49 protein-coding genes and 1 other RNA gene are annotated in these 52,396 nt (G+C 68.6%); 30 read left to right on the forward strand and 20 right to left on the reverse strand.

The annotated features are described in order from the left end of the window. Positions 1 to 145: 145 nt before the first annotated feature. Complete coding sequence (locus A5789_RS36720; RefSeq protein ID WP_156055587.1) at positions 146 to 313, reverse strand: hypothetical protein; 168 nt, start codon at positions 311 to 313, stop codon at positions 146 to 148. Between the two features lie 197 nt (positions 314 to 510). Between A5789_RS36720 and A5789_RS20030 the strand changes: the two genes are divergently transcribed. The 6 genes from A5789_RS20030 (at position 511) to A5789_RS20055 (ending at position 6,391) form a co-directional block, all read left to right on the forward strand. Next, complete coding sequence (locus A5789_RS20030) at positions 511 to 1,422, forward strand: oxygenase MpaB family protein (RefSeq protein WP_030515338.1); 912 nt, start codon at positions 511 to 513, stop codon at positions 1,420 to 1,422. A 116-nt stretch (positions 1,423 to 1,538) separates the two neighbouring features. Further along, positions 1,539 to 3,185, forward strand: coding sequence for a CocE/NonD family hydrolase (locus A5789_RS20035; RefSeq protein ID WP_227463148.1), 1,647 nt, complete (start codon positions 1,539 to 1,541; stop codon positions 3,183 to 3,185). Continuing rightward, positions 3,182 to 4,540: a M20/M25/M40 family metallo-hydrolase gene (locus tag A5789_RS20040; protein ID WP_063011103.1), complete on the forward strand. Its 1,359-nt coding sequence runs from the start codon at positions 3,182 to 3,184 to the stop codon at positions 4,538 to 4,540. Before A5789_RS20035 ends, A5789_RS20040 begins: the two co-directional genes overlap by 4 nt. A 37-nt stretch (positions 4,541 to 4,577) precedes the next feature. Further along, the gene (locus A5789_RS20045; RefSeq protein WP_030515341.1) at positions 4,578 to 4,985 is read left to right on the forward strand and encodes a DUF3224 domain-containing protein; all 408 of its coding nucleotides are present in this window, start codon (positions 4,578 to 4,580) and stop codon (positions 4,983 to 4,985) included. Positions 4,986 to 5,077: 92 nt separating this feature from the next. Then, positions 5,078 to 5,914 carry an alpha/beta hydrolase gene (locus tag A5789_RS20050; RefSeq protein ID WP_064903211.1) on the forward strand — a complete coding sequence of 279 codons (837 nt, stop codon included), beginning with the start codon at positions 5,078 to 5,080 and terminating at the stop codon, positions 5,912 to 5,914. Positions 5,915 to 5,923: 9 nt separating this feature from the next. After that, complete coding sequence (locus A5789_RS20055; protein ID WP_063011105.1) at positions 5,924 to 6,391, forward strand: 6,7-dimethyl-8-ribityllumazine synthase; 468 nt, start codon at positions 5,924 to 5,926, stop codon at positions 6,389 to 6,391. A 96-nt stretch (positions 6,392 to 6,487) separates the two neighbouring features. On the opposite strand, the gene A5789_RS20060 is transcribed toward A5789_RS20055, so the two are convergent. Further along, the gene (locus A5789_RS20060; RefSeq protein WP_063011108.1) at positions 6,488 to 7,942 is read right to left on the reverse strand and encodes a hypothetical protein; all 1,455 of its coding nucleotides are present in this window, start codon (positions 7,940 to 7,942) and stop codon (positions 6,488 to 6,490) included. 249 nt (positions 7,943 to 8,191) lie between these two features. On the opposite strand from A5789_RS20060, the gene A5789_RS20065 reads away from it, so the two are divergent. Next, positions 8,192 to 8,719 (forward strand): hypothetical protein, encoded by a 528-nt coding sequence (locus tag A5789_RS20065; protein ID WP_155525834.1) that lies wholly within the window; start codon positions 8,192 to 8,194, stop codon positions 8,717 to 8,719. A gap of 7 nt (positions 8,720 to 8,726) precedes the next feature. Here A5789_RS20065 and A5789_RS20070 read toward each other — a convergent pair whose 3' ends face one another. The 3 genes from A5789_RS20070 to panB form a co-directional block, all read right to left on the reverse strand. Then, positions 8,727 to 10,100, reverse strand: coding sequence for a bifunctional lysylphosphatidylglycerol flippase/synthetase MprF (locus tag A5789_RS20070; protein WP_082940838.1), 1,374 nt, complete (start codon positions 10,098 to 10,100; stop codon positions 8,727 to 8,729). 369 nt (positions 10,101 to 10,469) lie between these two features. Beyond that, entirely contained in the window at positions 10,470 to 13,481 is a 3,012-nt protein-coding gene (locus tag A5789_RS20075) for a bifunctional [glutamine synthetase] adenylyltransferase/[glutamine synthetase]-adenylyl-L-tyrosine phosphorylase (protein WP_064903171.1), read from the reverse strand. Between the two features lie 289 nt (positions 13,482 to 13,770). Then, positions 13,771 to 14,634, reverse strand: a complete 864-nt coding sequence (panB, locus tag A5789_RS20080; RefSeq protein ID WP_104406279.1) for a 3-methyl-2-oxobutanoate hydroxymethyltransferase — start codon at positions 14,632 to 14,634, stop codon at positions 13,771 to 13,773. Between the two features lie 206 nt (positions 14,635 to 14,840). Between panB and A5789_RS20085 the strand changes: the two genes are divergently transcribed. The 8 genes from A5789_RS20085 (at position 14,841) to A5789_RS20120 (ending at position 22,645) form a co-directional block, all read left to right on the forward strand. Continuing rightward, complete coding sequence (locus A5789_RS20085; RefSeq protein ID WP_155525835.1) at positions 14,841 to 16,391, forward strand: alpha/beta hydrolase; 1,551 nt, start codon at positions 14,841 to 14,843, stop codon at positions 16,389 to 16,391. A 73-nt stretch (positions 16,392 to 16,464) separates the two neighbouring features. Continuing rightward, positions 16,465 to 17,802: a type I glutamate--ammonia ligase gene (gene glnA / locus A5789_RS20090; protein ID WP_030515350.1), complete on the forward strand. Its 1,338-nt coding sequence runs from the start codon at positions 16,465 to 16,467 to the stop codon at positions 17,800 to 17,802. Positions 17,803 to 17,867: 65 nt separating this feature from the next. Further along, the gene (locus A5789_RS20095; protein WP_064903174.1) at positions 17,868 to 18,761 is read left to right on the forward strand and encodes a phosphotransferase; all 894 of its coding nucleotides are present in this window, start codon (positions 17,868 to 17,870) and stop codon (positions 18,759 to 18,761) included. Positions 18,762 to 18,819: 58 nt separating this feature from the next. Then, positions 18,820 to 19,314 carry a hypothetical protein gene (locus tag A5789_RS37395; RefSeq protein ID WP_227463044.1) on the forward strand — a complete coding sequence of 165 codons (495 nt, stop codon included), beginning with the start codon at positions 18,820 to 18,822 and terminating at the stop codon, positions 19,312 to 19,314. After that, on the forward strand, positions 19,314 to 20,276 hold the full coding sequence (gene pip / locus A5789_RS20105) for a prolyl aminopeptidase (RefSeq protein WP_064903177.1): 963 nt from the start codon (positions 19,314 to 19,316) through the stop codon (positions 20,274 to 20,276). Before A5789_RS37395 ends, pip begins: the two co-directional genes overlap by 1 nt. Continuing rightward, positions 20,273 to 21,142, forward strand: a complete 870-nt coding sequence (locus A5789_RS20110) for a CHAD domain-containing protein (protein ID WP_063011121.1) — start codon at positions 20,273 to 20,275, stop codon at positions 21,140 to 21,142. Before pip ends, A5789_RS20110 begins: the two co-directional genes overlap by 4 nt. A 44-nt stretch (positions 21,143 to 21,186) precedes the next feature. Next, a complete protein-coding gene (locus A5789_RS20115; RefSeq protein WP_030515355.1) occupies positions 21,187 to 22,203 on the forward strand; it encodes an NADP-dependent oxidoreductase in 1,017 nt (338 codons plus the stop codon). A 34-nt stretch (positions 22,204 to 22,237) separates the two neighbouring features. Continuing rightward, the gene (locus A5789_RS20120; protein ID WP_051755964.1) at positions 22,238 to 22,645 is read left to right on the forward strand and encodes a MerR family transcriptional regulator; all 408 of its coding nucleotides are present in this window, start codon (positions 22,238 to 22,240) and stop codon (positions 22,643 to 22,645) included. Here A5789_RS20120 and A5789_RS20125 read toward each other — a convergent pair. Together A5789_RS20125 and A5789_RS20130 are read right to left on the reverse strand one after the other, a co-directional pair. Further along, positions 22,626 to 24,068, reverse strand: coding sequence for an RNB domain-containing ribonuclease (locus A5789_RS20125; RefSeq protein ID WP_174554947.1), 1,443 nt, complete (start codon positions 24,066 to 24,068; stop codon positions 22,626 to 22,628). The genes A5789_RS20120 and A5789_RS20125 overlap by 20 nt on opposite strands. Positions 24,069 to 24,083: 15 nt before the next feature. Next, positions 24,084 to 24,416, reverse strand: a complete 333-nt coding sequence (locus A5789_RS20130) for a hypothetical protein (RefSeq protein ID WP_030515358.1) — start codon at positions 24,414 to 24,416, stop codon at positions 24,084 to 24,086. 808 nt (positions 24,417 to 25,224) lie between these two features. Here A5789_RS20130 and A5789_RS20135 point away from each other — a divergent pair. The 3 genes from A5789_RS20135 to A5789_RS20145 all read left to right on the forward strand — a co-directional run bounded on the left by A5789_RS20135 (position 25,225) and on the right by A5789_RS20145 (position 26,839). Next, complete coding sequence (locus tag A5789_RS20135) at positions 25,225 to 26,058, forward strand: oxidoreductase (protein WP_064903179.1); 834 nt, start codon at positions 25,225 to 25,227, stop codon at positions 26,056 to 26,058. Between the two features lie 35 nt (positions 26,059 to 26,093). Next, entirely contained in the window at positions 26,094 to 26,492 is a 399-nt protein-coding gene (locus tag A5789_RS20140; RefSeq protein WP_030515360.1) for a nuclear transport factor 2 family protein, read from the forward strand. Positions 26,493 to 26,566: 74 nt separating this feature from the next. Further along, entirely contained in the window at positions 26,567 to 26,839 is a 273-nt protein-coding gene (locus tag A5789_RS20145) for a Clp protease N-terminal domain-containing protein (protein ID WP_030515361.1), read from the forward strand. A gap of 14 nt (positions 26,840 to 26,853) precedes the next feature. Here the strand turns inward: A5789_RS20145 and A5789_RS20150 are convergent, their stop codons facing one another. Together A5789_RS20150 and rnpB are read right to left on the reverse strand one after the other, a co-directional pair. Further along, on the reverse strand, positions 26,854 to 27,159 hold the full coding sequence (locus A5789_RS20150) for a putative quinol monooxygenase (protein ID WP_063011131.1): 306 nt from the start codon (positions 27,157 to 27,159) through the stop codon (positions 26,854 to 26,856). 32 nt (positions 27,160 to 27,191) lie between these two features. Further along, positions 27,192 to 27,609, reverse strand: an RNA gene (gene rnpB / locus A5789_RS20155) — RNase P RNA component class A. Positions 27,610 to 27,817: 208 nt separating this feature from the next. On the opposite strand from rnpB, the gene A5789_RS20160 reads away from it, so the two are divergent. Next, positions 27,818 to 28,981: a lactate 2-monooxygenase gene (locus tag A5789_RS20160; RefSeq protein WP_064903182.1), complete on the forward strand. Its 1,164-nt coding sequence runs from the start codon at positions 27,818 to 27,820 to the stop codon at positions 28,979 to 28,981. Positions 28,982 to 29,043: 62 nt separating this feature from the next. Further along, complete coding sequence (locus A5789_RS20165) at positions 29,044 to 29,931, forward strand: alpha/beta hydrolase (RefSeq protein WP_063011135.1); 888 nt, start codon at positions 29,044 to 29,046, stop codon at positions 29,929 to 29,931. Positions 29,932 to 29,948: 17 nt separating this feature from the next. Here the strand turns inward: A5789_RS20165 and A5789_RS20170 are convergent, their stop codons facing one another. Both A5789_RS20170 and A5789_RS20175 read right to left on the reverse strand, forming a co-directional pair. After that, positions 29,949 to 31,190, reverse strand: a complete 1,242-nt coding sequence (locus tag A5789_RS20170) for a bifunctional RNase H/acid phosphatase (protein WP_064903184.1) — start codon at positions 31,188 to 31,190, stop codon at positions 29,949 to 29,951. A gap of 10 nt (positions 31,191 to 31,200) precedes the next feature. Further along, the gene (locus tag A5789_RS20175; RefSeq protein ID WP_030515366.1) at positions 31,201 to 31,938 is read right to left on the reverse strand and encodes a zinc ribbon domain-containing protein; all 738 of its coding nucleotides are present in this window, start codon (positions 31,936 to 31,938) and stop codon (positions 31,201 to 31,203) included. Positions 31,939 to 32,163: 225 nt separating this feature from the next. On the opposite strand from A5789_RS20175, the gene A5789_RS20180 reads away from it, so the two are divergent. Further along, positions 32,164 to 32,607 carry an OsmC family protein gene (locus A5789_RS20180; RefSeq protein WP_063011141.1) on the forward strand — a complete coding sequence of 148 codons (444 nt, stop codon included), beginning with the start codon at positions 32,164 to 32,166 and terminating at the stop codon, positions 32,605 to 32,607. 128 nt (positions 32,608 to 32,735) lie between these two features. On the opposite strand, the gene A5789_RS20185 is transcribed toward A5789_RS20180, so the two are convergent. From A5789_RS20185 to cobC, 3 genes are all read right to left on the reverse strand, one after another. Continuing rightward, positions 32,736 to 33,884, reverse strand: coding sequence for a Nif3-like dinuclear metal center hexameric protein (locus A5789_RS20185; protein WP_064903216.1), 1,149 nt, complete (start codon positions 33,882 to 33,884; stop codon positions 32,736 to 32,738). A gap of 58 nt (positions 33,885 to 33,942) precedes the next feature. Then, entirely contained in the window at positions 33,943 to 35,091 is a 1,149-nt protein-coding gene (locus A5789_RS20190) for an RNA-guided endonuclease TnpB family protein (protein ID WP_064903186.1), read from the reverse strand. Between the two features lie 367 nt (positions 35,092 to 35,458). Continuing rightward, positions 35,459 to 36,487: an Rv2231c family pyridoxal phosphate-dependent protein CobC gene (cobC, locus tag A5789_RS20195; RefSeq protein WP_064903218.1), complete on the reverse strand. Its 1,029-nt coding sequence runs from the start codon at positions 36,485 to 36,487 to the stop codon at positions 35,459 to 35,461. Between the two features lie 286 nt (positions 36,488 to 36,773). On the opposite strand from cobC, the gene A5789_RS37940 reads away from it, so the two are divergent. From A5789_RS37940 to A5789_RS20210, 3 genes are all read left to right on the forward strand, one after another. Further along, the gene (locus A5789_RS37940) at positions 36,774 to 37,268 is read left to right on the forward strand and encodes a low molecular weight protein-tyrosine-phosphatase (protein WP_227463045.1); all 495 of its coding nucleotides are present in this window, start codon (positions 36,774 to 36,776) and stop codon (positions 37,266 to 37,268) included. Positions 37,269 to 37,273: 5 nt separating this feature from the next. Next, on the forward strand, positions 37,274 to 38,287 hold the full coding sequence (locus tag A5789_RS20205) for an SURF1 family protein (RefSeq protein WP_064903222.1): 1,014 nt from the start codon (positions 37,274 to 37,276) through the stop codon (positions 38,285 to 38,287). A 99-nt stretch (positions 38,288 to 38,386) separates the two neighbouring features. Further along, the gene (locus A5789_RS20210; protein WP_064903188.1) at positions 38,387 to 38,803 is read left to right on the forward strand and encodes an ester cyclase; all 417 of its coding nucleotides are present in this window, start codon (positions 38,387 to 38,389) and stop codon (positions 38,801 to 38,803) included. Here A5789_RS20210 and A5789_RS20215 read toward each other — a convergent pair. After that, the gene (locus tag A5789_RS20215) at positions 38,777 to 39,877 is read right to left on the reverse strand and encodes a cobalamin biosynthesis protein (protein WP_064903189.1); all 1,101 of its coding nucleotides are present in this window, start codon (positions 39,875 to 39,877) and stop codon (positions 38,777 to 38,779) included. The genes A5789_RS20210 and A5789_RS20215 overlap by 27 nt on opposite strands. Positions 39,878 to 39,993: 116 nt before the next feature. On the opposite strand from A5789_RS20215, the gene sigJ reads away from it, so the two are divergent. Then, positions 39,994 to 40,914 carry an RNA polymerase sigma factor SigJ gene (sigJ, locus tag A5789_RS20220; RefSeq protein ID WP_369817518.1) on the forward strand — a complete coding sequence of 307 codons (921 nt, stop codon included), beginning with the start codon at positions 39,994 to 39,996 and terminating at the stop codon, positions 40,912 to 40,914. Between the two features lie 21 nt (positions 40,915 to 40,935). Here sigJ and ald read toward each other — a convergent pair whose 3' ends face one another. Continuing rightward, complete coding sequence (gene ald / locus A5789_RS20225; RefSeq protein WP_064903224.1) at positions 40,936 to 42,060, reverse strand: alanine dehydrogenase; 1,125 nt, start codon at positions 42,058 to 42,060, stop codon at positions 40,936 to 40,938. Between the two features lie 109 nt (positions 42,061 to 42,169). Beyond that, a complete protein-coding gene (locus tag A5789_RS20230; protein ID WP_064903226.1) occupies positions 42,170 to 42,937 on the reverse strand; it encodes an MBL fold metallo-hydrolase in 768 nt (255 codons plus the stop codon). A gap of 71 nt (positions 42,938 to 43,008) precedes the next feature. On the opposite strand from A5789_RS20230, the gene A5789_RS20235 reads away from it, so the two are divergent. The 4 genes from A5789_RS20235 to A5789_RS20250 all read left to right on the forward strand — a co-directional run bounded on the left by A5789_RS20235 (position 43,009) and on the right by A5789_RS20250 (position 45,531). After that, a complete protein-coding gene (locus tag A5789_RS20235; protein ID WP_064903190.1) occupies positions 43,009 to 43,989 on the forward strand; it encodes a GlxA family transcriptional regulator in 981 nt (326 codons plus the stop codon). Continuing rightward, positions 43,970 to 44,488 carry a gamma carbonic anhydrase family protein gene (locus tag A5789_RS20240; RefSeq protein ID WP_063011153.1) on the forward strand — a complete coding sequence of 173 codons (519 nt, stop codon included), beginning with the start codon at positions 43,970 to 43,972 and terminating at the stop codon, positions 44,486 to 44,488. Before A5789_RS20235 ends, A5789_RS20240 begins: the two co-directional genes overlap by 20 nt. Before the next feature lie 129 nt (positions 44,489 to 44,617). Continuing rightward, entirely contained in the window at positions 44,618 to 44,797 is a 180-nt protein-coding gene (locus tag A5789_RS20245) for a hypothetical protein (RefSeq protein ID WP_064903191.1), read from the forward strand. Between the two features lie 113 nt (positions 44,798 to 44,910). After that, a complete protein-coding gene (locus A5789_RS20250) occupies positions 44,911 to 45,531 on the forward strand; it encodes a TetR/AcrR family transcriptional regulator (protein ID WP_063011157.1) in 621 nt (206 codons plus the stop codon). Positions 45,532 to 45,568: 37 nt separating this feature from the next. Here the strand turns inward: A5789_RS20250 and A5789_RS35765 are convergent, their stop codons facing one another. The 3 genes from A5789_RS35765 to A5789_RS20265 all read right to left on the reverse strand — a co-directional run bounded on the left by A5789_RS35765 (position 45,569) and on the right by A5789_RS20265 (position 50,641). Continuing rightward, positions 45,569 to 47,554 carry an N-6 DNA methylase gene (locus A5789_RS35765; protein ID WP_255401798.1) on the reverse strand — a complete coding sequence of 662 codons (1,986 nt, stop codon included), beginning with the start codon at positions 47,552 to 47,554 and terminating at the stop codon, positions 45,569 to 45,571. Between the two features lie 64 nt (positions 47,555 to 47,618). Continuing rightward, complete coding sequence (locus A5789_RS20260) at positions 47,619 to 49,298, reverse strand: bifunctional UDP-sugar hydrolase/5'-nucleotidase (protein ID WP_227463046.1); 1,680 nt, start codon at positions 49,296 to 49,298, stop codon at positions 47,619 to 47,621. A 101-nt stretch (positions 49,299 to 49,399) separates the two neighbouring features. Beyond that, the gene (locus A5789_RS20265; RefSeq protein ID WP_064903229.1) at positions 49,400 to 50,641 is read right to left on the reverse strand and encodes a cytochrome P450; all 1,242 of its coding nucleotides are present in this window, start codon (positions 50,639 to 50,641) and stop codon (positions 49,400 to 49,402) included. 380 nt (positions 50,642 to 51,021) lie between these two features. Between A5789_RS20265 and A5789_RS20270 the strand changes: the two genes are divergently transcribed. Further along, the gene (locus A5789_RS20270) at positions 51,022 to 52,362 is read left to right on the forward strand and encodes a nuclease-related domain-containing protein (protein WP_064927330.1); all 1,341 of its coding nucleotides are present in this window, start codon (positions 51,022 to 51,024) and stop codon (positions 52,360 to 52,362) included. Positions 52,363 to 52,396 lie beyond the last annotated feature (34 nt).

Below are 52,396 nucleotides of genomic sequence, written 5' to 3' on the forward strand. Positions count from 1 at the left end.
ACGCCCTGGGCCATCACCACCCATCGGCAGCAAAAGCCCAGGACGCAATTCGAGCTGTACTACGACGTGTAAGTCGTCACGGCACAACCGAATTCACGAAGCCCCAGCCGAATCCGGCTGGGGCTTCGGTGCGTTCCGGGACTCGCTACAGATGCGGGTGGCTGCCCAGGGATGCGCTGTAGACGGCCGGATGAGCTTGGGTGGCAGCGAGATTGCGGCGTTCCTCGGCGGTCAGGGTATGGCGGGCCAGCGCGCGGCGGGCGTAGGTGCGCAAGGTCCCCAGCAACGAGGGGTGGGCGTGGGTGTGGATCATGGCTGGATCCCTCCTCCCTGAACTTTCGATGTGGCGAGGATCCCATTCTTCCATCAGTTCACCGAGATTTCAGGTTGTGTTCACTTTTGAGCCGTACGGCGCGTCATCGGTGAGCGCGCGGTTGCCAAGATCGAAAGAGAGTGAGATGATTCGCATGTAATCTTCTCATCATGTCTAGTGGTCAAAGGAGATCACGGATGACCGCCTCCGTCGCCCGCGCCGAGCGCACCGAACACGAACTCGGCCCCCGCACGCCGATCGAGCCCGGAACCCGCATGTGGGACGAGGTAGGACTGATCACCTTCTCCCTCACCGCCGGATCGGCATTCCTGCTGCAGACCATGGAACCGACGATCTCCGCGGTCGTCGACGAGCACTCGACCTTTCGCACCGACCCGATGGGCCGCGCGATGCGCAGTCTCGCGGCGGTGATGACCTGGACCTACGGCGGTGACGAGGCCGTCGCCGAGGCCGACCGCCTGCGACGTATGCACGCCTCCCTCAACACCGTCGACGCGCAGGGCAAACGCCACTCCGCACTCGCCTCCGGTCCGTGGGCCTGGGTGCTGCACACCGGCACCTACGCCTTCAACGAGGGCTCGAAATATTTCAGCCGCACGCCGCTCACCTACGCGGAGAAGGAGCAGTACTACCAGGAGGTGCTGCAGCTGCTGCGCATGTTCTCGGTGGCGCCCAAGGAGATTCCGCCGACCTACGCCGAATTCGAGGTCTTCTTCGCCGACACCGTCGAGAACCATCTGGTCGCCACCGACACCGCGCGCGACTATCTGAAGACGATCCGCCACGTGGCACCGCCGAAGTCGCTGCCCACACCGCTGGTGCCGCTGTGGAAGCTGGCCGCGGCACCGCTGGGCCGCATGCAGTACTTCTGCACGGTCGGCACCACACCCGAACCGGCGCGCCGCAAACTCGGACTGACCTGGACCGCGCAGGACGAGCGCAACCTGCGCATCCTGGGCTGGCTGCTGGCGCGGCTCGTGCCACTGCTGCCGGAACGGATCCGCTACTTCCCCATCGCCTACGAGGCGCGCAAACTCGAACGCGACCGCGCCCGGCTGCGCAAGGTTCTCGATCTGCGCCCGATGTAGTCGAGGCGCCGGGTGACCGGCCGGTTTCCCGACCCCGGTTCTGAGGGCTGGACGGGCGGCGGTGCAGACTCGATAGTCCTATGGTGCTCGAGAATTCATCGCCACGCGCCCGGCGCGTGCTCACGCGCGTACTGTGCGGGCTGGTCCTCCTGATCGCGGCGGCGGCGCCGGTCACCGCGACCGCCGCACCGGCCCCGGCGTATCAGTGGCGCCAGGAATTCCTGACCACCTCCGACGGTGTGCGGTTGCACGCGGACATCCTCCGGCCCGCCGGCATGGCCGACGACGTGCGCACCCCGGTCGTCATGACGGTGAGCCCCTACCGCAACCATCTGGCGTTCACAGCAGAAGTTCATCCGCAGGGCGGGCCGTCGCTGCGCGATCTGTATTCGGAACTGTTCCTCGACGCCGGCTACACCTATGTGATCGTGGATCTGCGAGGTTTCGGGGGGTCCAGTGGCTGCCCCGACTTCGGTGGCCCCGGCGAGCAGAGCGATGTACGTACCGCGGTCGAATGGGCTGCGGCACAACCGTGGTCGACCGGGCGAGTCGGCCTGACCGGTACCTCCTACGAGGCATGGACCGGCATCATGGGTCTGGCCACCAACCCGAAGGGGCTGGCGGCGGTGGCGTCGTTCGAACCCGTCGTCGACCCGTACAGCTACCTGTACATGCAGGGCATTTCGTGGAAGTTCTCCGGAAAACCGGTGACCGAGGACGGGATTCGCCCCGGCGATATGGCCGGGTTCGAACATCTGCTGATCTCCTCCACCCCCGCGCACCCCTCCGACTCACCGGAATACAAGGCCAACGCCGCGCGGCTACCGATCGAATGCGCGCAGTCCTATCTGGCGGGCACCACCGACCACGACGGTGGTACCCGGTTCTGGCGCGATCGTGACCTCACCGATCGCGTTCGCGGCAGCAAGGTTCCGCTGTTCTTGAGCCAGGGTTTCCTCGATTACAACACCCGCGCCTATCGTGTCTTCGACGTCTGGAAGAACCACGACCTCCCCGAGGACCGGGGCTGGTTCGGCCAGTGGGGACACCAGAACTGCCACGAGGCATGCGGGACACCGCAGTTCTACAGCGAGGCGCTGGCCTTCTTCGACAAGTATGTGGCCCAACGCGACGTTCAGGTTCCGGGCCCGCGCGTCACCGTCGGCAGTTTCGACGGCCGGTGGCGCAGCGAAAAAGTCTGGCCGCCCGCCGATTCCGCACGAGTGACGATGCCGATACGGCCCGGTGAATACACCGATCGCGGCCTGCTCCCCGGCCCGGACCGCGAGTACTGGTCGCTCTCGCAGCCGCTGCCCTCCGACCAGCATCTGTCCGGAATCCCCACGGCCACACTGGCGTTGAGCGGCCCACCGGACGCCACGGTGGCCGCCGAACTCTACGATGTGGCGCCCGACGGCGCGGGCACGGTGATCACTCGGGGTATCGCGCAGGTCGCCGACACCGCGAACATCCGCCTGCTGGCACAGGATTGGACCGTGCCGGCCGGGCATCGGATCGGGGTGCGTATCACCGATGTGGTCGACACCGTCTGGTCGCACACTCCGGCGAACGCGCGGGTGAGCGTGCGTTCCGGCACCGTGGAGTTGCCGCTGCTCACCGGCACCCGGAATTTCGATCTGACCGGCGGCACCAGTGAAGCGCTCGGCAAATGGCGCGCGCGCTGGGTGACCGGCCTGCCGGCCGATGTGCTGCGCGATTCCGGTGTGACCGTGGACTTCCCGCAACGACGAGGAGATCGATGACAGCGACCGGTACGACCGCGACCACCGTCGACGACGCGACCGCCCAGCGGCTCGCGGCCGCCCTGCGCTGCGTCACCGTCTCCCGCGACGACGCCGATGCCGACGTGGTCGAATTCGACCGGCTCGCAAGCCTTCTCGAACACGAATTCCCGCTGGTACACACCCATCTCGAACTGGAGCGGTTCGGCCACAGCCGCTTGTATCGCTGGCCCGGCACCGAACCCGGTACGGCGGCCGTTCTGCTCGCCCACCAGGATGTGGTTCCGGTCGACGACGAGGCCCGCTGGACCCATCCCCCGTTCGCCGGTGTGATCGACGACGAATTCGTCTGGGGCCGTGGCGCGATCGACGACAAGAGCCGGGTGCTGGCCATTCTGGAGGCCGCCGAATCGCTGCTGGCCGAGGGCCGCCGTCCGCGCCGGACCATCTACTTCGCCTTCGGCCACGACGAGGAGATCTTCGGCCGCGCAGGCGCCACCCGGATGGCGGCCCGGCTGCGCGAGCTCGACGTGCGCGCCGATCTGCTGCTCGACGAAGGCGGAGTGATCACCCAGGGTGTCGCCGACGGGACCACCGCACCCGTCGCCTCCATCATGCTCGGTGAAAAAGGCTGGGCCACGGTGCAATTGCGCACTACCGACACCGGCGGGCATTCCTCGATGCCCGGCCGCGAAACCGCCGTGGGCCGGATCGCGCGGGCGGTCGCGCGCCTCCAGGACCATCCGATGCCGCTGCGCATGACGCCGGTGATCGCCGACATGCTGGTCCGGATGCGCCCCGCCATGGCCGAGCCGCGGCGTTCCGCGCTGCGGCTGGCCCCGGTCGCGGGCGCGGTGATCACCCGGATGATGGCGGCGCGGCCGCAGACCGAGGCGCTGGTCCGCACCACGACCGCCCCCACCGTGATCCGCGGCGGGGTGAAGGCGAACGTGCTGCCGCAAAGCGCCGAGGCGCTGGTGAATTTCCGTATCCTGCCCGGTGATTCGGTGTCCGCCGTGCTCGACCACTGCCGCCGCGTGGTCGCCGACCCGCGCGTCACGATCGAGGTGATCGGAACGGCCTCCGAACCCTCGCGGATCACCGGCCCCGGTCCGGCCTTCGACCTGATCGCCGACATCACCCGCGCCCTGGTGCCCGACGCGGTGGTGACCACCGGCATCGTGCCCGGCGCCACCGATTCCCGCCACTACGACGGGCTGGCCGCCACCCGGTGCAACTTCGCGCCGATCCTGGTCGACGCGGCGGATCTGGAGCGGATCCACGGCACCGACGAACGGCTCTCCCGGGCCAATTACGCGCGGCTGATCGAATTCAACCGCCGCGTCCTCGCGCACTACACCGGCACCGGCGGCTGATGCCGGGAATGTCGGTGTTCGCCGCTACCCTCAACGGGTGCGAGCTACAGCAACGTTCACCGTCAAATCCTTCGTCGCCACGGACGTCCTGCCCGATCCGGATATCCCCACCGCGACGCCGGTCGGAATCGCCCGGCTGGAAAAGCATTTCGAGGGTGAGGCGGTCGGACGTTCGGCCACGTTGTTCACCGCCGCGTTCGACCAGCTGTCGGGCCGGGGCACCTATGTCGCGATGGAGTCGTTCGAGGGCTCGCTCAACGGATTGGCCGGCACGTTCAACTTCGCCCATTCGGCGACCACCGCGGGCGAGGACCGCAGCGCCGAATTCTTCACGATCGTGCCCAGCAGCGGCACCGGGGAGCTGAGCGAGATCACCGGAACCGGCGGTCTGGCGGTCGACGCCGACGGCACCCACCGGATCTGGTTCGACTACGACCTGGGCTGACCATCGATCCCGGCGCGGCGGGCCGATGTGCAACGCTCCGGCCCGCCGTGCGCGACAATGGCGGCGCAGCGACGGCGCAGACGGAGGCAGCGATGACGACAGGCGATACCGGCGAATTCGACGCCCACGGCGGGCAGGTGTTCTGGCGGGCCTGGCTGCCCGAACAGGCGCGCGCGGTCGTGGTGCTGGTACACGGCGTCGCCGAACACTCCGGGCGCTACGACCATGTGGGTAAACGGCTGGCGGACAGCGGTTTCGCGGTCTACGCCTTCGACCACATCGGCCACGGCCGCTCCGGCGGCGGCCAGTCGAATATCGAATCGATCGACGCGGCCGCCGACAATGTGAACACCATGCTGGATATCGCGAGTGCGAAGCATCCGGGCCTGCCCCGGTTCGTCCTCGGGCACAGCATGGGCAGCCTGATCACGCTGTATCTGGCGACGCGGGCGCCGCTGGACGTCGCGGGCATCGCGGTGTCGGCGCCGCCGGTGGTCATCGAGGCCGGCAACCCCGTGCAGCGACTGCTCGCTCCCGCGTTGAGCCGCTGGGCGCCGAATCTGGGTGTGCTGCAACTGGATTCGGCGCAGATCAGCCGCGATCCGGAGGTGGTACGCGCCTACGATCAGGATCCGCTGGTCTACCGCGGCAAACTACCGGCCCGCACGGCGACCGAGATTCTGCGTGGCGCCGAATTCGTCCTCGCTCATCTGGACGCGCTGCGGGTGCCGACGCTGGTGCTGCACGGCGGCGAGGATGCCCTGGCGGCCCCGGTGGGCGCCGATCGGATCGAGGCCGGCGCCACCGCGACCGATCTCACGGTGCTGCGGTATCCGGGCCTCTACCACGAGGTTTTCAACGAACCCGAGCGCGAGAAGGTACTCGGCGACCTGGTGCGCTGGTTGGAGGAGCACACCGGCGCGCAGTAACATCCGAGAATGAGCAATACCGACCAGGGACGCATCGCCTTCATCCGGGCCAACTGGCACCAGTCCATCGTCACCCAGGCCTACGCGGGTTTCCTGGCCGAGTACGGCGATCTGGGGTATTCGGCGGATGCCGTCGAGGTGTTCGACGTGCCCGGCGCGTTCGAGATCCCGCTGCACGCGCAGCGGCTGGCCCGCACCGGCCGGTACGCGGCGGTGGTGGCCGCGGCGCTGGTCGTCGACGGCGGCATCTACCGGCACGATTTCGTCGCCTCGGCCGTGGTCGACGGGCTCATGCGCGTACAGCTCGAGACCGACGTCCCGGTGTTCTCCGTGGTGCTGACCCCGCATCACTTCCACGAGCACAGCGAGCACGTGGACTACTTCACCAAGCACTTCCACACCAAGGGCGCCGAGGCCGCCCGCGCGGTCGCGACCACCCTCAGCTCCCTGCGCACCCTCCCCACCAGCGCGGTCTGAGACCGGACACGGCCGAGACCGCCGAGGACACGCGGTCCGGGCCGTCCGACGACACAGCACGGCAGGGGCGACCGGCGATCCGGTCGCCCCTGCTCGTCACTTGTAGTTGTTCAGGCAGGCCGTCTCACCGTCGAGCACCCCGGCGCGGAACGCGTCGAGTCGCTGATACCCGCTGGGCACCACCTTGCCGTCGGTATCGCTCGCGGCCAGGCCGTCGGCCAGCAGACCCGACACCGCGGCGTCCAGGTCACCCGCGGTGAGCCGGGGATCGCCGGCCGGATCGCTGAGTTTGGTGGTCACGACGCCGGACAGGCAGGCGGTGCGCAACCCGGCGGATTCCGGTCCTTGCAGCGACAGGTGCCGATCTCGTTCCACCGCGAGCACATAGCGGGAGATGAACACGACGTAGGCGTTGTAGTTGCCGTCGACCACCGCGGACAGCGGGTCCCCGTCGCCCGGTTGCTGACCGGCACGCTTGGCCAGTTCCGGCACATCGGTGCCCACGGTATTGCTCGCCGGGCAGTACGAAACCGGCTCCACCGCAGTATCTTTCGGGCAATTCTCGGCGATTCCGGAATAGTCGAGCACCGGCGGCTGCGGCAGTGGATAGATCCGGGCGAGCGCGGCGGCGACGGCATTGAGCCCGTCGACGTCGACACCCATCTGATTCTCCTCGTCGCCGGGTTCGAAGGTGGTCGGCAGGCCGCCGCGGCGCTGCTGAATCTCCTTCTTGGTGATGCCCTTACACCCGGCCGCGCCGTCGGACCAGCCGATCTGCACCGCCGTCACGCGCTCGAATGCCGAGCCGTGCACATTCTTCGGGTTGTCGGGGTCGCGGTCGCGCACGGCGACCGTCGCACCCAGCACACCGTTGAGCCCGTCGGTCGTGTTCAGGGTGAAATGCGCCGAACCGCCCTCGGCCACATGCCGCAGAAACACACCCGCGAAGCAGTCGGCCTGCTGTTCGAGCACGATTCCGGGCGTGAAGAATCCGTTGAGCCGGGCCTGGTCCTGTAGCGAGTGACCGTACTCGTGCGCGAGCACCATGACCACGGCCATCTTCCCGTACTTGTTCGAGATCAGCGGCAGCAGTTTGCCGCGATCCCACCCGACGGTCTTGTCGATCTTGCAGTAGGCCGCGTTCACCACGTGATAGGTGCTGGAGCGGCAGAAGGTGACCGATTGTTCCTTGGGCGCGTTGGCATCCCAGGAAATGAAGTGACCCACCGGCTTGAAGGTGCCCGGAAAGTTCTCGGCGTATTCGGCGCCCCAGTAGTCCTGCAGATCCGACAGGGTGTTGAGGGCCAGCCGGTCCATCTCGCCGCCGTCACCGTTGTCGGCGTGCAGCGGCGCGTCGGGCACGCCCGGTCGCGGACCGCTCGGGCCGGAGGCATTGGGCGCGGCGCCGCTGAGCGCCCACGGATTCTCGTTGGTCGCGGCAACATCGTGCGCCACAGTCGTTTTCGCATCGGTGCCGCATCCGGCCGATACTGCGCCGAGCACCAGCAACCCGGCCGCCGCGGCCAGCCGCAGCCGCCTGTTGTATCTCATCTCGTGTCCTCCCCGAATACCACTGTCGACGCCCGGACCGACGACGATCCGGATTCCGCACAGCGGTCCCCCCGTCTCCCGAGCGCTCACATCGTAATCGGGCGCCCGCGCGAATGCGCAACGTATATCTCGATATCGGCACGGATGCCGCACGGTGACGACCACGACATGGCGCGCGCACCATGTGTTCATCTACTATTTACCTACGTAGATAGTAGATGCTCAACGGCGAGCAGAGAGGCCGAGACCATGCCCCGACACCCCCGCGCATCCCTCACCCTTCCCGCCTTGGCGGCGCTCACCGCCGCGGGCCTCGGCTTCACCGCGGCGCCCGCCGAGGCCGAATCCAGGCGATCGGCCGCCCAACCCGCCACCGGCTGCCTGTGGGCCGGAACCTCCCACCCTGCCGGCGCTACCGTCATCGCGGGCGGTCGCGGCTACACCTGCGGCGCCGACGGCCGCGGCACTCCCATGTGGTCGGCCGGCGCGGCGTCGGACCGGCCCGATACCGTCGCCAACCCGGGCTCGGCCGGCGACCCGGCCGCGCACTTCAGTCTGGGCGCGCGCCAGCCCGGCACCGCATACAACGACTACTGCGTCGGCAATCAACTGGTCGAGGGCGCCGACGACGTCTACCAGGTGGTGCGTGGCCACGACGACCGCTTGTTCTGGAAGGCCGCCGAACCCGTCAGCGCATGGCGCTTCGATCGCGGAAGCGTTGCGCCGCAGCCGACCTGGCGCGGAACCGGTCTGTGCTACGAGGGCAATCTGGCGTGATCGCGGGTCAGCCCTGTTTGCGGTGCGGAACGAATTCCAGCGTCAGCAGCGCGAGCACGGTGAAGACGATTTCACGCCAGCGGATGAGGACGAAGCGCTGATTGCCGAAGGAGTTGAACTTGCGCAGGAACCGATACAGCGATTCCAGCCGGATCAGCGGATCCAGCGTGCGGGCCAGCACGTAGATGACCTGCTTGGAGCGCGATCGTTCCTTGTCGGCGAACAGTTCGGGGAATGCCGCGAACGCCAGCGAGATGCGGTGCACGTCGTGGTCACGGCCGTAGTCGACGAGGTCGACGATCATCCGCTCGTCCAAGCCGTTCGGGGCATCCTTGCGCCGCCACGGCACATCGAGGCTGAGCTCGCTTCCGTGATTGGAGGATCCGTAGCGCTGGAATCCGGCGACCCGGCCCTCACCGTCGCGGGCGATCACCACGAGCATGCCCGGATTCCGGCCGTCGAGCAGATGGTCCAGGATCATCGAGAAGCCGCGGGTCTGATAGCCGGTTCCCCACTCGTCGACGATGCCCAGCAGCGCCTCGCGCATCTCGCGGTCGAGTTCGCGTTCGGGAATCACCTCGGTCTTGACGCCGAAGTTGCGGGTGCGGCTCACCGCCTGGCGCAGGTTGCGGAATTTGCGGCCGACCATATCGAACGAGTCGACCTCGACCACCACGTCACGGCCGATCGGAATGGCGTGCAGGCCATGATGATCGGTCGCGCGGGTGCGCCACAGTTCGGTGACCGCGGGGCTGGCGCCCAGCACCGCGATCCGCCAGCCGCGCGCGGAAGCGAATTCGGAGAACTCGGCGATGAGCCGACCGAATTCGGCGCAGTTGCCGACCGGGTCGCCCGCGACGACCGCGATGCCGAAGCGCGCGCGGTAGCCGATCGCGGCGTTCGAATCGGCGCTGAAGAAATAGGATTTGGCCGAATGCAGGGCGAACGGGGCCAGCGGATCCTCGACGGTGCGGTCGACCAGTGCGGCGATGCGATGCTGCTGATCCGGTTGCGGGCGCGAACTCTGCGGCAGCATCAGGATCAGGCCCGTGGAGGCGAGGCAGACGAAGCCGACGGTGCCGTGGTCGCTGCGGTAGGCGATATTGGACACCCCGAGCACGATCACCGCGACCGTGAAGTGCGGCAGCGTGATCGGCCGCCGCAGATGCAGTCCGCGCGCCACGAACAGGCCCGACAGCGAAATCGCCACGAACCAGCCGCGATTGACACCTTCCCGGGAGGCGCGGTCGGCCGCGTACAGCAGCACCACACCGACCAGCAACAGCACCACGATCAGCGGAACCCGCACGGCGCGGGTCGGATTCAGGGCGGCGTGCCGATAGGTGCGGTAACCGGTGACGGCCGAATTGAGTTCAGCCATCACGGTCTCCGATCACGCAGCGCATCGCGTGTGTCGTCGAGTTGGTGGGCGCTGCGCACGTCCACGAACATCCTCACCATGGCGGTCCTCCCGAATGGTCGCGTACCGATACAGTATGCGGAACGCTCGTTCCGGCTCTGCGGGGCCCCTCGCACGGTCAGGACGGCACAGCACACTCTGTACCAACCGATATCGCGTCCGGTCTGTTCCCCGCAACACGTTTTCGGCCCACAAAGCCGGCCGTATCGCGAGAATTCACCGCCGGTCCACGAAAGCGCCGCCTACCGCCCCCGGTGACCGCGACAACCGCCGCGCCCACGCATCGGTGTCACTGATCGCGTACCCCGCCGCGACGGATCTACGCCTCGCTCACCCGCCGCCGAAGACGCGTTCGACGACCGTCTTCGCCCGCCTCGTGACGCGCATGTAGTGGTCGAGGAATTCGCTGCCGTCGTCGGTCGGCCAGCCCGCGACCCGCGCCACGGCCGAGAGCAACGGCCCGGGCCCGGGCAGCTGGTCGGCGGGTTTGCCGCGCACCAGCACCAGGGCGTTGCGGGCCTTGGTGGCGGTGAGCCAGGCGTCGCGCAGCAGCTCCACATCGAGGGCGTCGAGCAGTTTGTTCTGTTCGATCACCGCGAGGCATTCGAGCGTGGAGGTGTTGTGCAGCTCCGGCACCTCGTGCGCGTGCTGGAGTTGCAGCAGTTGTACGGTCCACTCGATATCGGCGAGACCACCGCGGCCGAGTTTGGTGTGGGTGGCCGGATTCGCGCCGCGCGGCAGGCGTTCGGAGTCGACGCGCGCCTTGATCCGCCGGATCTCGCGCACGGCCTCCTCGGAGACCCCGCCCTTGGGATAGCGCACCGGATCGATGGAATGCAGGAACCGCAAACCCAGTTCCTCGTTGCCGGCGACCTGATGTGCGCGCAGCAGCGCCTGCACTTCCCACGGCTGCGCCCACTGCTGGTAGTAGGCGCGATAGGCGGCCAGGGTGCGGACCAGCGCGCCGTTGCGTCCCTCGGGCCGCAGCCCCGCATCGACCTGCAGCGGCGGATCGGTACTGGGCGCGCCGAGGAGCCGCTGCACCTGTTCGGCGACGCCGATCGCCCATTTCACCGCGACCGTCTCGTCCGCGCCGGGACGCGGATCGCAGACGAACAGCACATCGGCGTCGGATCCGTAGCCCAGTTCCATCCCGCCGAGACGGCCCATGCCGATCACGGCCAAGTCCGCGGGCGCGGGCGCCTGATGTTCGGCCTCCCAGGCCCGGATCACGGCCTGCAGCGACGCCTCGAGCACCGCGACCCAGACCCATGACAGCGCCCGGCACACCCGCGGCACCTCCAGCATGCCGAGCACGTCGGCGGAGGCGATGCGGGCCAGCTCGTGGCGGCGCAGCGAGCGGGCGGTGGCCACGGCCCGTCTGGGATCGTCGTAGCGGGCGGCCCCGGCCAGGATGCTGGATCGCACATCCTCGGCCTTCGGGGTCAGCAGCAGCGGCCCGTCCGGTCCGTCGGCGAACATCCGGATGGTTTCGGGCGCGTTGATCAGCAGATCGGGCAGATAGGCCGAGGAGCCGAGCACGATCATCAGCCGCTGCGCGATCGCGCCCTCGTCGCGGAGTTCGCGCAGGAACCAGATCTGGTCGTCGAGGCCTTCGGACACCCGCCGGTAGGCCAGCAACCCGGCATCGGGATTCGGTGTGTCACCGAGCCATTCGAGCAGGGTCGGCAACAGCAGCGCCTGGATGCGGCCCTTGCGCCCCACCTCCCCGGTGAGCGCCTTGAGGTGGCCGAGGGCGTTCTCCGGGGCGGCGTAGCCGAGGGCGGCGAGCTGGCGGACCGCGGCCTGCGGACTCAGGCGCAACGCGGCGGCGTCGAGGCGGGCCACCGATTCCAGCAGCGGGCGGTAGAACAGCTTCGCGTGCAGCCGGCGCACCCGCAGGGTGTTGCGCTTGATCTCGCTGCGCAGCACCCCGACCGCGTCCTGGCGCCCGTCGGGACGCATATGCGCCGCGCGAGCGAGCCAGCGCATCCCCTCCTCGTCGTCGGATGCGGGCAAGGTGTGGGTGCGCTTGAGCCGCTGCAACTGCAGGCGGTGCTCGAGCAGGCGCAGGAATTCGTAGGAGGCGGTGAGGTTCGCGGCGTCGTCGCGGCCCACATAGCCACGCGCGGCCAGCGCGGTCAGCGCCTCGACCGTGCCCGGCACGTGCAGCGATTCATCGGCCTTACCGTGCACCAACTGCAGCAGCTGCACCGCGAATTCGACGTCGCGCAGGCTGCCGTGGCCGAGTTTCAGCTCCCGCTCGCGCATGTCCTCGGGCACCAGGCTTTCGACCCGGCGCCGCATCGCCTGCACGTCGGCGACGAAATCCGGTCGTTCCGAGGCGCTCCACACCATCGGCATGAGCGCCTCGCTGTACTGCCTGCCGAGTTCCGGATCGCCGGTGGCCGGGCGGTTCTTCAACAGCGCCTGGAATTCCCAGGTGCGCGCCCAGCGCTTGTAGTAGGTGATGTGCGAATCCAGCGTGCGCACCAGCGCCCCGGCCTTGCCTTCCGGACGCAGCGCCGCATCGACGTCGAAGAATGCGCTGCCGGCGATGCCCATCATCTCCGCGGCCAGCCGGGTGGCGGTGGTGTCGGCGGGTTCGGCGACGAACACCACGTCGACATCGGAGACGTAATTGAGTTCGCGCGCACCGCATTTGCCCATCGCGACCACCGCCAGCCGGACCGGAACCGGGTCGTCGGGGCAGATCCGCGCCACCGCCACCGAGAGCGCGGCGGTGAGTGCGGCATCGGCGAGGTCGGTGAGATGGTTGCCGACCTGCTGATACGGCAGCACCGGTTCGTTCTCGACGGTGGCGGCCAGATCGTGGGCGGCCAGCACCATCAGTTGACCGCGATATCGCTTGCGCAGCAACGCGATCGCGTCGGGTCCGGCGTGGGTGGCGCGGTAGAGCATCGGCGCGGCGTTCGGCCCGGTCTCGGGCGCGGCGCCGACCACGTCGAGCAGATCGTCGAGAATCTCGCGCGTGCTCGGCAGTTCCCGCCGCAACAGCTGCCAGCTCGCCGGATCGGCGACCAGATGGTCGGCGAACGCGCTCGACGAGCCGATCAGCGCGAACAGCCTGCCGCGCAACGACAGATCGGTGCGCAGCGCGGAATCCAGTGCGGCCCAATCGGACCCGAGCGCCTCGCGCAGGCGGATCAGGGTCAGCAGCGCCAGATCGGCATCCGGCGACCGCGACAACGCCCACAGCAGTGCAACGCTGTCGACATTGTCCCAGGCGAGCTCTCGTAACGACGCGGCTGCCGTCGGCTCCAGCAATCCCAGCCGACCGGCACCGGGCACTGCGGGACGTGCAGTCGGTGGCCGGACCATTCTCTCAAATTACCGTCACGGCCGAGCATGCGGAAGTTGCCTGCTCGCAGGCGGTGGAGGGAGTGCTCGGCCGACGTCGGTCAGGGAGCCGATTCCGTTCGGGAAGGGCTGCGGGAACGCCGCCTCCCGCCGGCCTACCGGGAACGAGCCGTATCGGGTCGGAGGCCACAGCAAGCTCGGCCCCGAGCCGCCCATCGCTCGGACCCGGATCGAACGCCCCCTACCGCGGCATCGGCGTCCGCGCCGAAATGGGGTCGACCGCGCGCGCAGCACGCGGCCGACCCGTTCCTCAGAAGCTGTGTTCCGCCCCCGGATAGGTACCCTGCGCTACCTCTCGCGCGTATTCCACTGCGGCGCTGCGCAATTCGTCGCCCACACGGCCGAAGCGCTTGACGAACTTGGCCGTCTTACCGCTGGTGTAGCCGGCCATGTCCTGCCAGACCAGCACCTGGGCGTCGCAGTCGCTGCCGGCGCCGATGCCGACGGTCGGGATGGTCAGCTTGTGGGTGACCTGCCCGGCCAGTTCGGCGGGCACCATCTCCATCACCACGGCGACGGCCCCGGCCTCCTGCACCGCGATGGCGTCGGCGATCAGTTGTTCGGCCCCGTCGCCGCGGCCCTGCACTCGGTAGCCGCCGAGGGTGTTGACGCTCTGCGGGGTGAAGCCGATATGCGCCACCACCGGGATGCCGGAGGCGGTGAGCCGGGCGATGTGCTCGGAAACCCGTTCTCCGCCTTCGAGTTTCACCGCGTGCGCACCACCCTCCTTCATGAAGCGGGTGGCGCTGGCCAGCGCCTGTTCGGGCGAGCCCTCGTAGCTGCCGAACGGCAGATCGGCCACCACCAGGGCATGCGGCGCCCCGCGGACCACGCCGCGTACCAGCGGCAGCAGTTCCTCGATCGTGATCGGCACGGTGGTGTCGTAGCCGTAGACCACGTTGGCCGCCGAATCGCCGACCAGCAGCACGGGGATGCCGGCCTCTTCGAACAGCTTCGCGGTGGAGTAGTCGTAGGCGGTCAGCATCGCCCACTTCTCGCCCGCGGATTTCCATTGCTGCAGGTGCTGTACTCGCGTCTTCCGCCGGGAAGTTGTCGGTGCGGCACCGTAGGCGGTGGTTTCGGAAGCAGGATTATCCTGAGCAGCGGACATCATCGTCCCTTTCGTCTGTCCTCGAGGCCCGATCGGGTCCCCGGGTTGCTATGACCCGTCCAGTCTGCCACCGCGACGGTGCCGCGTTTAAGGCGTGCCCGGGATGGGATTCGTCACACGCGGCGGGAACGACGCGGCCGGCGGAGGCAGCCCGCTCAACCACGGAGGCCGCCGCGGACGCCGTAATGATCACAGGCGGAGATGGAAGGATGGCGCGCATGTCCTTGTCGCGATCCGGTCGCGTCGCAGCCGCGGTGGCCCTGATGTGTGTGGCCGCCGCCTGCTCGTCGACGTCGAAGAATCACCCCGTCGCCCAGCCGTCCGCGCCGAGTCCGGCCGCGCTGCAGAAGTACTACACCCAGGTGCCGGCGTGGGGCAGCTGTGACGGATTCGGCGATTCCTCGACCCGATTCCCGCAGGGCACCGAATGCACGCACATCTCGGTGCCGATCGATTACGACAAGCCCGAGGGCGCGACCGCGCAGATCGCGGTCTCCCGGATCAAGGCGACCGGGCAGCGCATCGGATCGCTGCTGTTCAACCCGGGCGGGCCCGGCCAGGCCGGACTGTGGATGGCCGCGCAGGGACAGGACACCCCGCTCGCGCAGCGATTCGACCGCATCGGTTTCGATCCGCGCGGTGTCGGCGCCTCCACGCCGCTGATCGAATGTCTGACCGGGCAGCAGTGGGATCAGCAACGCGCCGAACCGCCCAAGGACTACACCCCCGCCGGCATCGCGGCCGCCGAGCAGGAGAACAAGGACTTCGCCGCCCACTGCACCGAGAAGACCGGCAACGAATTCCTCGCCCACGTCGGCACTCGCGAGGTGGTGCAGGACATGGACATCATCCGGGGAGTGCTCGGCGACGACAAGCTCAACTACGTCGGCTACTCCTACGGCACCCGGCTCGGCTACACCTACGCCGAGAAGTTCCCGGACAAGGTGCGGGCCATGGTGCTCGACGGCGCCCTCGATCCGGACGCCGATCCGGAGAAGGAATCGGTGCAGCAGGCCGCCGGATTCCAGAAGGCGTTCGACGCCTACGCCGCCGACTGCGCGAGCAAACCGGACTGCCCGCTGGGCCAGGACGCGAGTCAGACGGTGGCCCGCTTCCACGATCTGGTCAACCCGCTCTGGAACCATCCGGCCGAGACCCGCGACGGCCGCGGGCTCACCTACAGCGACGCGGTCACCGGTGTGCAGAACACCCTCTACGCCGAGGACAGCTGGAATGTGCTGAGCGCGGGCCTGGCTCAGCTGGCCAAGGGCAAGGGCGACATCCTGCTGCAGCTCGCCGATCTCTACGACGGCCGCAGCAAGGACGGCACCTACGACAATTCGCAGGACGCGTTCCTGGCCATCCACTGCGTCGACGATCCGGCCATCAAAGACCGCGCCGACACCGATAAGCAGGACGCGGAATACCGCAAGGTTGCCCCGTTCCTCGACGACGGCCACGCCACCGGGCAGGCGCCGCTCGAGATGTGCGCGTTCTGGCCCGTGCCCAACAGCGGCTCCCCGCACAACATTTCCGCACCGGGCCTGCCCAAGACCGTGGTCATCTCCACGACCGCGGATCCGGCCACCCCGTATCAGGCCGGTGTCGATCTGGCCCATCAGCTGGGCGCGGCGCTGATCACCAACAAGGGAACCCGCCACACCGCGTTCCTCTCCGGGGGCGTGCCGTGCGTGGACGACGCCGTCTTCGCCTACCTCATCGACCTGAAGACACCGCCGGAAGGACTCACCTGCGGCTGACGCCACACATGCGGACCGGCGGTTGTTGCACGATGTAACACGGATTTAACCGCGGGTGCCTACGCTCGCGCGTATGGATCGCCAGAAGGAATTCGTGCTGCGGACGCTCGAGGAGCGGGACATCCGCTTCGTGCGACTCTGGTTCACCGACGTCCTGGGATATCTGAAGTCGGTGGCGATCGCCCCCGCGGAGCTGGAAGGCGCCTTCGAGGAGGGCATCGGATTCGACGGCTCGGCGATCGAAGGCTTCGCCCGGGTGTCGGAGGCCGATATGGTCGCCAAGCCCGATCCGTCGACGTTCCAGGTACTGCCGTGGTCCACCAGCAAGGGCCATCAGCATTCGGCGCGCATGTTCTGCGATATCGCGATGCCCGACGGCTCGCCGTCGTGGGCCGATCCGCGGCACGTGCTGCGCCGGCAGTTGAACAAGGCCGGTGACCTGGGGTTCAGCTGCTATGTGCATCCGGAGATCGAGTTCTTCCTGATCCGCTCGGCGCTCAAGGACGGCCGTCCGGTGCCCGCCGACAACGGCGGCTTCTTCGATCAGGCCGTCCACGACGAGGCGCCGAACTTCCGCCGCCACGCCATCGACGCGCTCGAATCGATGGGCATCTCGGTGGAGTTCAGCCATCACGAGGGTGCGCCCGGCCAGCAGGAAATCGACCTGCGCTACGCCGACGCGCTGTCGATGGCCGACAACGTGATGACCTTCCGCTACCTCATCAAAGAGGTGGCCATCGACGAAGGCGTGCGGGCCTCGTTCATGCCCAAGCCCTTCTCCGACCATCCGGGTTCGGCCATGCACACCCACATGAGCCTGTTCGAGGGTGAGCACAACGCCTTCGCCGATCCCGACGACCCGAACAACCTGTCCGAGACCGCGCGTGCGTTCATCGCGGGCATTCTCGAGCACGCCAACGAGATCAGCGCCGTCACCAACCAGTGGGTGAACTCCTACAAACGGCTGATCCACGGTGGCGAAGCGCCGACCGCCGCTTCCTGGGGCCGGTCGAATCGTTCTGCACTGGTCCGGGTTCCGATGTACACGCCGAACAAGCAGTCCTCGCGGCGAGTCGAGATCCGCAGCCCAGACTCCGCGTGCAATCCGTATCTGGCCTTCGCGGTGCTGCTGGCCGCGGGCCTGCGCGGTATCGAGAAGGGGTACACGCTGCCCCCCGAGGCCGAGGACGACGTGTGGTCACTGACCACCGCCGAACGCCGCGCGATGGGCTTCCGCGAGCTGCCCTCGACCCTGGACGAGGCGCTGCGGGCGATGGAGCGGTCCGAGCTGGTCGCCGAAACGCTGGGCGAGCACGTGTTCGACTTCTTCCTGCGCAACAAGCGCCACGAGTGGGCCACCTACCGCGCCCAGGTCACCCCGTGGGAGCTGGGCGAGTACCTGACGCTGTGATCGCCTGTGCGAGACCGGCTCCGGCCGGCCGCACCGACGATGGCCGAGCTGATTAGGTTGTCCCGATGAACGCCCCTGTATCGGTGGCCGATCAACCACTGCAACCACTGATCGACTGGGCCACCCGGGAACTCGCGCAGCGGGGACTGACCGTGACCGGCGCGCAGGAGATGCGGCGGCGGGACTGGACGCTGCTCGCCCGCATCGAGACGAACGGCGGAGCTGTCTGGGCGAAGGCGAGTGCGCGCGCGTTCGCCCACGAGGGCCCGCTGCTGGCGGCCTTGGATCGGCTCGTTCCGGGATCGGTGCCGAAACCCCTTGCGGTGCATCGTGAGAACGGATGGTTCCTCGGAGGCGACGGCGGCGAGACCATGCGAACCGGACCACTCGACCGCCACTTCGCACTCGACGGTACGGACGCGCCGCCGCCGCGTCCCCCGGAATGGGAATCGGTGCTGCGGTCCTACGCCGGCCTGCAGCACACCGTCTGCACGCACGCGGAATCGTTGCGCGACACCGGAACTCCGTACCTGCCGCCGGTGCGCCTGATCGAGGTCTACCGCCACTTCGCCGACCGCGCCCCGGGACTGGAGTTCGCGATCGAATCGGCCGCTGCCGAACTCGCGCGGTACGGCCGGCTGAGCGTGGAACACAACGACCTGTATCCGGGCCACGTCTTCCGCGCCACCGCCGCGGTGTTCGACTGGGGCGACGCGCTGATCACCCATCCCTTCCTGTCCGTGCGCACCTTCCGGGATCCGCAGCGCGCGGCGTATTTCGACGCCTGGCGGGAACTGACCACCGTCACCGACCGCGAGATCGAGCTGGCCGAACGCCTCGCGCCGCTGACCACCCTGCATTCGTGGCTGACCATCGACACGGCACCGGGCCGCCCCGGCGAACGGTTCGCGCCCTTCGTCACCGAGATGCTGGACCTGCTGCGCGCGAACTTCGCCTGAGCCACCCGTCCACTCGCGGTGAGGTGGCAGACTCGTAGGTCCACAGCAGGAACTCCGGATGCACGCCGGAATCGAACAAAGGGAACAGATGTCGCAGAGCCGTTGGATGACTCGCGGAGCGCTCGCCGTCGGTGCGGCGCTGGCCGTCGTGCTGGTCGCCGGATGTGGTGGCGAAAGCACGGGTTCGGCCGGCCCCGAGAAATCCGGCGCTTCGGCGACCTCGACGGCCGCGCGGCCCAGCGGTTCGGCCGGCGTCACCGCCAAGCCGGGACAGACCAGTCCCGTCCAGGTTCCCGACCCGGTCGCACAGAAGCTGTGCGACGCCATCTCGCCACAGCTGTCGGACTGGCGGGTGCAGGGCCCGACACTGGGCAAGGTGGCGCTGAACATCACGGTGCACCAGTGGGCCGCGGAGAACGGCGGCATCAACCTGGCGGTGCTCGGCGACAAGGCCGTGGTGGACCGGATCACCACCAAGACCTGCTCCGATGTTCGCACGCAGGCGCTGCAGGCGCTGGAACTGCCCGATCTCGCCTCGGGAATCGCCTTCTGATGCGCACCCTCTACCCGCCGCTGGAGCCCTACCGTGAGGGCATGCTCGACGTGGGCGATGGGCAGCACATCTACTGGGAGGAGTCGGGCAACCCCGACGGCAAGCCGGTGGTGTTCCTGCACGGCGGCCCGGGTGGCGGCACCGATCCGATGCACCGGCAGTTCTTCGATCCCGCCGCCTACCGGATCGTGCTGTTCGACCAGCGCGGGTGCGGGCGTTCGACGCCGCATGTGGCCGACGGGGCGAGTCTGGAGGTCAACACCACCTGGCATCTGGTGGCCGATATCGAGCGGCTGCGCACCCATCTGGGGATCGAGCGCTGGCAGGTCTTCGGCGGGTCCTGGGGTTCGACGCTGGCGCTGGCCTACGCCCAGACCCACCCCGAGCGCGTGACGGAGATGGTGCTGCGGGGCGTTTTCCTGTTGCGGCGCAAGGAAATCGACTGGTACTACAACGGCGCCGCCGGATTCGTCTATCCCGACGGATGGGAGAAGTACCTGGCGCCGATCCCGGACGGCGAGCGCGACGGGGATCTGGTGGCGGCCTATCACCGGCTGCTGCACTCCCCCGATCAGGACGTCGCGACCGCCGCCGCCGTGGCGTGGTCCAGCTGGGAAGGCGCGACGAGTTCGCTGCTGCCGCAACCGGAACGGGTCGCCGAATCCGCCGAACCCCGCTTCGCCCTGGCCTTCGCCCGCATCGAGAACCACTACTTCGTGCACGGCGGATTCCTGGAAGAGAACCAGCTGCTGCGCGATATCGACCGGATCGCGCATATTCCCGCGGTGATCGTGCAGGGCCGCCACGATATCGTCTGCCCGGCGGTCAGCGCCTGGGATCTGCATCGGGCCTGGCCCGGTTCGCGGCTGCATCTGGTGGCCGATGCCGGGCATGCCGCGGCCGAGCCGGGGACCACCCATCATCTGATCGAGGCCACCGACGAATTCCGGGATCGGCGATGAGCGGCGCAGCCGGTCCCGCCGTCGTCGCCGCTCTCGGTGAGGACGTGGACCGGCTGCTGTCGGCGGAACCGAAGGTCCGTGCCGACGAATCGGATTCGGTGCACCAGATGCGGGTCGCCACCCGCCGGCTGCGGTCGGTGCTGCGGTCGTATCGGAAGGTGTTCCACCGCGGCGAGATAGATGCCATCCGCGACGAATTGCGGTGGCTGGCGGGGCTGCTCGGCATCGCCCGCGACGCCGAGGTGCGCGCCGACCGGTTCGCCGCGCTGCTGGACGAATATCCCGACGTGCAGCGGCATCTCGGGCGGCGGCTGGTGAGCGCGGAGCGCGCGGCCTACACCGACGCCCACCGAACCGTGCTGCGGGAACTCGACGGTGAGCGCTACGACCTGCTGCGCGCGCGAGTGGTCGGCCTGCGCACCCATCCGCCGCTGCGCCGCAAACGCGCCCGTCGCGACGCCGACCGCGTGTTCACGGCCGCGGTGCGCGCGGACCTGCGCCGGCTGAAGGACCGGGTCGACGCGGAACGAGCCGTCGAGGACACCGATCGGGTCGAAGCGCTGCACGATATCCGCAAGGCCGCCAAGCGTTTACGCTACAGCGCCGAAGCCGCCACCGATATCCTCGACGGCCCCGCCGAGGACCTGGCCCGGCGCGCGAAGAAGGTGCAGGGCGTCCTGGGCGACCACCGCGACGCCATCGAGGCGCTGGCCACCATCACCGCCCGCGCCGAAATCGTGCGCGGCCGCGGCGACGATACGACGCCCTACGAGTTGCTGTGCGCCGCCGAGGTCGAAGCCGCGCGCACCGCCCTCGACCAGTACCCGTCCCTCATCGAATTCCTGAACTACGACTACCTGTCCTGATCGGGCTTGACCTTCACGTATACGTCAACCCCTACGGTCGCCCCATGACCTCCACAACCGCGACCACCCGCTCGATCCACCTGGCCGCTCGCCCGGCCGGGTTCCCCGAACTCACCGATTTCCGCGTGGTCGAGCATCCGATGCCGTCCGCTGAGGCCGGCCGGCTGCTGATCCGAAATCTCTTCATGTCGATAGACCCCGGCAGCCTCATGCGAATCGGCGCCTATCCCGGAATCCCGATGCCGCCGTTCGCGATCGGTGAGGTGCTGTCCGGCGACGCGATCGGCGAGGTGATCGAATCCGGCGATCCGACCGTTCCGGAGGGCGCGCTGGTCCTGCACCGGCTCGGCTGGCGCGAACACGCCCTCGCCGACGCGCGGACAGTACGCATGGTGGATCCGGATGCCTACCCCTCGCCGTCCGGATATCTGGGCTTCGGTCTGGTCGCCTACGTCGGTCTGACCGTGGTCGCCGGCCTGAGCGCCGGCGATACCGTCTTCGTCTCCAGCGCCGCCGGTGCGACCGGGAGCCTGGCCGGGCAGATCGCGCGACTGCTCGGCGCCGGTCGCGTCGTCGGCAGCGTCGGCTCAGCGCGCAAGGCCGCCTACATCGTCGACGAACTCGGCTACGACGCCGCCGTCGACTACCACGACGAACCCTTCGTCGATCGGCTTCGAGCCGCGGCGCCCGGGGGCGTGGACGTGTATTTCGACAATGTCGGCGGAACCCAATTGCGTGCGGCGATCGAGGTGATGAATGTCGGCGGACGCATCGCGCTCTGCGGAGCTCTGGCCAGGCAGCGCGCGGGCGGCGAGCCGGATGCGGGACCGGGTGATCTGCTGGCGGTGATCGGCAAGCGATTGACGTTGCGCGGATTCACCACGCTCGATCACCTGGATCTGGCCCCGGAATTCGGCCGGAAGCTGCGGGAATGGACGGCGGCGGGAGATATCGTACGCGTCGAAACCGTCGTCGAAGGCCTCGAGAACGCGCCGCGCGCTCTACTGGATGCGGTGCGGGGGCGCTACACCGGGAAGGTTGTGGTGCGGCTGGCGCGTTGAGCACGAGGGTGAGACGGCGGAGAGGATACGCGGCATGTTGATCGGCGAACTGGCGGCCCGCACCGGAGTCACTACTCGGGCGCTGCGCTTCTACGAGGAACAGGGACTACTCACCTCCGGGCGCACCGCCGCGGGATACCGGGAATACGAGGAGGAGGCGGTGGCCCGGGTACGGAACATACGGGAATTGCTTCAACTCGGATTCACCGTCGAGGACGTGCGCGCCTTCGCTCCCTATCTGGACCGGGAGCTTCCCGACGTCTTTCCCTACGAGCCACGCTGCGCCTCGGGATATGCAGTGGTCGGACCGCCACGGGTGGCGGAGCTGAACGAGCGCATCGCCCGGCTGACACGCCTTCGGGATCAGTTGGTGAGCCGGATGCCGTGGCTCGATCCGGAGCACGTTTCCGGCCACCAACGGGTCAGTCCGCCGGGAAGCTGAAACCGACCACGCGTTTATCGGGGTCCGCGATGTCCAGGCGCACTCGCACCCGCCGGCCTTCGGGCGGTGCCCCGGCGCATTTGCCGAGTACCGGCGGATCGGCGACGAAGATCTCGGCGGATCGGTTGCCGTTGCCCTCGCGGATGACCACCGCCTCGAACACGTCGCCCAGACGTGATGCGAGCACGGTGGATTCGGTGAGGTCGATGCACGCGCGTTCGAGTTTGCCGCCCACCGCGTCACTGCGCCGCATCGCGTCGGCGGCGGCGCCGAGCCCGTCGCGAACCCACTGCGGCACCGGGGTGCCCGCGCAGCGAGCCAGGCAGACTTCCGTGGCGTAGCGGTCGGCGAGGCGGCGCAGCGGCGCCGTCACGTGTGCGTAGGCGGCGCCGATCCCGCTGTGCTGCAACACATCCGGCGTTTGCCCGTCGAGCACGGTGTAGGACGCGCCGCGCAGGAGGCTGGTCGCCTCCGAGTTCAGCACCAGCGCGGCGGGGGTGTTGGGATCGAGGCCGGCCAGCATCCGGCCCACCGGCATACCCGCCGGCCAGCGCACCCCGAGCGCGGCGGCGGTGCGGCGCATGGACGCGATCGCCGAGGCCGGTGGCGCAGGCATCGTGCGCAGCAATCCGATGCGGGCGTCGGAATCGGTGTCGGCCAACATGATTCGGGCCGCGCAGATGCCGGTGAGCAGCGAGACCTGTTCGTTCCAGTCGTCGGCGGCGGTGCGCGGCTCGACCGCCAGCTGCCAGTGTTCGGTGTCGTGGTCGCGTCCGTCGGGAATCACCGATTGCGCGGGCAGCCGCAGTTCGATCGCGCCGCGCGCCAACCCGGCCTCGATCCGCAGGCGGCCGAATTCCGGCAGTGCCGCGATCGAGGGATGCAGGCGGCCGGCGTCGGCGTCGGCCTGGACGCCGGGATAGTCGAGGCGGGCGCGGGAGCGAACCAGGGCGCGCCGGACCGAGAAGCGTCGCGGCTCGGCCTTGTCGTCGCAGTCGATGGTCCAGAGCGCGGCGGGACGAACGGCGCCGGGCAGCAGACTCGCCGACCCTTCCGAGAGCACCGGCGGATGCAGCGGCACGGTGCCGTCGGGCAGATAGAAGCTTTGGCCCCGGGCGAGGGATTCCCGCGCGAGCGCCCCGTCGGGCGCGACCACCGCGCCCACATCGGCGATGGCGTAGTGCAGCAGGAATCCGGTCGGGGTGCGTTCGAGATGCAGCGCCTGGTCGAGATCCATGGCGCCGGGTGGGTCGATCGTCACGAACGGGATGTCGGTGCGATCGGCCCGGACGCCCGCGAACGCATCGGCTGCGTCGCGGGCCTCCGAGACCGCCTCGGACGGATATTCCGAGGCGAGTCCGAATTCGGATCGCACGACACCGAAATCCACCGGTGCCGAGACGATCCTGGGATGCAGTTCCACGCGGGGCGCTGAACCTTACTTGAGCGCCAGCATGGTGCCGTTCAGCTGATCGAACGGGCCGTACACGGTGAAGACGACGCGGCCGTCGGGGTACTGCGACGACAGGGTCGCCGCGGCATCGAGAGCCTGGCCGAACGAGGCGGCCGACGGGTGCGGCAGCACCGCGATCGACTGGCCGAAATGGGTCTGGTGGACCCACTGGGTGTCACCGGGGCTGAGGTCCACCTGGACGCCACCCGGCAGCGGAGTGACCGCGACCGCGGACGCCGATCCCGCGCCCAACACCGCCACACCCGACGCAGCTGCGGCGATCAATGCACCGGCCGCCAACTTGCGAACTACTCGCATATATACAGAACCTGCTTTCCGACACTCGTAGCACCCATAGCCGCTGCCACCCCCGGCAACGACACTTCCAACGGCCAACACTGTATGACGTCGGTCACGGTTCCGGCCACTCCGGGGCGGTTCGTCGCGCGGGACACGCCGGGACCAGCCGATTCGCCCGCATTTGCCGGGAATGCGCCCGCCGGCCGGACCGGGCGGCGACCGGGCGCGGACCGCGCGAAGCTCCGGTGCCTGCGATTTCGCGATCGGTCACCACGACGGCGGCCACACGGTTCCGGCGCGTGCAACGGGGGTCGACGGATCGTTGCGAGTGCGAACATCGACAGCCCGCGAACCGGATCATTCCGGAAAGAAATATCACATCATTCAGAGCGGACGGGTATCACTCCGAGGAGTCGGACCTACGTCCAGATCACGCTACCGTACGCCGAATCCCCCCGTCGAGTCCGTTTTCCGCTGGGCCTGCGACTGTCCGAGCGCGCTGTTACTGTTGCCGATGGTGACAGGCCACGGCGTACCCACGGATTCGGGGGTCCGTGCAGTAACGAGAGTGCGCCGCGCGGCGAGAGTCGTCGAGTAATAGTTCCTCGAGTACAAGGAGTTCCACACCGCATGTCGTCCATCGTCTTCGACTACCTGCTGCCTCTCGTCGGTCCGGAGCAGGCGGCCTACTGGGCCCAGATTCTGGTGATCAACCCCGCCGGCTGATCACCGCGCGACCGCACCCGGTGCCGGCGGTTCGCCGCGGGCACCGCATGCGGTCGCAAGGCCCGGCTTCGACGACGATCCGACACAGGAGGCCTCCACCATGACCACCGATCACGTCTGGTTCATCACCGGCACCAGCAGCGGCTTCGGCCGCGCGATCGCGGAGGCGGTGCTGGCCGACGGCGGCAGCGTGGTCGCCACCGCGCGCAAAACCGAATCCCTTGCCGAACTTCGAGATCGCGCTCCGGAGCGGGTGCTCGTCGCACAGCTGGACGTCACCGACCCGGCGTCGATCACCGCGGCGGTCGAGGAGGCGCGAGTTCGGTTCGGCCGCATCGACGTTCTGGTCAACAACGCCGGCTACGGACTGCGCGGCGCGCTCGAGGAATGCGACGACGAGCAACTGCGCGCACTGATGGAAACCAATGTCTGGGGCCTGATCTCGGTCACGAAGTCGGTACTGCCGCTCATGCGGGCCCAGCGCAGCGGGCATATCGTGCAGCTGTCCTCGGTCGGCGGCGTGCGCGCCCGTCTCGGTGGAACCCCTTACGCACTCAGCAAATTCGCGGTCGAGGGACTCTCGGAGGGATTGTCGTACGAGGTCGCGCCGTTCGGCATCAAGGTCACCATCGTGGAGCCGGGACCGTTCCGCACCGACTTCGCCGGGCGATCCATCCAGTGGGCCGAATCGATGCCCGAATACGCACCGGTCTTCGCCGAGGAACGCGAACGCTTTCACGCCCAGGACGGCGCCCAGCCCGGCGATCCGGCCCGCGCCGCCGCGGCCGTGCTGCGCGCGGTCGCCATGGACGAGCCGCCCTTGCGGCTGCCGCTCGGCCCCGAGGCATTCGCCGGCATCCGCGCCACCCTGACTCAGCGCCTCGCTGATCTGGACGAACTCGAACCCTGGGCCGCCGACACCGGCTTCCGCTGACCACTCCCCTCGCCTCGACCGCCGGAGGACCCGACATGCTGTCCGCGGAAGACCACTTCGCGATCACCGATCTGATCAATCTGCACGGCCACCTGACCGACAACGGCGATTTCGACGGCTGGCCCGCCCTGTTCGCCGAGGACGTCGTCTACGACGTCAGCGCCATGGGCGGCGGCGTCCTGGTCGGAATTCCCGCCTGCCGCGACGCCGCGCTGGCGATGGGCGACAACAACCCCGTCGCCCACCACGTCACGAACATCGTCATCAACGAGGTCGCCGACGGCACCGTCCGCGCCCTGTCCAAGGGGTTCGGCGTCATGACCGACGGTACGGTCGGCAGCGCCACCTACGAGGACACCATCCAGCGCATCGGCGCCGGCTGGAAGATCACCCACCGCATCGTGCGCCCGCGGCGGAAACCGCTGCACCCCTGATCCGGCGCCCTTCCACTGATCACGGAACATGCCAATATTGCTCCGAAGTTGCCGGCGAGGGCGATCATGGAGGCATGAACGCGGAACCACTACCGCACACCCCCGCCCTGCGACGAATGCTGGACGATGCCTCGGCGATCGCGCGCCGGGCGGGCCATACCGCCCTCGGCACCGAACACCTCGTCCTGGCCGGCCTGCAGGACCCGAATTCCACTGTCGCCCAAGCCTTTCACCGTGCGGGCGCCAATCTGGCGGCGATCTCGGACGCCTTGCACGAAACCCTGCGCAACGGGCCGTACCCGAACCCGACCGACCATCCGGACAACGGCGAGGGCTGCGCGCGCTAGCCGGGCGCGGTCGGTCAGCGCAGTGAGGTTTCGTCGCCGACCGTGAACTCGGTGACCCGGGCTTCCCGGATCATCGCGCCCTGCTGGTCGGACACGCCCGCACCGCGGAAAGCATCCAGCGCCGCGCGGTCGCTCCACCGTTCCAGAATGTTGATGCGGCCGGTATCGATCAGGTCGGCCGACAGGGCGAAATCGAGGCATCCGGGAGTCTTCCGCGCCGCGCTCACCACCTCGACGCAGGTCGCCAGATAACGGTCCCGATCGGCCGGGTCCACCCGCAGGTAGCCGGTGACGATGATCTGCCGAGGCGTGGCATCCATGCGGCCAGGGTCTCATGCCGCGAACCCCGAAGGGGACGAGTCGGTCTGTAAGCCGGATCCTGTTCCCGGTTCGCACCGGGAGGCGACCATCCATCTGGGTGCACCGTTACCGGGCACCTCGAGCAGTCAACCCGCAGGCTCGGGCGAGCAGCCCTCGGGCACCTGCGCAGCCGCACTCGCGAGAATGCGGCCTTCGACCTTGCTCCGGGCGGGGTTTACCGAGCCGCCCCGGTCACCCGGGGCGCTGGTGCGCTCTTACCGCACCGTTTCACCCTTACCGGCGTACCTCCGGAGAGACCGCCGGCGGTCTGTTTTCTGTGGCACTGTCCCGCGGGTCACCCCGGGTTGCCGTTAACAACCGCCCTGCTCTGTGGAGTCCGGACTTTCCTCGGCGACGGGCGGCGGCACAACCGTGCCCGTTCCCGTCGACGCGGTCGCCCGACCGACTCGTCGCGCACCATTGTGCCGTGCGAGCGGCGCCGAGCGCACATCGGGCCGCCACCGACATCCGGGCTCGGCCGGGAATCGGGGCCGCGGCGGTCGCGCGGCGCGCCCTGGGACGGCGTGGCGCGGTACCGGAGGTTACGCATACAGTGAAGCCGCATTCGCCGTGGAACGCGTCCCCACAGCGAACCGACGGCACAGAAGGGCAGCGCACATGGTGTTCGGCGACTTCCAGAACGAGATCTACTTCCAGGGGCTGCGCGGTGTCGTACCGGAGTACCCGGTCGCGTTCGCCGAACTCGAACAGCGCGCGCAGGCCGCTATGCCGCCCTCGATCTGGTCGTATGTGGCCGGCGGCGCGGGCGACGAGCGCACCCAGCGCGCCAACGTCACCGCCTTCGACCGCTGGGGGCTCATCCCCCGCATGTTCGTCGGCGCGAAGGAGCGCGACCTGTCGGTCGATCTGTTCGGAATGACGCTTCCCACACCGCTTTTCATGGCCCCTGTCGGCGTGATCGGCCTCTGCGCCCAGGACGGCCACGGCGATCTGGCGACCGCCCGCGCCGCCGCCCGCACCGGTGTGCCGATGGTCGCCTCGACCCTCACCGTCGATCCGCTCGAGGATGTCGCCGCCGAATTCGGTGACACCCCGGGCTTTTTCCAGCTCTACACCCCCACCGACCGCGATCTCGCGGCCAGCCTGGTGCACCGCGCGGAGCAGGCCGGGTACAAGGGCATCGTCGTCACCCTCGACACCTGGATCACCGGCTGGCGGCCGCGCGACCTGTCCACCGGTAACTTCCCGCAGCTGCGCGGACACTGCCTCGCCAACTACTTCACCGATCCGGTCTTCCTCTCCGGTCTGCAGCGCTCACCGGAGGAGGATCCGATGAGTGCGGTGCTGCGGTGGGTGCAACTGTTCGGCAACCCGCTGCGCTGGGAGGATCTGGCCTGGCTGCGCTCCCTCACGGATCTGCCCTTGATCGTCAAGGGAATCTGCCATCCCGACGATGTGCGCCGGGCCCGCGACGGCGGCGTGGACGGCATCTACTGCTCGAATCACGGTGGGCGCCAAGCCAATGGCGGACTGCCCGCGCTCGACATGTTGCCCGAGGTCGTCGCCGCGGCCGAGGGTCTGCCGGTGCTGTTCGATTCCGGAATCCGCAGCGGCGCAGACGTCGTCAAGGCGCTCGCGCTCGGCGCCACCGCGGTCGGAGTGGGCCGGCCCTACGCCTACGGTCTGGCGCTCGGCGGGGTGGACGGAATCGTGCACGTCCTGCGCACTCTGCTGGCGGAAGCGGACCTGATCATGGCGGTCGACGGCTATCCGGCGCGGAAGGATCTGACTCGCGAATGTTTGCGTTCCGTCCACCCGTAATCGTGCCCTGAGCGGGGATCCACGTCTGCGGCCGGGCGCGCGACCCAGTACGGTATTCGCCCATGGAGCGTGTCGAGGTGGGGTTCGGTTCGGGAAGCGAACAGTGTGCAGCGTGGCTCTATCTTCCGGACGGCCCGCCCAAACCGCGTCCGCTGGTCATCATGGGGCACGGGCTGGGCGCGAACCGGGAAATGGGTCTGGATCGCTACGCACGCCGGTTCGCCGCGGCCGGAATGGGCGTGCTGGTCTTCGATTACCGGCATTTCGGGGCCAGCGGTGGTGAACCGCGCCAGCTGATCAACATCGCCCGCCAGCGCGACGACTGGCGCGCCGCGATCGCCTTCGCCCGCACCCTCAAGGGCTTCGACGCGACCCGAATCGCGTTGTGGGGCAGCTCCTTCGGCGGCGGGCACGTGCTGTCCATCGCACACGAGGACGACTACCTGGCCGCTGTCGTGGCACAGTGCCCGTTCACCAGCGGCTGGTCCTCGGCGATGGCGAAGGGGCCGATCAGCCTCGCCAAGACCGGCACCCTCGCGCTCATCGACATCCTGGTGGGCCCGATCCGCCGCAAGCCGGTGGGCGTGCGACTGGCCGGGCGGAAGCGTTCGGCGGCGTTGATGAGCGCCTCCGACGTGCCCGAGGGTTTCGGCCGCCTCGCCGAGGAGAGCGAGCAGTACCAGCCGAAAGTCGCTGCCCGCGTAGGGATGTCGGTGCTGTTCGATTCACCGTGGCGGCGCACCAAGGGCATCAAGGTGCCGGTGCTGTATGCGGTGTGCGACAACGATTCGGTCGCGCCGGTGGGTCCGACGCTGAAGGCCGCTGAACGCACCAAACACGGCATCGTGAAGCGATACCCGATCGGGCACTTCGACATCTACTTCGACGACTGGTTCGAGAAGGCCGTCTACGACCAGACCGAATTTTTGGTGTCGGTCCTGCGTCCCTGACCGTCGCCGACCGGCGTTCAGAGATACGAGGTGTCGTTGACCAGACGCACCGACGATCCGCCGTCGGGATAGAACTCGGCGATCGACAGCGACGCCAGATCCAGATGCAGCCGATACAGCAGCGACGGGCCGACTTCCAGGGCCAATTGCAGCAGTGTCTTGATCGGCGTCACGTGGCTGACCACGACGACGTTCTGTCCCGGATACAGCGCGAGCAGATCGCGACGCGCCGCCTCGACGCGTTCGCGCACCTGGGCGAAGCTCTCCCCGCCCGGGGCGGGCAGCGACGGATCACCGAGCCAGCGCTGATGCAACTCCGGATCCCGTTGTGCCGCTTCGGTGAACGTGAGGCCTTCCCATTCGCCGAAGTCGGTTTCGGTCAGCGCGTCCAGAACCCGCACCGGGACGTCGAGGGCCTGGGCCGCGGCCTGCGCGGTTTCGCGGGACCGGCCCAGCGGCGAGGTGACGACCGCCGCGATATCCCCCTTCGCGGCGAGATATTTCGCGGCGCGGGCGGCCTGTTCCCGGCCGAGTGCGGTGAGGTCCGGATTGCCGCGGCCGGAATACCGTCGCTCCACGGACAATTCGGTCTGGCCATGACGCAGCAGCAACAGCCGGGTCGGCCGCCCGCGGACGCCGGTCCAGCCCGGACCGGTTGTCGCCGGGGCCGTCTCCTGCACGACCGGATCCTCGTGCGCGGCACGGGCGTCGGCCGCTTCGTCGATCCAGCCCGGCAGCTCCGCCTCGACGCCGCGCGCCGACACCGATTCCTGCGCAGCCGATTCCGGTTCGGCCACGCTGTCGATCACCGGGCGCTCGGTATCGGCTTCGCGCACCTCCGCGACCACCACCGCATCGTCCATGGCCTCGTTGGCGAGCCGATCGGCATGCGAATTCTGCTCGCGCGGAATCCATTGGAAGCCCACCCGATCGAAGCCCGCGACCAGCTGCCTCGCACGTTCCGCGAGCGGAATCATGGCCGCGTGCTTGACCTTCCAGCGTCCCGACATCTGTTCGACGACGAGTTTGGAATCCATCCGCACCTCGACGGTGCGCGCGCCCAGTTCCGCCGCGGCCGCCAAGCCCGCGATGAGACCGCGGTATTCGGCGACGTTGTTCGTGGTGACGCCGAGGTATTCGCGACGTTCGGCGAGGATCGTGGCGTGGTCGGAATCCCAGATCACCGCGCCGTAACCGGCCGGGCCGGGATTGCCTCGCGAACCGCCGTCGGCCTCCACGATCACGCTGCGTACCGTCATCGCGGGCCCGTCACAATCCGGATTGCTTGGTGCGCACCAGAATCGCACCGCATTCGGGGCAGCGGACCACGACCTGCGGATCGGTCTTGGCGATCCGGGCGATCTCACCGCGGTCGAGTTCGATGCGGCAGGCGCCGCACCGGCGAGCCTGCAACAGCGCCGCGCCGACACCGTGCTGGGCGCGCTGCTTGTCGTAGATCGCGAGCAGTTCGTCCGGGAATCCGGCGAGCAGCTGTTCACGGTCGGCGTCGCAACGCTGCGCGGCCACATCCAGGTCGGCGACCGCGTCGTCGCGCCGGCTCTGCGCGAGGGTCAGATCCTCCTCGGCGCGCGAGAGGTTGGCGCCCGCGTGCTGGTGATCGGCCTCGGCGGCCTCGCGCCGCTCCATCACCTCGAGCAGTTCGTCCTCCAGCACGCCGCGCCGGCGTTCCAGGCTGCCCAGTTCGTGCTGCAACTCCGAGAGCTGCTTGGCGCCGACGTTGCCACCCTCGAGCATGCCGCGGTCGCGCGCCTCGCGTTTGCGCACGGCGTCGATCTCGCCCTCGAGTTTGCGAATGTCGCGGTCGAGATCGTCGAGCTGGATCTCGACCTTGACCGCCGCATCCTTGCGATCGGTGCGTTCGGCTTCCAGCCGCTGCACTTCCTGCTGTTCGGGCAGCACCTTGCGGCGATGCGCGATCCGCGTCAACTCGGCGTCGACGGCCGCGAGGTCGAGCAGTTTGGCCTGGATCGGTGGTTCGACATTCAACGCGGGACGTACTCCTCGACACTATGGACGGTTGCGGGGCGACGGGCAGCGGGTGCGCGACGCCGGTGCTCAACCGTACTCTGCCCGCGGCCGGTTTCGCCCCAACCCCGCACGGCCCGCCCGCGACCACCGGATACGCGGTCGAGACCTGATGCCCTGTGCCCCGGGCGCCGGCACACGAACAACTCGAGTGCGGCGCCGCCGCGACTGTGACACTCTGACCGGATGGCCGAACATCGCTATCGCGTGGATGTGGTGTGGACCGGCGCCACCACCGACTACCGCTCGTATTCGCGCAATCACGAGGTGCTCGCCGAAGGGCGGCCGCCCCTGCCGGGCTCGGCGGACCCGGTCGTCGGACGGGGCGACGCGACGCGCTGGAATCCCGAGCAGCTCCTGGTCGCCTCGCTCTCGGAATGCCACATGCTCTGGTACCTGCATCTGTGCGTCGAGGCCGGAATCGTCGTGATCGACTATCTCGACGAGGCCGAAGGCGTGATGAACGACCAGCGCTTCGAACATGTCACCCTGCGCCCCCGCGTCACCATCACCGATGCCGCTCGGGTCGAGCAGGCGCGCGCACTCCACACGGAGGCGCACAAGCGCTGCTTCATCGCCAACTCGGTCAATTTCCCCGTCGACCACGAGCCGGACATCCGGACGGAGTGAATTCGCGCCCGTCCACGGTCGCGGGAGAACGGCCGGGCCGGCCTCGCGCCGCTCGTCCCTGTGCCGCCCGAAACTGACACAGCCGGCCGGCTCGCCACCGAACCGCCCCTGTGCGACCGCCGCTCATGTCAGTCGTCGGCGGCGCCGAGGGTCCACGGGTCGGTGCGGAGGGTACTGACCCGGGTTTGCACGCCCGGAAGCGCTTCCCGCACAATACCTTCCGCTTGGGCGCACCAGGGGAATTCGCTGGCCCAATGGGCGACGTCGACGAGTGCGGGACCGCCCGCGCGCAGATGTTCATCGGCGGGGTGGTGGCGCAGGTCGGCGGTGACGTAGGCGTCGACGCCGAGCTTCGCGACCGTGCCGAGGAAGGAATCGCCCGCGCCACCACAGACCGCGACGGTGCGAATCTCGCGGTCGGGATCACCGGCGGCCCGCACACCCCAGGCGGTACCGGGCAGGGCAGCGCGCACGCGAGCGGTGAAGGCGCGCAACGTTTCCGGTTCCGGCAGGGTGCCGATGCGTCCCAGACCTCGTCCCGACGGCAGCGCCGCGCGTTCGGTGACGTCGAAGGCCGGTTCCTCGTAGGGGTGGGCGGCCCGCAACGCGGCCAGCACCGCGGGGCGGGCCGACGGCGGCGCCACCACCTCGACGCGGTCCTCCTCGACGAACTCCAGGTCGCCGACCTGACCGATCGCCGGATTCGCCCCCGCCATCGGCCGGAACTGCCCGGTCCCCGGTACCCGCCAGCCGCATTCGCGATAGAACCCGGCGCCCCCCGCGCCGGCCTCGAACATCGCCGCCAGCACCGCATCGGTGTGGTCGCGCGGAATGAACACCACCCAGGTGTCCACCGGCGCCGCCGATTTCTGCTCCACCGGCCCGGTCACCGTCAACCCGAGCATGTGGGCGAGGGCATCGGACACTCCGGGATCGGCCGAATCGGCATTGGTGTGCGCGGTGAACAGCGCACAGTCGTTGCGGATCAGCCGATGCAGCAGCGCGCCCTTCGGCGTACTCACGGCCACGGTGTCGACGCCGCGCAGCAGCAGCGGATGGTGCACGACCAAAGCCTGTGCGCCCCAATCGATCGCCTCGTCGACGACGGCAGCGGTGGCGTCCACCGCGAACAGCACCCGAGATACCGAGGCAGCGGGATCACCACACACCAGCCCCACCGAATCCCAGGACTCCGCCAGCCGGGGCGGATACGCGTCGTCGAGGACTCGGATCAAGTCCTTCAGCTTGACGTCCTCCCGGCCGTGAACGACCGGGATTCCTCCTGAACCTTGCGGTTCTGCGGTGGGTTCCTGTTTCACAGGGACTCGCTTTCCGCTAGGCGGAAAGACTCACAGTCCCTCCGCAGGCGTTTAATCTCTCGGCGCGTCCCGCCGCGAGAATGTTGTTGGCCGCGTTCAGATCGCGGTCGTGGATGGCGCCGCAAGTGCAGGTCCATTCCCGCACATGCAGTGGCTTCTTGCCGCCCAATTCCCCACAGACGGAGCATAGTTGCGTGGACGGAAAGAACCTGTTCACCTTGGCGAAGGTACGGCCGTAACGGGCCGCTTTCTCCTCCAGCATCCGAGTGAACATGCCCCATCCTGCATCGTGGACCGACTTCGCCAACCGAGTACGGGCCAAGCCATTGACGCACAAGTCCTCGACGAACACCGCTTGGTTTTCGCGGATGATCATCGTGGACTGCCTGTGGGCCCAGTCCCGGCGCGTATCGGCTACCCTCGCGTGAGCCTTCGCGACCCTCACTCGGGCCTTGGCCCGGTTGTTCGAGCCTTTCTCCCTGCGGGACAACGCCTTGTGCGCCTTCCGCAACCGACGCTCGGCTTGCCGCAGAAATTTCGGCGAGTCGATCGTCTTCCCGCCCGACAGCACCGCGAACGTGGACAGCCCCAGGTCGATACCGACCCCGATATCGACCTCCGGCAACGGCTGGTCGTCGGCCCGTACTACGAACGATGCGAAGTACCGGCCTGCAACGTCCTTGATGAGCGTTACCGACGACGGCTCTGACGGCAGCTCCCGCGACCAACGGACCGCTAGTTCGCCGACCTTCGCCACATACAGTCGCCCGTTCGGCCGCAGCGAAAAACCGTTTCGTGTGAGGCGTATCGAGTGCCTGTTGTCCTTGCGGGACCGCAGACGCGGCGGCGCAACCCTCGCACCCTTTCTTGTGCCGGTGGCCGACTGAAAGAAGTTCCGGTACGCGGTGTGCAGGTCGCCGAGCGCCTGCACCAAAGCGACACTCGAAACCTCTGCCAACCACGCACGTTCCGGGGTCTTCTTCGCCTCGGTGATCACCAGGGTCTGCAGCGCAGAGTCCTTGATGTACGGCAAACCTGCCTCGCGGGCCTGTTGCCGTAGCCGCAGCCCGTCGTTGTACACCACTCGCGCACATCCGAACGCCCGCGCCAGCGCGCTCTGCTGGCTCGGCGTCGGATAGACGCGGAAGTTGTACCGGAGCTGCACAATCCGATTCTATCGTTGGACTATGGTTTCCAATTACGACTATAGGCGGGGGCGTAGTGTGGTTTCCGCGATGCACGTCCAGTACATCGAGCAGCAGAAACAGCCACGACGTGCCCTTGGACGGCCGAAATCGATTCGCTAACCCGATCCTGAAGGGCTCGCGGACCGCGGATGCCTTCAGGCCGCTGCTGTTAGGCCGCCACTGATTCACACGGCTCCGATTTCCACGCCGGGCTTGCTCGTTACGTCTCATCGGTCATAACAGAATTCGTCGCTGTCACCACTTCACCTCCACCGTTTCGCTCGTCCGGTCATTGTCCGTTCCGTGACCGGCCGCCATGCACGACGGCGCTCTGCGCGCCGATCCTCATAGCCCGACGGCCTCGATCGCGGCGATCAAACGATCGACGGCGGCGTGGTCGCGGACCGCCAGCCGCAGAAATTCGGTGCCGAGCCCCGGGAAGGTGTCGCCCCGCCGGACACCGATATCTCTGTCCGCCAGATGTTTCCGCAGCAGCTCACCGTCGGGCACACGGATCAGCAGGAACGGACCCGCGGCCGGTTCGTGCACGTCGATGCCGAGGGCGCGCAGACGGGGAATCATCGCCTCTCGCTCGGCCACGATCCGGATCGCGCTCGCCTCGGCCTCGGCGATCGCGTGCGCTTCGCAGGTCGCCGCGATCGCCTCGAGTTGCAGCGTGCCGAGCGGCCAATGTGGGCGACCGTGGTTCAACCGGGTCAGTAGTTCGGGCGGACCCAGCAGATATCCGCACCGCAATCCGGCCAGCGCCCACGTCTTGGTCAGGCTGCGCAATACCAGAACGTCCGGATAGGACTGTCCCGCAAGTGTTTCCGGCTCACCGGGCACCGCATCGGCGAAGGCTTCGTCGACCACCACGAGGCGACCGGGCCGGCGCAGCGATTCGATCACCGCGCGAGGATGCAGGACCGAGGTCGGATTGGTCGGATTGCCGAGGACCACCAGATCGGCTTCCTCGGGGACCCGCGCCCCGGCCAGCTCGTAGGGCGGTGCCAGCACCACCCGGGCGACCGGAACATCGGCCTCGCGCAGAGCGAGTTCCGGTTCGGTGAACGACGGATGGATGACGGCCGCCAGCCGCGATGCCAGCCGCGGCAGCAGCGCGAACCCCTCTGCGGCCCCGGCGAGCAGCAACACCTCCTCGGGCGCGCGGCCGTGCCGTGCCGCCACGATCGCGCGCACCGCGTCGGCCTCGTCCTCGGACGGGTACCGCCCCAGCGCGGGCAGTCGCGCGGCCAGCCGCCGCAGCAACCACTCCGGTGGCGCCTCGTCCCGCACATTCACCGCGAAGTCGAGCATCCCCGGCAGCACATCGCGGTCCCCGTGATGCCGCAACGCCGAACGGTCGACCTGCACACCACCGAACCCAGCACCTCCGAATCCAGCACCGCCGGACTCCGCATCGGTCGATCCGGAACCGCCGACTTCGGGACCCCCGGACGCCCGCACGCCGATGCCCCCGGCGGCACCCACGGCGAAACCCGCACGCGTCGCATCCGCCTCGGCTGCTCCGCCCGGACGCGTATCGCTCGGACGGCTCGGGCCTGCGTGCGACCGCGTGCCGGCGGTCGTGGGGGTGTCCTCGGGCACAGCCACCTACCCTACGTGGCCGCCGCCCGCACCGACCGGCCACAATGGGTGCGTGGGCGAGCTGCACGTGACCTTCATCTGCACCGGCAATATCTGCCGGTCGCCGATGGCCGAGAAGATCTTCGCCGCGCATCTGGAACGCGCCGGACTGGCCGATCGGGTGCGCGTGAGCAGCGCCGGCACCACCGCCTGGCACGTCGGCTCGGACGCCGACCCGCGCACCACCGCCCTGCTCACCCGCCACGGATATCCGATCGGGCACGTCGCGGTTATGATCGGCCCCGATCATCTCGACGCCGATCTGCTGGTCGCCCTGGATTCCAACCACGATCGCGAACTGACCCGGTTGCGGATCCCCGAAGCGCGCCGGCGACTGCTGCGCAGCTTCGACCCCGCCGCCGACGATCACGACGTCCCCGACCCCTACTACGGCGACGACACCGATTTCGAACTCGTGCGCGAGCAGATCGAGGCGGCCGTTCCCGCGCTGCTGGCCTGGGTGCGCGAACAACTCGGCGAACCCGCGACGACCGGACCGCGGCAATGAACATCCTGCGCCGGCTCACCTTCCTCCTGCGGCCCAGCTGGGCGATCCTGGCGGTCGTCGTGGTCGCGTTCGCCTACCTGTGTTTCACCGTGCTCGCGCCCTGGCAGCTGGGCAAGAACACCTCGACGTCTCACCGCAACAACCTGATCGCGGCCTCGGTCAACGCCGACCCGGTCCCGGCGAAGAACCTGCTGAACACGGGCGAGGGCACGCCACCGGCCGGGACGAATCCGGCCGACACCGAATGGCGGCGGGTGGTCGCGACCGGTAGTTACGTGCCGAATTCGATGGTGGTCGAGCGATTGCAGCGGCTCAACGATCAGCCCGCCTACGGGGTGCTGGCCGCCTTCCGGCTCGACGACGGCCGGGTCGTGCTGGTCGATCGCGGCCTGATCGCGGCGGTGAACGGTTCGGATCTGCCGGTGATCGCGGAGCCGCCGTCGGGTCAGCAGCACATCGAGGGACGGATCCGGAAATCCGAGGGCGCGGTCCCCGGCAAGGATCCGATGGTCCGTGACGGCCTCCGCCAGGTCTACTCGGTCGACACCGCTCAGCTCGCCACGGTTCTGGGCACGCCGCTGACCGGCTTCGCGACCGGTGAGCACGGCGGCTATCTGCAATTGGACGCCGGCCAGCCCGGCGCCTTCACCCCCGAGTCACTCCCCCAGCTCGACGCGGGCCCGTATCTCTCGTACGGGCTGCAGTGGATCGCGTTCGGTGTGATGGCCCCGCTCGGCCTCGGCTACTTCGTCTATGCCGAAATCCGCGAACGCCGCCGCGACCGTGCCGCTGCGGGGGCAGCCACCCCGAGTGAGCAGGCCCCGGCCATGAGCACCGCCGGATCACCGGCTGCCGAATCAGCCGAAGGCACGAGCACCGCTGCGGCTTCCGCCCCTTCGGAGCCGGCTCCGAAGGCCCGGCCCGAGACCGCCTCCGCACCGGACGAGCCATCGGCCGCGCCGAAACCACGCACCACCGCGGACCGCCTGGCCGACCGCTACGGCAACGCCCGCAGCTGACCGGATCCCGCAGAATCGGCCCACTTCGCGACTGGCCCGATCGACCTATTTGGCTATAGATTGGTATAGCTAGATCTCTCGATACGAGCGGAGAACGGGATGAACGCCATCCGGCAGGCCTACGACACCGTGCAGCGATCATGGACCGGGCAGCAGTGGGATGCCTGGGCGGCGACCTGCGCCCCCGATTACGCATTCGACACCGGTACCGGCCTGCGACTGGATCTCGCGGGGACCCTGGACTGGAGCAGCGCCTGGTTCAGGGCCTTCCCGGATTACGCCGAGGACATTCGCGCGGTGCATCCGGCACCGAACTCGGCGGTCGCCGAATTGGTCGGCCGCGCAACCTCGGTGGACGACTTCGTCGTCGCCGGTGCGACATTGCTCCCGGCGACCGGCCGGCGGTTCGAGATCGCCTACGCCAAGGTTCTGGTCTTCGACACCGACTTCAAGGTGGTCGAGGACCGGCAATACCTGGACACCGCCGCTCTACTCCGGCAACTCGGCGCGAGCTGATCGGCGGCGCCCGAGCGCGTACGCGGTCACGGCCGCCACCACCGCGGCCGTCAGCTGCACTCCGTTCGACAACCGCACCGCCCGGCGCAGATCGGGTACCCGCGGGGTCCGCCCGTCGCCCAGCACCGGACGCATCTCGGTCCCGTGGCGATACTCGGTCCGCCCGCCCAGCGCCACGCCCAGCGCTCCGGCCATCGTGGCCTCGGCGACACCCGCGTTGGGGCTCGGGTGCGCCCCGGCGTCGCGGCGCCACGCGCGCCACGCATCGCCGGGCCGCCCGCCCACCAGCGGCGCGAGCATCACGGTGAGGACCCCGCTCACCCGCGCGGGCAGCAGATTCGCCAGATCGTCGACGCGCGCGGCGGCCCAGCCGAAGTTGGTGTAGCGCTCGTTGCGATAGCCGACCATCGCGTCGAGCGTGTTGATCGCCCGGTAGCCGAGCAGCCCCGGCACTCCCGCGACCGCACCCCACACCAGCGGCGCGACGGTGGCGTCGGAGGTGTTCTCGGCAATGGATTCGACTGCGGCACGGGCCAATCCGTCGGCGTCGAGCGCTTCGGGATCGCGTCCGCACAGCGAGGGCAGCACCTCCCGCGCACCGGTCGACTCCCCCGCCTCCAGTCGATCCGCCATCTCGCGCCCGGTCCGGGCGAGCGTGGTGCCGCCGAGCGCGATCCACGTGCCGACCGCAGTGATCACGATGGTGCCGAGCCCCGCGTGACGACCGGGGCGCCCCTGCACCACCGCCGTCCGGACGCCGGCGCACCCGCCTCGCCTGCCCCCGGCCACGCCGCCGTGCCGATTCCGCCATGCCGACACCACGCCGCTCCCACGGGTGATTCCCGATGGCCGGGCAGCGATCTCCGCGCCCGCGCTCAGCGCGACGACACCACCCACCAACACGATCTCGTGCACGACCCCGGCGGCACGCGCATCACGATATCCGGCCGATTCCACCGCGGCGGCCGCCGTCCCGAACAGCGCCACCGGATGTCCTCGCCGCGGATCACCGAAAATCCGATCCGCCGCGAATCCGATCAGCAGTCCCGCGGCCCGCGCCGTTCCATATCGCACCGGGCGAGACTATCGGCCCCCTCGGGCACCCCGATGTCACACTCGGCCCGGCGGCATCGTCACCATGAGGAGGCACCCGCGCGGCGGGCGCGCGCGGCGAGACGAGGATGGCAGCTGTGACGACCGGACACGACGATATCGATCAGACCGAACTGGCACGCCGGTTCGAGGAGCATCGCCAGTATCTGCGCCGCGTGGCCTACAGCACGCTGGGCAGCCTCAGCGATGCCGACGACGTCGTGCAGGAGGCGTGGTTGCGGCTGCAACGCTGGTACGAAACCCGTTCTCCCGGTGAGCGAATCGACAATCTGCGCGCCTGGCTGACCACCGTCACCGGCCGCCTCGCGCTGGATCAGCTGGGTTCGGCCCGGGCGCGCCGCGAACAGTACGTCGGCGAGTGGCTGCCGGAGCCGGAGGTCACCAGCTGGGACGACCCGGCCGACCGCGTTTCGCAGGACGAGCGCGTCACCACCGCCCTGCTGGTGGTCCTCGAATCGCTCTCGCCCGCCGAACGCACCGCCTTCGTGCTGCAGGACATCTTCGGCATGACCGGTCCCGAGGTCGCCGACGTGGTGGGCCGCACCCCCGCCGCCGTCCGCCAGCTCGCCTCCCGCGCCCGCAAGCACGTCGAGGACGGCACCCCGCGCTTCCCGGCCTCCCGCGACGAACACGAGAAGGTGGTTTCGGCCTTCTCCGCGGCCTGGCGGTCGGGCGATCTGAGCGGCCTGCTCGGCGTGCTCGACGAGAACGTCACCCTGACCGCCGACGGTGGCGGCCGGGTGCCCGCGATCCGGCAGCCGGTGCAGGGCGCCGAGCTGGTGGCCAAGCTGTACTTCGGCTGGTACCGCGCCGGAACCGGGGCTTGGGCGCGCATGGTTCAGGTCAACGGTCTGCCGGGCCTCATGGTCTTCGACGGCAACCATCTGGGGATCATGGCCTTCACCGTCGAACAGGACCGCATCACCTCGATCGCGATCGTCCGCAATCCGGAGAAGCTGCACGATCTGCCCGAGGGCGAACCGGATTGGACGATGTGAGAGTTCGCTCGGCGCGGCCCGTCACCGGCACGCCTGCCACCCCGCCCCCTGACCGACCCCGAGCAGGCCGTGCGCCCGGGCCACCTCCGGTGAGTACAGCTGTCCCGCATCGGCATTGAGCCCGGCCTCGAGGCCCGGGTCGGCACGGCAGGCCGCCCGCCAGCCGAGATCGGCGATGGTTCGCACATACGGCAGGGTGGCGTTGGTCAACGCGACGGTGGCGGTGTGCGGGACCGCGCCGGGCATATTCGCGACACAGTAGAACAGCGAATTCGCCACGGGGAAGGTCGGTTCGGCGTGCGTGGTGGGATGGGAACTCTGGAAACAACCGCCCTGATCGATGGCGATATCGACCAGCACCGTCCCCGGCCGCATCCGCTCCACCAGGGTGTCCGGGACCAGTTGCGGCGCTCGCGCTCCCGGCACCAGCACCGAACCGATCACCAGATCCGCGGCGACGACCGCCCGGTCGATGTCGGCCGCGTTCGAGGCGAGAGGAGTGACCCGGCCGGCGAATCGGATGTCGAGTTCACGCAATCGCACCGGATTGGTGTCGAGCACGATCACCCGCGCACCCATCCCGACCGCGACCGTCGCCGCACTCGTTCCGGCCACCCCGCCGCCGATCACCACCACTTCTGCCGGCCGCACCCCCGGCACGCCGCCCAGCAACACTCCGGCGCCACCTTCGGGCGCCATCAGGTGGTAGGCGCCGACCTGGGGTGCGAGTTTGCCGGCGATCTCGCTCATCGGCGTCAGCAGTGGCAGTGATCCGTCGGGTCCGCGCACGGTTTCGTAGGCGATCGCGGTGATGCCGGAGGCCAGCACGGCGTCGGTGCACTCCCGGGAGGCCGCCAGGTGCAGGAAGGTGAACAGCACCTGCCCGGCATGCATGCACGAATATTCGGGTGCGATCGGCTCTTTCACCTTCAGCACCAGTTCCGCCTCGTCCCACACCGCGTCGGCGCTCGCGGCGATGTGCGCGCCGGCGGCCACGTAATCGGCGTCGGTGAATCCGGACCCGAGTCCGGCGCCGGATTCGATCAGCACCCGATGACCGTGCCGGGTGAGTTCGACGGCGCCGGCCGGGGCGAGGGCGACCCGGCTCTCCTGCGGTTTGATCTCGCGCGGAACCCCGATTCTCATACCGCCATCGTGGCCCTGATCCGGGCGCGGTGCCATGATCAAGTCGCGGCGATTCACAGAACCGCAACCAATCGGCAATCGATCCGCGCCCGGCAGACCGGCATCGGCGTCACACGGTGATCGACTCGCCCAGCGGTGGGATCCGCAGTTGCTTCTCGCGCCCGCCGTAGCCGAAGGTGCGCCGCAGGTGCTCGAGTGTCTCGGTGAAGTGCGCCCAGCCCTCGGCGTGTACCGGCACCACGACCGCCTCGCCGAGCACCTGCGCCGCGGCCAGCGCCGTGCGCGCGTTGAGCGTGACGTCGCTGTCCTCGAACCGGCCCACGTTGGCGGCGCCGACGTTGAGCAGGGCTATGTCGATGCGGCCGAATTTCGCCACGATGCGCTCGACGTAGTCGACGGAGGCGTTGTCACCGGAGATGTAGACCGTCGGCAGGTCCTCGGCCTGCAGGACGAAGCCGGTGACCGTGCCGCTCAGCGCCTCCGCGCCCTCCGGCCCGTGCAGCGCCGGTACCGCGGTGACGGTGACGGCGCCGATGCGCACCGACTCCCACACCGTCAGTCCCCGAACGCCTTCCAGGCGCCCGGCCGCTTCCGGCGTGGACAACACCGTCTCGACGCCGGCCATGACCTCGCGGCCCGCCGGATCGAGGTTGTCGGGATGCTGATCGTGCGACAGCAGCACCACGTCCACCGGGCCCACGCGATCCGCGGCGACCGCCGGTCCGGTCAATTTGTGCAGGGTGAGCGCGCCGGAGGAGTAGTCGCCGGGTTCGTCGAAGGTCGGATCGGTCAGCCAGACCAGCCCGCCGTAGGTCAGCCGGACGGTGGGGCCGCCGATGTGCAGGAGTTCGACCGTGGTGGAGAGCGTGTTCGTCATGAGCAACAGCTTGTCCCGATCCGGCACGCTCGAACAGTGGCCCGCAGGCCACGCTTCGATAAGATCGGGCCATGCATGTGGTCGCGGTGGTCGCCTTCGACGGAATCAGCCCTTTTCACCTGTCCGTCCCCGGGATGGTGTTCGGCCGCATCGGCACCAGCGTGCAGGACAGCGCGCCCTACCGGGTGCTCACCTGCGCGGAAGTTCCCGGAATCCTCGGCACCCCCGGCGATTTCGACCTCGTCGTACGCCACGGCCCCGAGGCGATCGACCGCGCGGAGACCGTGGTGATTCCCAGCTGGAACCCGGAACTTCCTGTGCCCGAGGTCATTTCGTCGGCCCTGTGGCGCGCACACGAACGCGGCGCCCGCATCGTCGGACTGTGCCGCGGCTCCTGGGTGGTGGCCGCCACCGGTCTGGCGGACGGGCGTGAAGTCACCACACACTGGGGTCTGGCTCCGGCCCTGGCCCACGCGTTTCCCGCGGTGACCGTGCGCGCGGATCGGCTGTGGACCGACCTCGGCGATGTGGTGACCTCCGCGGGAGTGGCTGCGGCACTGGACTGTTGCCTGCACCTGGTGCGCGCCGATCACGGCGCCCGCGCCGCGACCGAACTCGCACGCACGCTGGTACTGGCCCCCTACCGCGCCGGCTCCCAGGCGCAGTACATCCCGCTCGCGGTGCCCGACGCCACCGACGACGACCCCATCGAACACGCGATGGTCTGGGCGCGAACACATGTGGACCAGCCCATCGATCTGGACAGCTGGGCCCGCACGGCGCTGATGTCGCGGCGCACCTTCACTCGCCGCTTCCGCGAACGCACCGGAGCCAGCCCGCAGCGCTGGCTGCTCGATCAGCGCATCGACCGCGCCCGGCTACTGCTGGAATCCACCGACGACACGATGGACCGCATCGCCGCCGAGACCGGCCTGGGCACGGCGATGAATCTGCGCCACCATTTCCATCGCACGCTCGGGCTGCCACCGGCCGCACATCGCGCCCAGTTCCGGGCCAGCTATGTTGACCTGCATGATGATCAAGCTGGGTGAGCACGAGCCGCAGATCGACGACACCGCGTGGGTGGCGCCGACGGCCACGGTGATCGGCCGGGTGCGGCTGGGTGAACAGGTCAGCATCTGGTACGGCGCGGTGATCCGCGGCGATCTGGAGGACATCGGCATCGGCGCCGGCACCAACATCCAGGACGGCTGCGTACTGCACGCCGATCCGGGATTCGAACTGCAGGTAGGCAGCGGAGTGTCGGTGGGCCACAACGCGATTCTGCACGGTTGCACGGTCGGCGACGACGTGCTGGTCGGCATGGGCGCGACCGTGCTCAACGGCGCGGTGATCGGCGAGGGCAGCCTCATCGCCGCCAACGCCCTGATTCCCGAGGGCATGAAGATTCCGCCCGGCTCCCTGGTCGCGGGCGTACCGGGCAAGGTGCGGCGCGAACTCGGCGATGCCGAACGCGATCGCATCAAGCTCAACGCCGCGGTCTATCTGCACAATATGAGCACTCACCGCGACGCCGGCACCCAGCTGTGAGACGGGCCACACTGGTCAAGCGTCCAGGTTGATCTCTTGGTAGCATCGTCGCAGCATGTTCGCGGTCCGCGGCAGTGAATCATCGCCCCGGGCGGCGCACTGCGACGTGGGTATGCAGGAGGTTAGACGGTGTCGTACGAGCAGTCCGGTATGCACCGACCCCAGGGGCGGATCAGTGTGGCCGATATCGCGGCCCAACCCGGTGGCATCGAGGCGCTACAGCGTCGAGTCCACGAATTACGTTGCAACGGAAGCGATTTCGCCGCGAACGCGATCGAGCGGGAAATGGCCGCATTCAATCTGCGCTGAGCGCGGGCGGCGTGAGCCCGGTCGGGGACGTCGGTGACGGTCCGGCGCGATGAGATAATGATCGTCAGCCTTCCGCATCGACGCGGTCATTCGCCGACTCGACTGGAGACCCCATGCCCCCTGTTCCGTCCATCCTGGCCCGCATCCTCGAGAAGCCCCGCTCCGACGGTGAGCAGCTGCTCGAGAGTGCCCTGTCGGCCTTCCTGGACTTCGGGATCAAGCGGACCAGCATGGGTGAGATCGCGCGCCGCGCCGGCATCAGCCCCGCGACGCTGTATCGCCGCTTCGAATCGAAGAACGATCTCGTCGAGGCGGTGAGCGTGCGCGAGGCGCAGCGCTTCGTCGCCGATATCGAACAGCGGGTCGGCAGCATCACCGACAACGAGGATCAGCTGGTGGAGATCTTCGTCGTCTTCATCACCGCGCTGGCGCACAACGAGCTGCTGCAACGATTGCTGCGCACCGAACCCGAGCTGATCCTGCCGCGCTTGACCACCGACGCCGGCCCGATCCTCGCGGTCGGCCGCGCCTACCTGGCCGACAAGCTGCGCGGTTTGCAGAAGGCCAACGCCGAACTGGATTTCGATGCCGACCTCGTCGCCGAGATCATGGCCCGGCTGGCGCAGTCCCTGGCGTTGACTCCCGACGGGCTGATTCCGCTCTCGGACGCGGAGGCCGCCCGCGCCTTCGCCCGGCGGACGTTGCTGCCGATGGTCGGCGGCCACACCGCCTGACGGCCGGGCCTGCGATGCACAGTGCGGCTGTCGCCGGCTACCAGGAAGACTCCGACGCGACGCTGCCGGGCGGCCCGACACCGGTCTCGCCCAGCCCGAACGCCGCGGCCACGCGCCGATCGAGCAGCGCGACATCGGGTTCGGCTCCGCCGTTGGCCAATTCGCGTGCCAGGTCGGTGAGCCGCTGTCCCGCATCGGTATTCGGATCGGGGAGCGGAAGCCGGGTGACATACTGCGTGATCCACCGGCGCCGCCCGGCATAGAGCCGATTTCCGCACACGGCATCGTAGAATTGCAGCCCGAGCGTCGAATTGGCCACGCCCATCAGCAGATACGCGATCCGCTCGTCGCCGATATCGGCCAGCGACATCCAGTAACAGTCCCCGTTCACCACCGCACCGCTGCGATCGAGCGCGAACCGCGGCGCCACGCTGATATCCGGGAACACCACCTTCGGACGGCACCACAGATGCGGCCGCTGCGGCACCCAGATCTCGAACCACTCCCGCCCGGTGCCGGTGAGGTAGTCCCGAGCGGCCAGGGTGTCCTTGTGCTGAGCGAGATAGGCCGCGGCGTCCGGATATTCGCTCAGATCGACCGGTGTGCGGCACGAGCACGAAGTCTCGTAGGGGTACAGCACCCGGGTGTCGCGGGCGCGTGCGATCCGCCACGGAGCGAGGTCGTGATGAGTCAGCAGCTGCCGGAGCAGTTCGGGCTCCGGACAGCAGGGCCGATCCTCCCACCGGTCCGAGATGAAGACTCGATCGGCATTCGTCTTGATGCCCACCCTGATTCGTGCCACCTCGCCGAACGTGCGCCACGTGCCGGCGGCGATTCGCCCCAACCAGGCGTCGGTATCGGGTCGCGACATGCGCCACGGCGTTGTGGGATCGAAAGTGCTGGTGAGTGATTCGTCTTCACACTCCACATCGGCCCATGCGTCGCCACCATCGGCGAGAATTCGCGCGGGCCCGCCGGCCGAACCGCGCCGCGGGTTCCCCGATCCGCACGGTTCGCCGTGCGCACCGGTCCACAGCGTTCCGGTCTCCACCACGATGCGGCGACCGCCGTGGTCGACGACGGAGTCGGCCGGAGCGACCACAGCGTCGAACAGGTCGGCAGCGGCCGTCGGCTCCCGCTCGGACTCGTAGGCCGTGACGAACCTGCAGGTCCGCTGCTCGTGCCCGCGCACGGCGATTGTCACCGCGGGCAGGACCGCCGCCTCGAACAGCCGAGTGTCCCCAAGGTCGTAGAGCTCCACCGGCGTCAGTTCCGCATACAGCAGCGCCCGCAGATTCGCCCCCGCCTTGGTGCTGAGGAATCGGTTGGCGCACAGCAGACCCAGCACTCCACCGGGTCGCAACAACCGCGGAATCGTCGCGACGAACGGATGGGTCAAATCGATACGTCCCGACAGCCCGAACTGCTTGCTCAGCATCTGCGCGGTCGCGCCACCCAGCTGCTGAGTCCGCACATACGGCGGGTTCGTGATCACGGCGTCGAAGTGCGAGTCGGTCAATTCGGTTGCCGCGCAGAGGAAATCCCCCACCCGCCAATCGATGACGACCCGATTCGACGGTGGCGCGGTATCCACCCCAGGCGACGCGCCGAGGTATGCGCCGACCGCGTCCGCCACCCGCGATCCCGCCCACGACTCGGCGGTGCCCTCCTCCGGCCAGACCTGGGACCTGCCCCCGAATCGGCTGTTCCACGACGTCCCCCTAGTCTGAGCTTCCCGGACCGCCGCGGCATTCAGGTCGTACCCCACCAGATGCAAGGAGGTATCCGGAAAGCGTTGTGCCGCAACATATGCCACCGCCGACAGCAACTCACCGTCGCCGCAGGCGGGGTCCAGCACCGACAACTCGCGTTCCGGTCGCACATGCGCGAGCATCCGCTCCGCGAGAAACTCCGCCAACCGCGGCGGCGTGTAATGCCGACCGTGCCGTTTCCGCGCCCCACCCCCGCCCGGCTCCCGTCCCGCCCGGCGGTCTGCTGCTGGCTGCTCCCGCCCGCCGCGCATGTCCGCATTGTGCCTGCTGCGAGCACAAATGTGGGCGAACTCGACGTATCGCGCCGCAGGTCGCTCACCGGCGTTGGACGCGCTCCTCGGGCGGACCGACCGCTCCACGGTCACGCAGGTAGGTCTCCAGGGCGTCCAGATCGGTCGGGCCGACCGCCGTATCCGTGCCCCGCGTGAACACCGCGAAGCCGTCGCCGCCGGAGGCGAGGAAGTTGTTGGTGGTCACCCGGTAGGTCGCGACCGGATTCACCGGCCGGTCTCCGATGCGGACGGAATCGGCGATCACCTTGTGTCCCGGGGCGGCCTTGTCGTCGTAGGAGTAGGAGATGCCCGCGACCGAGAGCACGGCGGGTTTGCTCTTATTGTCCCACTGCTGTTCCAGCAGGTCCAGTATCTGGCGACCGGTCAGGGTGACGGTGACGACCTGATTACCGAACGGCTGCGTCTCGTAGATGCTGCCGTAGGTGATCGGCCCGGGGCCGATGTCGGCGCGCACGCCGCCCGGATTCATGAACGCCGCCACGGCCTGCGCCGAATCGTGGGTGACATCGAGCATCGCATCGGCGATCACCGCACCGAGCGGGGATTCGCCGCCACCGCGATCGCTGCGCGTCAGCGGGGCCGTCGCGGTGCCCACGACCCGTTGTGCGCGCGGTGCCGCCTGGCCGGAGAAGAATGCGATCGACTTGTCCACCGCCCGATCGGGAGCGACATCGCGGGTCACTACCCGGTTGACGGCGTGCGCGGACACCTTCCCGTGGTCGAACCGCAGCGTGACGTCGGTGATCAGGCGCCCGTAGGACGACGCCTGCGTGACCACCTTGCCGTCGAATTCGCAGTTGTAGGCCTGATGGCTGTGCCCGGTGAGCAGCACTCGAACGGCGGGATCCGTATGCGCCGCGAGCGCCGGCACATCCGGACTGATGTCGGCGCAACCGTTGTAGTCGGTGGTCTTCGCCGGTGTTCCCTGGGCGCCGCCGTCGTGCACCAGGGCGACAACGGTTTCGGCACCGGCCTGTTTCATGGCGGGCACGTACTTGTTGATCGCCTCGGCTTCCTCGCCGAAGGTGTAACCGCGAATTCCTTCCGGGAAAACGAGATTCACCGTATCGGGCGTCACCACCCCGACGACACCGATCTTGTGCCCGCCGATCGTCAGCATCGTCCACGGCCGCACTCCGGCCGGAGGCTCACCGCGGGAGTCGGTGAGATTGGCGGCGAGGAAATCGAAGTGTGTTCCCGAGAACGGCTCCCCCGGTGAGCACCCGTCGAGCGCACAGCCGCCCGCGCGCAACCGTCCCAGCTCCACGACGCCGTGGTCCAGCTCGTGATTGCCCACCGCCGACGCCGCCACCCCGATCTGGTTGAGATAGCCGATCGTCGGCTCGTCGTGGAACAGCGACGACACCAGCGGACTCGCCCCGATGTTGTCCCCCGCCGACACCACCGCGCTGTCCGGATACGCCGCCCGCAACCGCTGCAGATGCGTGGCCAGATACGCCGCCCCGCCCGCGGTGTACTCCCCCACCTGCCCGTTGCTCGCCTCCGGCGGTTCCAGATTGCCGTGCAGATCGTTGATCCCGAACAGGTGCACCTCGCCGGGTTGCGCCGCCGGAAGGTCGCTGGTGGAGACCAGCGGTATCGCGCCCCGATGTGTGGTTTCGCTGCTTCCGCCGCATCCGGACAGCGCGACCAGACTCATCGCGACGGCACCACCGGCCGCCATGCGCCGCAGAACACCCATACCGTCAGACTCTGACATACGGGAACGTCCCCGAAACGACGGTTCGGTGAACTCTGCTGTCGCCCTGCGCTATCGCCGACAGGAGACGGCTGCTCGGTGCGTCAGCCCACGGTGATCGGCAATGTCTCCCAGCCGCGCACGGTCGAGGTCGACGACAAGGTGATGTTGTCCCAGTCGACATCCCACGTCGGGAAGCGGCGCAACAGCTCCTCCAGCGCCACCCTGCCCTCGAGCCGGGCCAGCGCCGCGCCCAGGCAGAAGTGGGTACCGAGGCCGAAGGTGCGGAGATTGCTGATCTTGCGGTGGATATCGAACCGCTCCGGGTCGTCCCATCGCTCCTCGTCGCGGTTCGCCGACGCGATGAGCAGCATCATCGCGCTGCCGGCGGGCACGGTGGTCCCGTAGAGCTGCACATCTTTGGTGACGTAGCGGGCGATGGCGTGGCCGGTGGGCTCGAATCGCAGCGTCTCCTCGATCGCGTTCGGGATCAGGCTCGGATCGGCGACGAGCTCGGCGCGCTGTTCGGGGTGGCGGGCGAGCAGCGCACCCAGCCAGCCGATCAGCCTGGCGGTGGTCTCGTTACCGGCCCCCGCGACGACGGAGACATAGGTCAGGATCTCGTCGCGCGTCAGCGTCCGCGTCACGCCCTCGGTGTCGACGAATTCGGCGCGCATCAACTCGGTCATCAGATCGTCGGAGGGATTGTCGGCGCGCCAGTCGATGTATTGGGCGAACTGTTCGGCATCCGGAATCGCCTTGTCGGAGATCTGCATTCCCTGCCCGGGCTCGGTGCGCAGCGCGCTGTCGGCCTTGTCGCGCACGGTCTGCTGATCGGCCTCCGGGATGCCGAGCAACATGCCGATCACACGCATCGGCACCTCGTTCGCGAACGCGGTCATCAGATCGAACTGATCTTTCCCAGCGAGCCGGTCCAGCGACCGCCGGCACAGGTCGCGGATCTGCGGCTCCAGCGACATCACCCGCCGGGGCGTGAACACCCGCTTGAGCAGCGCGCGGTGGATGTCGTGCGCCGGCGGATCCTCCATCAGCAACGTACCCGGCGGAATCTCGATCCCCGCCTTGATGATCTCCAGAATCGGCCCCCGCGACGACGAGTACGTCTCCCAGTCCAGCAGTGCGGGATCGATATCCGACGCGCGGGTGAGGGCATAGAAGTCGTGCTTGTCGTTGTAGTAGAGCGGCGCTTCCGCCCGCATCCGCCGATAGATCGGGTAGGGGTCCTTCGCGATCTCGCGGTCGAACGGGTCCCAGTAGACCGCGTCGGCGCTATCGGGCGCGGGGGCGTCGTCGAGTGCTGTGGCAGGGCGAGGCGTGTCAGGCATACGGATCATTCTCTCTCAATGAGAATGAGAATTCCATAGCCGAGAATATCAATATCCTGCGTGGTTGCCGCGAGCGGTCGCCACTGGGCCGCCGCGCGCCCGACGGGGCAGTGCCCCCGCCCGCTCCCCGACAGGCAACGCCGACGACGCGGAACGTCGAGCCGACTGCTCCGCGTACACCCTCAGCGACTCCGAGTCGACATTCCGTCCGGTCGGAATTTGTTGTCTTATCTCACTTTTCGACCGTCCATGGGCCGCCGAGCAGCCCACCAGCCATTACCGTCCGAAAGCCGTTGTAGCGCAGCGTTATCACGCGACTTTCGGTGGAAGCACTCGGTTAACGTTGATGTGTTACAACGCTTCTGGAGGTCGAACCGGCCATGCTGATAATCAACGGCGACATCACCAAACCGAAGACCCAACAGCAGGTCGTCGAATGGCTCGCGAACTACGTCACCCAACCCGGAATCGCCGTCTCCGGCGTCTACATCCCCAGGCTGGACGGCGGTAGCACCGAAGCCGATCTTCTGGTTTTCACTCCGCACGCGGCGGCCGTCGTCGAGGTCGACGCTCTGCGCAAGAAGACCCGCGGACCGCTGTCGTATTCGATGAACGAGCGGTGGTCCGCACCCGGCATCCACGGCGACCCGGTCCAACTCCGCGGCGACGACCTCAACCCGCTGCACCAAGTGCGCAGGCCCGTCTCCGCCCTGAGAACCTTCGTCGCCGAACTGACACGCGGCCCGGAACCGTTCGTGGACGGCCTGACCCTGCTCATACCCAAGTCGGGCAACACGGTCACCCTCGACAAGGGCCCGATGCCCGCCGGGTTCACCGTCCTGCTCGGCGACAGCGCCTCCCAGCTCTACTCGTGGTTCGGCCGGACCGCCCAGCACCGCGACCGAACACCGTGGACCGCGGAGCTGGTCGTCACCGTGCTGACAGCCCTGCGAGTCGACCGCACCCGCGACGCCGAAAGCCGCCGCCGGCTCTACGCGGAGCTGGTGGCGGAGGGATTCCCGACCGAGGTGTCGGCGGTTCCGAGAGAAGGAGACGGAAGCTCAACTACCTCGACGCCCGTCTCCGCTTCCCCTGACGCCCCGGTCGCCCAGCCGGAGCAAGAAGACTGGAACGAACCGAATTCGCAAGGGCTCCCCGCAGGTTCACACAACCCGTCTTCGCAGATCGATTCGATACCCGCAACCCCGCCGACCCTCGCCACCTCGTCGGACGCACCGGCCCAGCCGGGACAGGCAGACCAAGCCCGCCCGAATTCGCAAGCGGTCCCCACAGATTCACACCTCCCGCCGTCGCGGAACGCCCAAGACAACGCGGCCCCACCGACCTCGTCGCCCGACCCAGTCCCGTCACCCTCACCGGCTTCCTACGCCCGGGCCCACCCCGGGACCCCACCGGCTTCGCACGCCGACCCGACATTCTCAGCTGTACGGACTTCGCGAGCGGACCCGAAGCCTGCGTCCACACAGGCTCTGCAGACCGACGCCAGTCCCGCACCCGCACCCGGGGAGCCAGCCACAGACTCCAACTTCCGAACCCAACCCCCAGCACGCCACCGCCTCCGCACCGCACTCCTCGGCATCGCCGCCGTCCTCATCCTCATCTGCGGCATCGGCTACATGGCCGGCAAGGACCACCCCCGCGCACAATCCGACTCCCAACCGGCACCATCCCAGGTCCGCTCGCGAAGTCCGTACAGCTGAGAATGTCGGGTCGGCGTGCGAAGCCGACATCATC

Origin of the sequence: Nocardia sp. 852002-51101_SCH5132738 (assembly GCF_001665695.1) — a bacterium.
Lineage (GTDB): Bacteria > Actinomycetota > Actinomycetes > Mycobacteriales > Mycobacteriaceae > Nocardia > Nocardia nova.

What these genes read in the sequence shown, in the direction of transcription:
- A5789_RS20130 (WP_030515358.1), bottom strand. Translation starts at nt 24,416, where the DNA reads ATGCGAGTAGTTCGCAAGTTGGCGGCCGGTGCATTGATCGCCGCAGCT.
- A5789_RS20055 (WP_063011105.1), top strand. Translation starts at nt 5,924, where the DNA reads ATGAGCAATACCGACCAGGGACGCATCGCCTTCATCCGGGCCAACTGG.
- A5789_RS20210 (WP_064903188.1), top strand. Translation starts at nt 38,387, where the DNA reads ATGAACGCCATCCGGCAGGCCTACGACACCGTGCAGCGATCATGGACC.
- A5789_RS20270 (WP_064927330.1), top strand. Translation starts at nt 51,022, where the DNA reads ATGCTGATAATCAACGGCGACATCACCAAACCGAAGACCCAACAGCAG.
- A5789_RS37395 (WP_227463044.1), top strand. Translation starts at nt 18,820, where the DNA reads ATGCACGCCGGAATCGAACAAAGGGAACAGATGTCGCAGAGCCGTTGG.
- A5789_RS20165 (WP_063011135.1), top strand. Translation starts at nt 29,044, where the DNA reads ATGGAGCGTGTCGAGGTGGGGTTCGGTTCGGGAAGCGAACAGTGTGCA.
- A5789_RS20235 (WP_064903190.1), top strand. Translation starts at nt 43,009, where the DNA reads ATGCATGTGGTCGCGGTGGTCGCCTTCGACGGAATCAGCCCTTTTCAC.
- A5789_RS20060 (WP_063011108.1), bottom strand. Translation starts at nt 7,942, where the DNA reads ATGAGATACAACAGGCGGCTGCGGCTGGCCGCGGCGGCCGGGTTGCTG.
- A5789_RS20145 (WP_030515361.1), top strand. Translation starts at nt 26,567, where the DNA reads ATGAACGCGGAACCACTACCGCACACCCCCGCCCTGCGACGAATGCTG.
- A5789_RS20180 (WP_063011141.1), top strand. Translation starts at nt 32,164, where the DNA reads ATGGCCGAACATCGCTATCGCGTGGATGTGGTGTGGACCGGCGCCACC.
- A5789_RS20230 (WP_064903226.1), bottom strand. Translation starts at nt 42,937, where the DNA reads ATGACGAACACGCTCTCCACCACGGTCGAACTCCTGCACATCGGCGGC.
- A5789_RS20115 (WP_030515355.1), top strand. Translation starts at nt 21,187, where the DNA reads ATGACCTCCACAACCGCGACCACCCGCTCGATCCACCTGGCCGCTCGC.
- A5789_RS20240 (WP_063011153.1), top strand. Translation starts at nt 43,970, where the DNA reads ATGATGATCAAGCTGGGTGAGCACGAGCCGCAGATCGACGACACCGCG.
- A5789_RS20040 (WP_063011103.1), top strand. Translation starts at nt 3,182, where the DNA reads ATGACAGCGACCGGTACGACCGCGACCACCGTCGACGACGCGACCGCC.
- A5789_RS20250 (WP_063011157.1), top strand. Translation starts at nt 44,911, where the DNA reads ATGCCCCCTGTTCCGTCCATCCTGGCCCGCATCCTCGAGAAGCCCCGC.
- A5789_RS20085 (WP_155525835.1), top strand. Translation starts at nt 14,841, where the DNA reads ATGGCGCGCATGTCCTTGTCGCGATCCGGTCGCGTCGCAGCCGCGGTG.
- A5789_RS20170 (WP_064903184.1), bottom strand. Translation starts at nt 31,190, where the DNA reads ATGACGGTACGCAGCGTGATCGTGGAGGCCGACGGCGGTTCGCGAGGC.
- A5789_RS20265 (WP_064903229.1), bottom strand. Translation starts at nt 50,641, where the DNA reads ATGCCTGACACGCCTCGCCCTGCCACAGCACTCGACGACGCCCCCGCG.
- A5789_RS20260 (WP_227463046.1), bottom strand. Translation starts at nt 49,298, where the DNA reads ATGGGTGTTCTGCGGCGCATGGCGGCCGGTGGTGCCGTCGCGATGAGT.
- A5789_RS35765 (WP_255401798.1), bottom strand. Translation starts at nt 47,554, where the DNA reads ATGCGCGGCGGGCGGGAGCAGCCAGCAGCAGACCGCCGGGCGGGACGG.
- glnA (WP_030515350.1), top strand. Translation starts at nt 16,465, where the DNA reads ATGGATCGCCAGAAGGAATTCGTGCTGCGGACGCTCGAGGAGCGGGAC.
- A5789_RS20065 (WP_155525834.1), top strand. Translation starts at nt 8,192, where the DNA reads ATGCCCCGACACCCCCGCGCATCCCTCACCCTTCCCGCCTTGGCGGCG.
- A5789_RS20140 (WP_030515360.1), top strand. Translation starts at nt 26,094, where the DNA reads ATGCTGTCCGCGGAAGACCACTTCGCGATCACCGATCTGATCAATCTG.
- A5789_RS20070 (WP_082940838.1), bottom strand. Translation starts at nt 10,100, where the DNA reads ATGGCTGAACTCAATTCGGCCGTCACCGGTTACCGCACCTATCGGCAC.
- A5789_RS20150 (WP_063011131.1), bottom strand. Translation starts at nt 27,159, where the DNA reads ATGGATGCCACGCCTCGGCAGATCATCGTCACCGGCTACCTGCGGGTG.
- A5789_RS20120 (WP_051755964.1), top strand. Translation starts at nt 22,238, where the DNA reads ATGTTGATCGGCGAACTGGCGGCCCGCACCGGAGTCACTACTCGGGCG.
- A5789_RS20095 (WP_064903174.1), top strand. Translation starts at nt 17,868, where the DNA reads ATGAACGCCCCTGTATCGGTGGCCGATCAACCACTGCAACCACTGATC.
- A5789_RS36720 (WP_156055587.1), bottom strand. Translation starts at nt 313, where the DNA reads ATGATCCACACCCACGCCCACCCCTCGTTGCTGGGGACCTTGCGCACC.
- A5789_RS20075 (WP_064903171.1), bottom strand. Translation starts at nt 13,481, where the DNA reads ATGGTCCGGCCACCGACTGCACGTCCCGCAGTGCCCGGTGCCGGTCGG.
- panB (WP_104406279.1), bottom strand. Translation starts at nt 14,634, where the DNA reads ATGATGTCCGCTGCTCAGGATAATCCTGCTTCCGAAACCACCGCCTAC.
- A5789_RS20160 (WP_064903182.1), top strand. Translation starts at nt 27,818, where the DNA reads ATGGTGTTCGGCGACTTCCAGAACGAGATCTACTTCCAGGGGCTGCGC.
- ald (WP_064903224.1), bottom strand. Translation starts at nt 42,060, where the DNA reads ATGAGAATCGGGGTTCCGCGCGAGATCAAACCGCAGGAGAGCCGGGTC.
- A5789_RS20110 (WP_063011121.1), top strand. Translation starts at nt 20,273, where the DNA reads ATGAGCGGCGCAGCCGGTCCCGCCGTCGTCGCCGCTCTCGGTGAGGAC.
- A5789_RS20135 (WP_064903179.1), top strand. Translation starts at nt 25,225, where the DNA reads ATGACCACCGATCACGTCTGGTTCATCACCGGCACCAGCAGCGGCTTC.
- A5789_RS20030 (WP_030515338.1), top strand. Translation starts at nt 511, where the DNA reads ATGACCGCCTCCGTCGCCCGCGCCGAGCGCACCGAACACGAACTCGGC.
- A5789_RS20050 (WP_064903211.1), top strand. Translation starts at nt 5,078, where the DNA reads ATGACGACAGGCGATACCGGCGAATTCGACGCCCACGGCGGGCAGGTG.
- pip (WP_064903177.1), top strand. Translation starts at nt 19,314, where the DNA reads ATGCGCACCCTCTACCCGCCGCTGGAGCCCTACCGTGAGGGCATGCTC.